Source organism: Streptomyces sp. NPDC006733 (assembly GCF_040636125.1).
Taxonomy (GTDB): Bacteria; Actinomycetota; Actinomycetes; order Streptomycetales; family Streptomycetaceae; genus Actinacidiphila.
The window spans coordinates 1-55885 of the sequence record NZ_JBEYJD010000033.1; the positions used below are offsets into that span (position 1 = coordinate 1).

A 55885-nucleotide genomic window follows, 5' to 3' on the forward strand; every position below is an offset into this window, starting at 1 on the left:
AACGCTCATGGAGGCCCCTCATGAGCACCCTGCGCGAGATCCTCGCCTCCGGAACCCGGTCCTTCTCCTTCGAGTTCTTCCCGCCCAAGACCGACGCGGGCGAACGCTCCCTGTGGGACACCATCCGGCGGGTCGAGGCCGTCGGGCCTACGTTCGTCTCGGTCACGTACGGCGCGGGCGGCTCGTCGCGCACCCGCACCATCGCGGTCACCCAGCGGATCGCCGCGCAGACGAGTCTGCGGCCGGTGGCCCACCTGACCGCGGTCGGGCACTCGATCGGTGAGCTGCGGCGCATCATCGGGCAGTACGCCGACGCCGGCGTCCGGGACGTCCTCGTCCTGCGCGGTGACCCGCCGGGGGACCCGCGCGGGGCCTGGGTGCCGCATCCGGACGGGTTGAACCACGCCCGGGAGCTGGTCGCGCTGGTCAAGGGGGCGGGGAACTTCAGCATCGGGGTGGCGGCCTTCCCCGAGCGGCACCCGCGCTCACCCGACTGGGAGACCGACGTCCGGCACTTCGTCGCCAAGTGCCGGGCCGGGGCCGACTACGCCATCACCCAGATGTTCTTCCGGGCCGAGGACTACTTCAGGCTCCGGGACCGGGTGGCGGCCGCCGGGTGCGACATCCCGATCATCCCGGAGATCATGCCCGCCACCGACGTCCGGCAGATCCGGCGCTTCGCCGAACTGAGCAACGCGACCTTCCCCGCCGACCTGGCCGCGCAGTTGGCGGCGGTCGAGCACGACCCGGACGTCGCCCACCGCATCGGGGTGGACCACGCGACGCGCCTGGCGCAGAGCCTGCTCGACGCCGGCGCGCCGGGACTCCACTACATCACTCTGAATCGGTCCACGGCCGCCTTGGAGATCCACCGGAACATTAGGAGCGCAGATGCCGTCCCTCACCGCCGCTGACTTCAAGGTCGCGGACCTCTCCCTCGCCGCGTACGGCCGAAAGGAGATCACGCTCGCCGAGCACGAGATGCCCGGCCTGATGTCGATCCGCGCCGAGTACGCCGAGGCGCAGCCGCTGGCCGGCGCGCGGATCACCGGCTCGCTGCACATGACGATCCAGACCGCCGTGCTCATCGAGACCCTGGTCGCGCTGGGCGCGGACGTCCGCTGGGCGTCGTGCAACATCTTCTCCACGCAGGACCACGCCGCCGCCGCCATCGCGGTCGGACCCGACGGCACCCCCGAGGACCCGCAGGGCACCCCCGTCTTCGCCTGGAAGGGCGAGACGCTGGCCGAGTACTGGTGGTGCACGGAGCAGGCGCTGACCTGGCCGAACACGCCCACCGGCGGCCCGAACATGATTCTGGACGACGGCGGTGACGCCACGCTGCTCGTGCACAAGGGTGTCGAGTTCGAGAAGGCCGGCGCGGTCCCGGAGACGGCCGCCGGGGACAGCGAGGAGTACGGGTACATCCTGCAGCTCCTCCGGCGCACCCTCGGGGAGAACCCGCGGAAGTGGACTCAGGTCGCCTCGGAGATCCGCGGCGTCACGGAGGAGACCACGACCGGTGTGCACCGGCTCTACGAGATGCACCAGGCCGGGGCGCTGCTCTTCCCGGCCATCAACGTCAACGACGCGGTCACCAAGTCGAAGTTCGACAACAAGTACGGCTGCCGCCACTCCCTGATCGACGGCATCAACCGCGCCACGGACGTGCTGATCGGCGGCAAGGTCGCCGTCGTGCTCGGCTACGGCGATGTCGGCAAGGGGTGTGCGGAGTCGCTGCGCGGGCAGGGCGCCCGGGTGATCGTCACCGAGATCGACCCGATCTGCGCGCTGCAGGCGGCGATGGACGGGTACCAGGTCACGACCCTGGAGGAGGTCGTCGCCGAGGGCGACATCTTCATCACGACCACCGGGAACAAGGACATCATCCTGTCCCAGGACATGGCGAGGATGAAGCACCAGGCGATCGTCGGCAACATCGGCCACTTCGACAACGAGATCGACATCGCCGGCCTGGCGAACATCCCCGGCATCGTCAAGGACGAGGTCAAGCCGCAGGTCCACACCTGGACGTTCCCCGACGGCAAGGTCCTCATCATGCTCTCCGAGGGCCGTCTGCTGAACCTGGGCAACGCCACCGGTCACCCCTCGTTCGTGATGTCCAACTCCTTCGCGGACCAGACGCTGGCCCAGATCGAGCTGTTCACCAAGCCGAGCGAGTACCCCACCGGCGTCTACGTCCTTCCGAAGCACCTGGACGAGAAGGTCGCGCGCCTGCACCTCGACGCCCTCGGCGTCAAGCTCACCACGCTCCGCCCGGAGCAGGCCGCCTACATCGGCGTCCCCGTCGAGGGCCCGTACAAGGCGGACCACTATCGCTACTGATCCATCGGCACAGTCCGGCGAACCGACAAGGAAACCATGAGCATCTTCGAGCTGGAACGACAGATCACCGGTGCTCCACCGGTCACCATGCCGCCCTCGTCACCGAACCCGGACCCGGCCCCCGTCGTCCGCCCCGCCGTGCCCGCGGACATGCTCGGCAGGATCGCCGAACTGGAGAGCCGCAAGGCGCAGGCCGAGGCGGGACCGAGTGAGCAGGCCACCCGCAACCAGCACGACCGCGGGAAGCTCACCGCCCGCGAGCGGTTGGAACTACTCTTCGACGAGGGCACGTTCAACGAGGTCGAGCCCTTCCGCAGGCACCGGGCGACCGGCTTCGGCCTGGAGGCGCGCCGGCCCTACACCGACGGTGTGGTGACGGGCTGGGGCAAGGTGCACGGCCGCACCGTCTTCGCCTACGCGCACGACTTCCGGATCTTCGGCGGTGCGCTCGGCGAGGCCCACGCCGAGAAGATCCACAAGCTGATGGACCTCGCCGAGTCGTCGGGCGCCCCGCTGGTCAGCCTCAACGACGGCGCGGGCGCCCGGATCCAGGAGGGCGTCACCGCGCTGGCCGGCTATGGCGGGATCTTCTCCCGCAACACCCGTGCCTCCGGGGTGATCCCGCAGATCAGCGTGATGCTGGGGCCGTGCGCCGGCGGCGCGGCGTACTCCCCGGCACTCACCGACTTCGTGTTCATGGTGCGCGGGACCTCGCAGATGTTCATCACCGGCCCGGACGTGGTGCACGCGGTCACCGGGGAGCACGTGACCCAGGAGGTGCTCGGCGGGGCCGACACCCACGCCTCGACCTCGGGCGTCGCGGCGTTCGCCTACGACAACGAGGACGAGTGCCTGGAGGAGGTCAGGTTCCTGCTCTCGCTGCTGCCTGCCAACAACCGCGAGCTGCCGCCGGTCTGGCCCTGCGACGACCCGGTGGACCGGCCCAACGACGCGCTGGTGGACCTCGTTCCGGCGGATCCGACCCAGGCGTACGACATGCGGGCCGTCATCGAGGAGATCGTCGACGAGGGCGACCTGTTCGAGGTGCACGAGCGCTGGGCGACCAACGTGGTGTGCGCGCTGGCCCGGATCGGCGGCAACGTCGTCGGGATCGTCGCCAACCAGCCGGCCTCGATGGCCGGGGTGCTCGACATCCACGCCTCGGAGAAGGCGGCCAGGTTCGTGCAGACCTGCGACGCGTTCAACATCCCGCTCGTCACCCTGGTCGACGTGCCGGGCTTCCTGCCGGGCAAGGACCAGGAGCACGGCGGCATCATCCGGCACGGTGCGAAGCTGCTGTACGCGTACTGCAACGCCACCGTGCCGCGCATCCAGCTGATCGTGCGCAAGGCGTACGGCGGCGCGTACATCGTCATGGACTCGCGGTCCATCGGCGCCGACCTCTCCTACGCCTGGCCGGTCAACGAGATCGCGGTGATGGGGGCGGAGGGCGCCGCGAACGTGGTGTTCCGCCGGCAGATCGCGGCGTCGCCGGACCCCGAGGCCACCCGGCGCGAAATGGTCGAGGAGTACCGTGAGGAACTGATGCACCCCTACTACGCGGCGGAGCGCGGACTGGTCGACGACATCATCGACCCGCGCTGGACCCGCCGCACCCTGGCCCGCTCGCTGGAGATGCTGCGCTCCAAGCAGCAGGTCCTGCCGGCCCGCAAGCACGGGAACCCGCCGGTATGAGCGCGGGGTGGGCGGTCGAGCGCGGCGATGTCGGCCAGGAGGAACTGGCGGCCCTGGCCGTGGTCCTGGCGAGCCTGTCGACCCGGGCCCGGGTGCCCGAGCCGACGGCCGGTCCCTTCCGCGCCGAGTGGCGGCAGGGGTACGGATACCAGTGCGCGGGCTCGTGGCGCGCGCCATCGGGAGGGTGGCAAGGATGACGACGGTGCCGTGGGACACGGCCTTCGACGAGGTGCTCAGGACGAGCCTGCCCCTGCTGAAGAGCGGGGAGGAGCTGCTGCCCGGCACGCCGCTGAGCGAGTACGGCCTCGACTCGATGGGGATGATGCAGCTCATCGCCCGGTTGGAGGCCTCGCACGGGGTGAGCTTTCCGCCCGGCACGATGCCCTCCGGCGCGTTCGCCAACCCCGGGGTGCTCTGGGGGATGGTGCAGGCCGCGCAGCAGGCGGGGGAGTGGCAGGGCGACGGCGCCGTCCGCCGCAGGCCCGTCCGCGGCCGCCGGCGCAGCGGCCTGGCCGGCTGGTCCGAGCACGGCTCCCAGGAGACGGCGGTCGGCGCGTCCTGGCAGCTCTGAGACCTGGACGACCCGCCCGCGAAGCGCGCCCCGCCGGTGACACGGACCCGGCGGGGCGTACGCGTGCCGGCCCCGGCCGCGCTCACGCGTCGAGTTCGGCGCGCACCCCTTCCAAAACCGCGTGCAGGGCGCGGGCGTTGACCTCGGGGGCGATCATCGGCACCGGGCGGCCGTCGAGCAGCGCGTCGCTGTCGGCGACCATCGAGGCGGTGTCGCCGCAGCCCTCCTCGATCCAGCGCTCCATCCGCCGGCGCACGGCGACCCGCAGCCCGTCGCCGACGCCGCTCCAGTCGAACATCGGCAGCTCCGCGGTGAGCACCGGCATGCGCAGCGCCCGCGGGACGTACAGTCCGGCCGCCTCGCTGCCGTGGACGTCGATGTCGGACGCCTTGAAGTAGGCGTAGGTGCGCGGGCCGAGGTGGTGCGTCCACTCCACCTCGTCCAGCGGGACGTCGGGGAACGCGGTGGGCGGGGCGGCGGCGAGCAGCCGCTCGGCCTCGGGCCACCGGCGGTTGCCGTACAGGTAGGGGATCCGGGAGAAGGCGTCGTTGTGGACGAGGATCAGTGCCGCGGGGTCGGCCAGCTGCACCAGCCGGCGGAAGTCCGCGGCATGGCACTGGGTGAGCGTGGTGGGGTCGGCGCTGTGCGCGAACTCGGTCTGCTCGTCGAGCGGCTGCAGGTAGCCCGTGCGCAGGAACTCGCGGACGTCGCAGGGCAGCGGGAAGTGCCGGTCGGTGGGCGGCGGGTCCACCGGCCAGATCACCGCGACCCGCCCGCAGCCGTCGGCGAGCTTCTCCAGCGGCCGGTGCAGGGCGTAGCCCAGCGGTTCGTTGGCGTGCGGCATCAGCGCCAGGGCGATCGCGGGGTCGCCGGAGCCGAACCACTCGACGGTCATCGCCGGGTGGCTCGGCCAGGCGTACGCGGCGTCGTCCAGCGGCAGCCGGTAGCGGGGCCGGGGGATCCATTCCATGGGGGCGCTCACCAGATGCTGTAGCCGCCGTCCACGACGAGCACGTGGCCGGTGACGTGGTCGGACATGGCGGAGGCGAGGAAGAGCAGCGGCCCGTTGAGCGCGTCGACGGGGCCGACCCTGCCGTCCGGCATGAAGCGCTCCTGGAAGCGCCGGCCGGCCGCGGAGGCGAAGTAGGCGGCGTTCTTGGGGCCTTCGAGGTAGCCGGGGGCGAGGACGTTGATCTGCACCCCGGCGGCCGCGTACTCGAGCGCCGCGCTGCGGGTGAAGCCGATCAGGGCGGCCTTGGCGGCCGCGTAGGCCGGGACGGTGGGGACCGGGTGCAGGGCCAGCACCGACGAGACGTTGATGATCTTCCCGCGGCCGCGGGCGGCCATCCGGGGTGCGAAGCGGCGGCACAGCCCCGCGGCGGTCTTGAGGTTGATGTCGAGCATCCGGTCGATCAGCGCCTCGTCGGTGTCGGCGAGCGGCCGGGCGTCGCCCGCGCCGACGTTGTTGACCAGCACGTCGGCGGCGCAGCAGTCGGCGACCGCGTCCTGGACGTCCGGGTCGCACAGGTCGCCGCACAGGTGGTCGGCGAGGATGCCCTCCTTGCGCATCTCGCGCAGCGGTCCGTCGTTGCGGTCGACGCCGACGACCGCGGCGCCCGCGGCGGTGAAGGCGGCGGCCGCCTCGCGGCCCACCGCCCCGGCGGCGCCGGTGAGCACCACCCGGCGGCCGTCCAGCGACCACGGGCCGGGGCCGGTCATACGGCGCCCTCCTTCTCCCCGGCCGGTGCGGCGGCCCGCCACCGCCGGGCGGCCCCGGACCGGATCAGCAGCGCCGCCCCGGCGCAGGCGAAGAGCAGCGCGCAGACCAGCGCCAGCCCGTCCGGGCCGAGCCGGGCGACCAGGATGCCGAGGAACGGCGCCAGTACGGCGAAGCCCAGGCTCGACGCGGTGGTGACCACGCTCATCGCGGTGGCGTCGCCGCGGTCCGCGAGGTCCCGCAGCACCAGGGCCCGGTAGGAGGGCAGCAGCCGCCCCTGGGCGCACTGCACGAGCAGGATCGCGGCCAGGACCAGGGCGACGGACGACGAGGCGAGGGCGGCGGACGCGGCGACGGCGGCGAGCACCACCGTGCCGGTGCCGAGGCCGCCGGGCGCCAGGTGCAGCAGCAGCGCGGCCCCCAGCGCCACGGCGGCGGCGACCAGGCCGACCAGCCGTTCGTCGATGCCGGCCCCCACCACGTACACGGGCATCAGGTAGAGCAGGATCGAGAAGGCCGTTCCCGTCAGCACCATCGCCGTCAGGTCCCAGCGCAGCCCGGCCGCCTCCCGCACGGCGCGCACGACCCCGGCCAACTGGGCGGCCGGTCGCGGGCGGTCGCCGTCCGGGGCCGCGCCGCGCACGTCGGGGACGGTCAGCACCAGGCCGACCGTCAGGCACAGCACGACGCCGCTCGCCACGAAGGTGGCCCGCAGGGAGATCAGCGAGAACGCGCTGGCGGCGGCGAAGACCACCGCGTTCCAGCCCAGCGCCCCGGCCTGGAACAGCCGCTCCCCGGCCTCGAACTCCGCGTCGCGTCCGCCGCGGCGCAGCAGGGCGCCGGCCAGCCCCGCGTCGCTGCCCTGGGTGAGCGCGGTGGCCGCCGCGAACAGCGGCTGTACCAGCCAGAAGACCAGCGCGTGCGGCCACCATCCCAGCAGCAGCGCGGCGGCGCCCTCCAGGCCCGCCCCGATGGCCAGCGCCTGGCGGGGGCCGATCCGGTCGGCGAGCAGTCCCGCGGGCAGGTCCACCAGCACGATCAGCAGCGCGAAGACCGCCTCGATGACGAGCAGGGTGCCCAGCGACACCCCGACCTCGCGGGCGTACAGCACGATGTAGGGGAGGAAGAAGTAGCTGCGCAGCAGCAGCCGCGCGCCCAGCAGGCGCCCGTACGCGGCGGGCCAGGGGCGGTTCACCGGCGCGCTCCGGACGGGCTCAGCGCCTCCCAGCTGCCGGGCTCCTTCTCCTCGAGCCAGATCAGCTCCCGGTAGACGCCCTTGTAGTACGAGCAGTGCTCGGACTCCCGGTCGAGCCGTTTGAAGTGCGTGTAGCTCTTGTGGACGCAGCCGCCGTGGCACAGCTGCTTCCAGGTGCACTTCGCGCACTCGTCGATCTCCTCGACGTGCCGGTCGCGCAGCTGCGCCACCACGGGGCTGGTGTCGAGGACGTCGCGGATGGTCTGCGTGCGCAGGTTGCCGATGACGAACTCCGGCTTGCCGACCATCTCCTCGCACGGGTACAGGTCGCCGTTGGTGTCGACGGTGATCATGTTGACGCCGGCGCCGCACGGGTTGCGCATGCACATGTACTCGCGCTTGAAGGAGCGCAGTGAACCCAGCTCGCCCGCGGTGAGGTTGGCCAGCGGGACGGTGGGCGCGCCGGACCGTCCGAGGCGGGCCACGTGCCGGACGACGCCGAGGTACGCGGCCAGGTACCGGTCGCCGGTGAGCCACTGCTCCAGCCCGGCCTTCCCGGTGGTGAACACCGGCAGGAAGCGGACGCTCGCGACGTCCAGCGCGGCCATCGAGTCGTACATCTCGACGATGCGGTCCGCGGTGCCCGCGTGCACGACGCAGACCGCGTGCACCGCGACCCCCAGCTCCTGCAGCCGGCGGATGCCGCGCACGACGCCCCGGTGGGAGCCCTTGCCCGCGTGGTCCACCCGGAACTCGTCGTGGGTGCCGGGGGTGCCGTCCAGCGAGACGCGGACCGAGAAGTCGTTGTCGGCGAGGAACCGGCAGACCTTGGGGGACAGGTGGTAGGCGTTGGTCTGGATGGAGAAGCGGACCTTCTTGCCCGCCGCCGCGTACACCCGCCGGGCGTGGGCGGTGACCTCGCGGATGGCCGGCATGGCCATGGTGGGCTCGCCGCCGTGGAACTCGAAACTGGTGAACCGTGTGGGCATGTCGACCAGTTCGTCGACGGCCTTGCACATCACCTCGGCGGAGAGCTGCTCGCGGGGGATGCCCTCCTCGATGGTGTAGCAGTAGGTGCACGCCAGGTTGCACCAGTTGTGCACGTGGAAGATGCCCAGGACCGGATAGCTGTTGTGGGCGGCCTTGGGCGAGATCAGTTCCAGCCCGGGGGCGGGGCGGGCGGCGGAGGTGCCGCGCACCCGCCGGTCCACCTCCAGCAGGCCCCGGTCGAACAGCTCGCGGACGGTGTCCTGGGAGACGCGGGCGATCGGGTCGCCCAGTGCGTGCAGGTCGCCGAGGGAGGCGGGGCCGTGCGCGTCGAGGTGCGCGAGCAGGGCCAGCGTGCCGGCGTCCTCGGTGACCGTCCAGCCGCCGGTGCCGGGCGCGACCACCAGGGTCCTGCCCGTGGCGGCGCCGTCGCCGGCTTCGAACTCCAGGCGGTCACCGGCCCCGATCCGGGTGTCCGGCGCCAGGTCGATCGGCATGTGGCGGCCTTCCCTTCGCTGCCGTCCCGCTCGTGTCGTGTCCGCGTGGTGCGGCGCCGCGGGGTTCCGGCGATCCGCCGGAGGACCTGCGGCGCGGGCGTGCCCGCTCATGGCGGACGGGCACGCCCCCGTCGTGCCGATCGCTCAGGTGGCCACCCAGGAGGGCTCCACCGACTCCTCGCTCTGCTCCGACTCCTCCAGCTCTTCCGGGCTGCTGGAGGGGGACGACATCTTCTTCTCCGACATGAGATTCACCTCCTCCTCGCACCGTGGGACGGGCAGGTGCGGGGAAGGTGCCCAAGGGTGCTCGAACCCAGGTCGGGGAGTGCTGGACGCGCAGGTCGCTCACGGCAGCGGCTGGGGCGGCGGGGGGCCGGTGTAGTGGCCGCTGGGACGCAGCCGCAACGGGCGCTCCTGGTACTCCTCCAGCGCGTGGGCGATCCAGCCGGCGGTGCGGGCGACCGCGAAGACCGTCTCGCCGGCCTCGGCGGGCATCCCGGCGGAGACCGACAGCACGGCGAGCGCGAGGTCGACGTTGGCGTGCAGCGGCGTGTACCGGGCGGTCGTCTCCACCACCTCGCGGGCCGCGGCGAGGGCGGGGGCCGCCCGGGGCAGCTCGTCGAGGAGTCCGAACAGCATCCGGGCGCGGGGGTCCTCGCCCGGGTACAGCCGGTGGCCGAGGCCCGGGATCCGCCGTCCGTCGCGCAGGTGGTCGGCGACGACCGCCGCCGCGCTGCCGCGCTCCAGCACCTCCGTCAGCAACCGGTGCGCCAGGCCGCTGGCCGCGCCGTGCAGCGGCCCGTCGACCGCGCCGAGGCCGGCGGAGACCACGGCGTACGGATGGGCGCGCGCGGAGGCCGCGACCCGGACGGCCAGGGTGGAGGCGGCCAGGTCGTGGTCGATGAGCAGGGTGAGCGCGGTGTCCAGGGCGCGGACCGAGGCCCCGTCCGCGGGGTGCCGGGTGAGCCGGGGCCAGAGCCGCGCGGCGAGCGCGGCCCGCGGCTCCTCCGGCGCGTCGGGCTCCTGCGGGGGCAGGGCGCCGACCAGCGTGGCGATCAGGGCGGGGGCGGCGGCGAGCACCGTGGGCGCCGACAGGTCGAACCGCAGCGGGTCGGTGACGGCCGCGGCGATCACCGCCGCCCTGAGCCGGTCCACCAGCCCGCTGTGGGCGGGCAGCGCCTCGACGGCCCGGCGGGCGGCGGCGAGGCTCTCGCGCGGCGCGGTGAACCGGTTGCCCGGCGTGAGCTCGCCGGTCCACAGCCAGGCGGCGGCCTCCTCGTAGCCGTACCGGGCGGCGAGGGCGCAGGCGTCGACGCCCCGGTAGTAGTAGTGGTCGGCCCCGATGAGGGTGATGCCGGTCCTGGCGGTCGGCATTCCGTCCCAGGGCCCGTCGGCACCGGGCGGGCCGGCGGACCGGTCGGGCGCCGTACCGTCGCCGGCCGCCCGGCCGCGGCCGGAGCGGCGGGCCAGTGCGTCCACCTCGTCGGGATCGAAGGTGCTGCCGCGTCCGCCGGGCGCCCGCCGGCTGGTGAGCAGCCCGCGGCTGACGTACGCGTAGACCGTCTCGGACTTCACCCCGAGCCGGTCGGCGGTCTCCCGGGTGCTGAGGCGCTTCGCGCTGCCGCTGGTTCCGCCCGCCACGTCGTCCGTCATGGGCCCCACCGTATCCATATTGATTCAATCAATGTTGACAAGCATTGAATCAATCATCGACAGTCGAATCAACATCCAGGGAGGAACCGCATGCCCACCACCGAGCGCAACGCCCCGATCGACGTACCCCGCGGACTGGCGGGAGTGGTCGTCGCCGACACCGCCCTCGGCGACGTCCGCGGGCGCGAGGGCTTCTACCACTACCGCCAGTACTCGGCCGTGGAGCTGGCCGGCAGCCGCACCTTCGAGGACGTCTGGCACCTGATGTTCCACGGCACGCTGCCCGACGCGGCGGAGCGCGCCGCCTTCACCGCGCGGACCGCGGCGCTGCGCGCGCTGCCCGACGAGGTGCGTGACGCGCTGCCCGCCATCGCCCGCTCCTGCGCGCTCGCCGGCCCCCTCGCCGGGCTGCGCACCGCCCTGTCGCTGGCCGGCGCGTCGGCCGGCTTCCGGCCGCTGTACGACATCGACGCCGACCGCCGCCGCGCGGACGCGCTGGCGGCGAGCGCCGTCGTGCCGACGCTGCTGACCGCGCTGCACCGGCTGGGCCAGGGGCTGGCCCCCGTCGAGCCGCGCGCGGACCTGCCGTACGCGGCCAACTACCTGTACATGCTGACCGGCCGGGAGCCGGAGCCCGCCCGCGCCCGCGCGATCGAGCGGTATCTGATCTCCACCATCGACCACGGGTTCAACGCGTCCACCTTCACCGCCCGGGTCATCACCTCTACCGGCGCCGACCTGGCCGCCTGCCTCGTCGGTGCGATCGGCGCGCTCTCCGGGCCGCTGCACGGCGGCGCGCCCAGCCGCGCGCTGGACACCCTGGACGCCATCGGCACCCCCGAGCGCATCGACCCGTGGATCCGCGAACGGGTCCTGGCGGGCGACCGGATCATGGGCTTCGGGCACCCGGTCTACCGCACGGAGGACCCGCGCTCGCGGATGCTCAAGGAGATCGCCCGGGACTTCGGCGGGCCGCTGGTGGACTTCGCCGTCCAGGTCGAGGAGCGCGTCGAGGCGATCCTCGCCGAGCTGAAGCCGGGGCGGGAGCTGCACACCAACGTCGAGTTCTACGCCGGGGTGGTCATGGAGCTGTGCGGGCTGCCGCGCGAGATGTTCACCCCGACGTTCGCCTCGGCGCGGGTCGTCGGCTGGTGCGCCAACGTCCTGGAGCAGGCCGAGGACAGCAAGATCATCCGTCCGGCGGCCCGCTACGTCGGGCCCCCGCCGCCGCAGCCGGTCCCGGTGGTCTGACCGGGCGGCCCCGCGCGCAACGCAGATCACATACCGACTGGTCGGTCACCTATTCCCCCGGCGCCCCGCACGCTCTACGGTGAAAGCTGCGGGGCGACGGGCCGACCGGTCCGGGTCGGCCCGGGCACGACCCGGCACGACGAGGAACAGCGGAAGGAGTCGCGTTGCGCGCGATCCAGATCACGGAGTTCGGCGGACCCGAGGTACTGCGGCAGGTGGACCTGCCCGACCCCGAGGCGCAGCCGGGGGAGGTGCTCGTGCGCGTGTCGTCCGCGGGCGTCAACTTCGCCGACACCCACACCGTCGAGGACAGCTACCTCTCGCGCTCCACGCTGCCGCTGGTGCCCGGTGCCGAGGTCGTCGGCCGCACGGCGGACGGCCGCCGCGTCGTCGCCCTCGCCGACAACGGCGGCTACGCGGAGGTCGCGGCCGTCCGCGAGTTCCTCACGCACGACGTGCCCGAGGGCGTCAGCGACGGCCAGGCCCTCGCCCTCATCGTCCAGGGCCTGACGGCCTGGCACCTGCTGCGCACCTCCGCGCGGATCGCCGCGGGCGAGAGCGTCGTGGTGCACGCGGCCGCGGGCGGCACCGGATCGCTGGCCGTGCAGCTCGCCAAGTCCTTCGGCGCGGGCCGGGTCATCGCCACCGCCTCCACCAAGGACAAGCGGGACCTCGCGCTGGAACTGGGCGCCGACGTCGCGGTCGACGCCGGCGCCGAGGGGATGAAGGACCGGCTCGTCGAGGCCAACGGCGGCAAGAAGGTCGACATCGTGCTGGAGATGACCGGCGGCCCGGTCTTCGACGCCTCGCTCGCCGCCCTCGCACCCTTCGGCCGGCTGGTGACGTACGGCATGGCCTCCCGCGTCCCGCCGACCCCGGTGCAGGCGGCCCAGCTGATGGGCCGCTCCCGCGCGGTCGTCGGCTTCTGGCTGATGCACTGCCTCGGCCGTCCGGGCATGTACCGCGAGCCGATGGCGGAGCTGCTGGCGATGACGGCCGACGGCCGTCTCAAGCCGCAGGTCGGCGGCGTGTACCCGCTCGCCGAGGCCGCCCGCGCCCACGAGGACATCCGCGCCCGCCGCACGCACGGCAAGCTGGTCCTGGACATGACGCGCTGATTCGCCTGCGGCGGGCAGGAGTTCGTTCGATCTAGGCTGGACGCGATCCCCGAGCGAGCCGGAGGCAGTGGCGTGACGGCGTACGACGAGAACGACGTGCAGATCAGCCCGACGAAGTGGGTGGCCAAGCAGGCGCGGACCTACGAGGAGTCGGGCGGGACCAAGGGCCTGACGATGCAGGGCTCGCCCTGCCTGCTCCTGGACTACCTGGGGCGGCGCAGCGGCGCCTGGCACCGGACGGTGCTGATCTACGGGCGCGACGGCGACGACTACCTGGTCGTCGCCTCGAAGGGCGGCGACGACAACCACCCGCTGTGGTACCTGAGCCTGCGGGACCACCCCGAGGTCCACGTCCGCGTGGGCCCCGAGCGGTTCACCGCCACCGCCGAGACCCTCTCACCCGACGAGAAGGCCCGCGTCTGGCCGCACCTGGTCGACGTCTACGCCCCGTACGCGGACTACCAGGCGAAGACCGAGCGGGACATTCCCGTGGTGCGGCTGCGCCGCGCCTGACGCGCCGCTGATGTGCCGTCAGCCGGGGAAGGCGTAGACGGTGGTGGCCTGGGCCACCACCTCCCCGCCGTCCCCGGCGGTCATCGTGATGTCGACGAAGGCCAGCCTGCGGCCGAGTTTCGTCACCCGGGCGGTGATCAGGACGTCCGCGTCCTGCACCGCCCGCTGGAACGTCGTCGACTGCTGCACCGTCGTCATCGGGCCGTAGCCGCCGCGCGCGGCCGACACCGCGATCGCGGTCGCCGTGTCGGCGGCGGCCATCAGCGCCTGCCCCGACATCGCCCCGCCCTCGCGGGCCAGCCGGCCCGACCACGGCAGCCGCAGCACCGCGTGGCGCTCGCCGGTCTCCGCCACCGCCAGTTCCAGGTCCCGCACCCAGGGCGCGAAGTTGTCGGCCAGGATCTTCTCCGCGTCCGCGGTGGTCAGCGTCATCACGCCATTGTGGCGTCGCTCCGGCGTCCGCCACCAGGGCACGGCGTACGGTCGGGTCGCATGAGCCTTCGGAGCCCCGACGCGGTCTTCCTCCCGCGGACGTACGCCGCGGGCGTCCCGTACGAGCTGTTCCGCGAGCTGCGGGCCACCCGCCCGGTGTGCTGGATCCAGGAGCCGGCCGTGGGTCCGTGGCCCGCTGGGCCCGGCTACTGGGCGGTCTTCCGGCACGCGGACGTCTCCCACGTGCTGCGCACGCCCGAGGTGTTCTCCTCCCACCTCGGCGCCACCCAGATCCGCGACCCGGACACCGGGGAGGACCTGGAGTTCGTGCGGGCGATGATGCTGAACCAGGACCCGCCGGACCACTCCCGGCTGCGCCGCATCGTGGCCGCGGCGTTCACGCCGCGCGCGGTGCGTGAGCTGGAGGGCGTCATCGAGGAACGCGCCCGGACGCTGGTGGCGGCGGTCGCGCCGGACGGTGCCGCGGACCTCGTGGAGCTCGCCGCCGACCTGCCGGTGCTGACCCTCGCCCATCTGCTGGGCGTGCCGGAGCAGGACCGGCGGCTGCTGTTCGACTGGTCGAGCCGGGTGATCGGCTACCAGGACGCCGAGTACGCGCGCTCGCACACTGCGGACGACTCCGGGCTCAGCGCCATCGGCCGTGCCGCGCTCGCGCACCGGCCGCCCGCCGCGGCGGTCCGCCCCGACGGGCGCCCGCTGAACCCGCGCTCCCGCGCGGCGCTGGCCGACATGTTCGCCTACGCGCACGCGCTCGCCGAGCGGCCCGTGCCCGGCAGCGTGATGGCGCGGATGCGGGCGGGCGGCCTCGGCCGCGCCGAGTTCGAGAACATGTTCTTCCTCTTCGCCGTGGCGGGGAACGAGACGCTGCGCAACGGGATCCCCGGCGGCCTGCACACCCTGCTGAGCCACCCGGACCAGCACCGGCTGCTGCTCCAGCGGCCGGAGTTGACGGATCGGGCCGTCGAGGAGATGCTCCGCCACTGGCCGCCGGTGATGGACTTCCGGCGCACCGCCACCCGCGACACCGAGCTGGCCGGGGTCAGGATCCGCGCGGGGCAGAAGGTCGTGGTCTACCACGCCTCGGCCAACCGGGACCCGGCGGTCTTCCCCGACCCGGACCGCTTCGACATCACCCGCGACCCGGGCGACCACCTCAGCTTCGGCTCCGGACCGCACTTCTGCCTGGGCTCGCACCTCGCCCGCACGCAGATGCGCGCGATGGTGCGGCAGGTGCTGACCCGGCTGCCGGGGCTGGAGCCGGACGGCGAGCCGGTGCGGCTGGTGTCCAACTTCCAGAACGGCCTCAAGCACCTGCCGGTCCGCTGGCGGTAGCCGCCCGGGTCAGGAGCAGGTGCGTACCGCGTGCCAGCCGACGAAGGTGTGCCGCAGGACGATGTCGAACCGGCAGGCCGCGGTGCCGTCGCCGTTCAGCTGCACCGTCGTGTCATGGGTGTTGGCGTACCAGTCGCCCGTGACGTCGAAGATGCCCCGGTAGCCGAACTCCGCGTGGGCGGTGACGCTCGCCGCGGCCTCGGTCGTGCCCACCGTCCTGACGGACCAGCCGGCGTCCCAGGGCTCGCGGTTGTTGTGGGTGCTCACCCCGGTCACGGCATGGGCGACCCGGCCGTCGACGGTGTCCCAGGTGGTCGTCGTGTAGAGGGCCGTCATCAGGATGTTGCAGCAGTCGTACATCTCCGACGAGCTGCGCACCTGGTGCGCGGCGGTGCCGGTCGCGGCGGTGCGGGCCGCGGAGCCGGCCGGGGCGGGGAGCAGGCGCACGGCGCCCAGGTGCGGGACGCAGTCGGCCCCGACGCTGACGTCCTGCCGCGCGGTCGTCCCGGCGGGCGGTACCGGCAGCGAACCGGAGAGCCGGACATCGGTGCAGGCGGTGTCCGGGCGGCCGGATCCGGCCGCCGCGGCCGGGCCGGAGGGCGACGCGGTGGCCGTGCCGGCCGCCACGGTCAGCATGGTCATCGCGGCCGCCGCCGCGAGCAGGATCCTGGTGCGCATGGTGGCTTCTCCTCCGTCGGGTCGGGGGGAAACCTAACAGGGCGGCCACCCGCGGAAGTTGATCTACGGGCCTTTGGCGGAAAACCGACGGGAGCGCGAGCGCGCGGCCCGGGGGCTACGCGCCCGGTCGCGGCTCCCGCTCGTCGATGACGCGCTTGAGCTTGCCGACCGAGCGCTCCAGGGTCTCCGGGTCGACGACGGCCACCTCCACCGTCACCCCCACCCCGTCCTTGACGCCCTGTGCGATGGCCGCCGCCGCGGCGGTCCGCTGGTCGGCGCTCGCGCCGGGCCGGGCCTCGGCGCGGACGGTGAGCCGGTCGAGCCGGCCCTCGCGGGTGAGCCGCAGCTGGAAGTGCGGGGCCACGCCCGGGGTGCGCAGCACGATCTCCTCGATGGCGGTGGGGAAGAGGTTCACGCCGCGCAGGATGATCATGTCGTCGCAGCGGCCGGTGACCTTCTCCATCCGGCGGAAGGGCCGCCGGGCCGTGCCGGGCAGCAGGCGGGTCAGATCGCGGGTGCGGTAGCGGATGACCGGCATCGCCTCCTTGGTGAGGGAGGTGAAGACCAGCTCGCCGCTCTCGCCCGGCGCCATCACCCGGTCGGTCAGCGGGTCGACGACCTCGGGGAAGAAGTGGTCCTCCCAGATGTGCAGCCCGTCCTTGGTCTCGACGCACTCCTGCGCCACGCCGGGGCCGATGACCTCGCTCAGCCCGTAGATGTCGACGGCGTCGATGCCCATCCGGTCCTCGATCTCCCGGCGCATCTCCTCCGTCCACGGCTCGGCCCCGAAGATGCCGGTGCGCAGGGACGTCGAGCGCGGGTCGATGCCCTGGCGCTCGAACTCGTCCAGCAGCGTGAGCAGGTACGAGGGGGTGACCATGATGATGTCCGGCCGGAAGTCCTGGATGATCCGCACCTGGCGCGCGGTCATGCCGCCGGAGGCCGGGATGACGGTGCAGCCCAGCCGCTCGGCGCCGTAGTGGGCGCCGAGGCCGCCGGTGAACAGGCCGTACCCGTACGCGATGTGGATCTTCTGTCCCGGCCGGCCGCCGGCGGCGCGGATGGACCGGGCGACCATGTCCGCCCACATGTCCAGATCGGCCCGCGTGTAGCCCACGACGGTCGGTGCGCCGGTGGTGCCGCTGGACGCGTGGATGCGGCGGATGTCCTGCTCCGGCACGGCGAACATGCCGAACGGGTAGTTGTCGCGCAGGTCGGCCTTGGTGGTGAAGGGGAACCGGGCGAGGTCGGCGAGCGTGCGGCAGTCCTCGGGCGCCACCCCGGCCGCGTCGAACGAGGTCCGGTAGAACGCGACGTTGTCGTACGCGTGCCGCAGCGTGGCCCGCAGGCGGCGCAACTGCAGGTCGCGCAGCTCCGCGCCGCTCAGCTGCTCCCCGGCGTCGAGGAGGGTGCCGTCCGCTCCCGACCGATCGTTCGGTTCTGTCGTCACGGGCTCAAGTAACCAGGATCCGCTCCACGGGTCAAGAGACGCGCGAAGATCCGCGGCGACCCGACCCCCCCGGGTCCCGCGCACCGAGCGGGAGTGCTTGACCCGGGCACCCGTGCCGTCCGAAGGTGGCCCGGGCAGGTCCACCAGCGGGGAGGCGTCATGGTCGCGGTGCACGGCAGTACGGTCGACGGGGTGCTGCGGCGCAGCGCCCGGCGGGTGCCGGACCGGGTGGCGGTGCGGTTCGCGGACCGGACGTGGACCTACCGGGAGCTCGACGAGGCGGTGACCGCGGCGGCGGCCGTCCTCCTGGAGCGCGGCCTGCGCCCCGGCGAGCGCGTCGCGGCGTACGGGCACAACTCCGACGCCTACCTGATCGGCTTCCTGGGCTGCGCGCGCGCCGGGCTGGTGCACGTGCCCGTCAACCACCACCTGGCGGGCGAGGACCTCGCCTACCAGCTCCGGCAGTCCGGCAGCGCGCTGGTGCTCGGCGACCCGGCGCTGCGCGACCGGCTGCCCGGCGGCGTCCCCGTCCTGCCGCTCCGGGACGACCCGGGGTCGCTGCTCGCCCTGCTGCCGGCCGCCGGGCCGGCGACCGGTGCGCCGGAGGTCGGGGCCGAGGACCTCGCGCAGCTGCTCTACACCTCCGGGACCACGGCCCTGCCCAAGGGCGCGATGATGACGCACCGCGCGCTCGTCCACGAGTACGTCAGCGCCGTCACCGCGCTCGGCCTGGCGGAGGGCGACCGGCCGGTGCACTCGCTGCCGCTCTACCACTCCGCGCAGATGCACGTCTTCCTGCTGCCGTACCTGATGGTCGGCGCGGAGAACACGATCATCGCGGGGCCCGACCCGCAGACGGTCTTCGACCTCGTCGAGGAGGGCCGCGCGGACAGCCTGTTCGCGCCGCCCACCGTCTGGATCGCGCTGGCCAACCATCCGCAGTTCGCCGACCGCGACCTGAGCGGGCTGCGCAAGGCCTTCTACGGCGCCTCGATCATGCCCGTCCCGATCCTCCAACGGCTGCGCGCCCGGCTGCCGCACCTCGCCTTCTACAACTGCTTCGGGCAGAGCGAGATCGGCCCGCTCGCCACCGTGCTCGGCCCGGACGAGCACGAGGGCCGGATGGACTCCTGCGGCCGTCCGGTGCTGTTCGTCGAGGCGCGGGTGGTCGACGAGGCGGGCAAGGACGTACCGGACGGCACCGCGGGCGAGGTCGTGTACCGCTCGCCGCAGCTGTGCGAGGGGTACTGGGACAAGCCCCAGGAGACGGCGGAGGCGTTCCGCGACGGCTGGTTCCACTCCGGCGACCTCGCCGTGCGAGACGCCGAGGGCTACCTCACCGTCGTCGACCGGGTGAAGGACGTCATCAACTCCGGTGGCGTGCTGGTCGCGTCCCGGCAGGTCGAGGACGTGCTCTACGGGCATCCGGCCGTCGCCGAGGTCGCCGTCGTGGGACTGCCCGACGACCGCTGGATCGAGGCGGTCACCGCGGTGGTCGTGGCGCGCGGCGAGGTGACCGAGGGCGAGCTGCTGGAGTACGCCCGCGGCGAGCTCGTCCATTTCAAGGCGCCCAAGCGGGTGCTGCTCGTCGACGAACTGCCGCGCAACGCGAGCGGCAAGATCCTCAAGCGCGAGCTGCGCGACCGCTTCACGCCGGGTCCCGGCACGCCCTGACGCGGGGCGCCCGGCCGGGCAAGGGCCCCGATTTCCCCCCGGAGTTGGCGGTCACTAAGCTCCCCGGATGATCACCAAAAGACGGCTGGCGGCCGGCCTGTGCGGCCTTGCCGCGACACTCGCCGCCGGACTGTTCCCGGCGTCCGCCGCCGCGGACGAGCCCACAGCGCAGGAACCCCCCAAAATCGACCTGGTCCTGGACGTCAGCGGGTCGATGAGCGCGCGGGACGTGGACGGCAAGTCGCGGATGTCCGCGGCGCAACAGGCGTTCAACGACGTGCTGGACGCGGTGCCGGACGATGTCCGGCTCGGCATAAGGACGTTGGGGGCCACCTACCCCGGCAAGGACATGAAGATCGGCTGCCAGGACAGCAAGCAGCTGTACCCGGTGGGCCCGGTCAACAGGACCGAGGCGAAGGCGGCCGTCGCGACGCTGCGCCCCACCGGCTGGACGCCGATCGGGCTGGCGCTGCGCGGTGCCGCGCAGGACCTGGCGGGCGGTGACGCGACCCGCAGGATCGTGCTCATCACCGACGGCGAGGACTCCTGCGGCCAGCCCGACCCCTGCGACGTCGCCCGTGAACTCGCCGCGCAGGGCACCCACCTGGTGGTGGACACCCTCGGCCTGGTGGCGAACGACAAGATCCGCAAGCAGCTGAGCTGCATCGCGGAGGCGACCGGCGGCACGTACACCTCCGTGCAGCACACCGACCAGCTCTCCTCGCGCATCAAGCAGCTGGTACGCCGCTCCGCGCAGACCCCGCCGGTCGTCCCCAAGGCGGTCCAGGGCTCGGCGCAGTGCGGGAACGCGACGGGCATCACGCCCGGCGTCTGGACCGACCGCGAGGAGTTCGGGCAGCACCGCTACTACAAGGTCGCGGTCAGCGACGGCCAGGAGCTGCGCGCCACGGTCAGCGTCGGCGCCGACCGGGCGGTCAACACCGACTACGGCGTCCTGCTGCGCGCGGTCAGCGGCGAGGGCCAGGAGCTGGTGCGGGGCTCGGACGCCGGCAGCGGCCGGACCGACGTCATGTCCTCGGGGCTGCGCTTCGTCTACCCCGAGAAGGACGACGACTCGGGCGACGCCGCTGCGCACACCGTGTGCCTGGAGGTCAGCAACTCCTTCTCGGCGCCGGACGCCGTCAAGCGCACCCCGGGCCTGCCCGTCGAGCTCACGCTCGACCTGGTCGACGCCCCCGACGAGGCCGGTGACGTCGCCGCGTTCGGTCTGGGCCGCGGCTGGGTGCTGCTCGGCGTCCTGGCCGTCACGGGTCTGCTCGCCGGACTGATCTGGGGCTGGCTGGCCCGCTGGCGCGTCGCCGTATGGAGGAGCAACTGATGCGTACGACACGTCTGATCACCGCCGCGCTGCTCACCGGGGCGGCCCTGCTCGGGCCCGCCGCGACCGCGCTGGCCGACACCCCGGGCGCCACACCCAGTACGGGCGGTAGCACGGACAGCAGCGCGAGCCCCGGCGCCGAGGAGGAGGCCGCGCCCACCGAGGCCGGCACCGCCTTCCGCACCGCCACCGCGATCCGGCAGAGCCAGGCCGCCACGGCCGCCGCCTCCACCGGCGACTACCTGTACTGGATGTTCCCGGCCGCCGCCGGGCAGGTCCCGACCGCCAAGGCCACGGTGACGCTGCCGGAGCAGGCCTCCCGGCACGGCGCGCAGACCTGGCAGCTCGACGTCTACGACGGGCTGCGCCGCCGCCAGCCGTGCGTCTCGGGCGACCGGACGGTGCGCAGCCCCGACGCGGGTCCGTCGGTCACGCTCACCTGCACCCTGCGCACGGTGCGGCCGATGGCCGACACCCGGTCCAACGACCCGCTGCCCGGCGCGTACTACGTCCGGCTGACCGTCGTCGATCTGCCGGCGGAGGACCTCGGCCAGCCGTTCAAGGCGGAGATCCTGGCGACGACGAAGGACGCCGGGGGAGCGCACTCGGAGGGCGGCGAGCTGGCCGTCCCGCTGACCCCGGCGGGGCAGCCGGACGCCCTCGCCGCCCCGGAGGGCGGCTGGACGTCCGGCTGGTGGACCGACCGCTGGCTGTGGACCGCGGGCGGAGGGGTGCTCGGCGCGCTCGCCGCGATCGGCGGCTACACCCTCACCCGGGGGCCGCGCCGGTCCGCGTCCGGCCGGGTACCGGCCCAGGGGCCGCACAGCGGCTCCCGGGACGCGGAGGCGTACTCCAGGCGCTGAGCGGCGCCGTCTGAGGGGCTGTCAGGAGGCGGCCAGGGTGAGTCGGGCGACACGGCCCTTCTCACCCGCCGCCCAGCAGCTCAGGTCGGGTGCGCAGTCGACCGTGTCGAAGGACCCGGAGTCGAACTGCCGCCAGCCGCGGCCGGAGTCGAGCGTCAGGTCGCTGCCGGTCGGTCCGACCGCGATCGCGGCGAAGCCCAGGTGCGGGAGCCAGGCGACACCCGACCGGTACGCGCGCGGCGGCGCCGTGGACGCCGTCCAGGTGGCGCCGCCGTCCCGGCTGACCGCTGCCGCCCGGGGCGAGGCCTGGTCGGCGCGGTAGTCGCCGCCGACGGCCAGGCCGTGCCGGGCGTCGCGGAAGGCGAGGGCGAAGACGCCCTTGGCGGAGTCGCCGGCCGGGATCACGGTCGGCGCCGCCGTCCACGTCAGGCCCCGGTCGCCGGAGTGCAGCACGCGGGAGTCCGCGCCGCCGCCGGTGGCCAGCCACACGTCACGGCCGCCGGACGTGACCAGGCACTGGCCGCTCGCCGCGAAGGAGGCCTCGCCGGCCTGCGCGGCGGGCATGCCGGCGGAGGGCAGCACGTGCCAGCTGCGGCCGCCGTCACCTGTCGACAGGATCCGGTACCTGCCGTCCACCGGGTCGCTGACGGCCAGTCCGTTCCGCGCGTCGAAGAAGGCCAGGCAGTCGTAGAACGCCTTCGGGTCGGGGTTGCGGAAGGTCTCGGTCCAGCTGGCGCCCCCGTCCTCGGTCCGGTAGACGCGGGAGGCGTCGCCCTCGCCGATCGCCAGGGCGACCGCGTGCCGCGCGTCGAAGGCCTCGATGTCGCGGAACTCCAACTCCGCCGCGCCCGGCGGCGAGACGTCCTTCCAGCCGGCGCCGCCGTCGGTGGTCCGCAGGATGGTGCCGGCGGATCCCGCCACCCACGCCGTCCTGCTGTTCACCGCCGACAGGCCGCGGAAGCGGGAGGTCTTCCCGGTCGCCCCGAGCTCCCAGCCGAGCCGGGGGCCGGCCGCCTTCGCCCCGTCCACCGCGCCCGCTCCGTCCGCCCGCGGGCCCGCCTGCGCGGGCAGCGCGGCCACCGCGACCAGCGCCGCCCCGCACAGCCCGATCGTCACCGTACGTCTCACTATCCCCATGGCACTCATGCCGCGGAACGTAGCCGACCCCCTCGGCGCCGTCCAGACGGCACCGCGCGGGGGTCGGTGGTGTGCACCCGCGGGCCGGGCGGCGGGTACGCCCCTCAGGGGGCGCCCCGGTCAGGCGGCCGGGACCTTGTCGAGGAACCCCAGGACGCTGCGCAGCCGGCCCTCCTCGGTCAGCACCGCGACGTCGAACCCGATCACCAGCGACTCGCCGCCGGCCGGGCCCAGCTCCCAGGCGAAGCGGGCGATGTTGTGGTGGGCGTCCACCGGCCCGCCCAGGGTGAAGACGAGCCCGGGGAACTGCGCCTGCACGGCGCCGATGGTCGCGTCGATCGCGTCGCGTCCCTCGGCGACCACCAGCGGGTCGGTGTAGGCGGCGTCGTCGGCCCACAGCTCGTCGATCGCCGCGCGCCGGGCGGCCGGGTCGGTCTCGTTCCACGTGGCGAGGTAGCGCTCGATGACGTACTGGGTGTCGCTCATGTCGGTGTCTCCCTGCGGTCGGTGCGTCTCTGCGGTGCTGGGTGCGCCGCTGTGTTCCTGCAGGTCAAGACGGTACGCAGCGTGGACGTACCCGGAATCCGTCATCGTTAGGTACTTCGCGCGCGGCGTTCGGGGCACGCGCGGCGGCCCCGATAGCGCCCCGATCGCACCGGGCGTAGCGTGGTCAGCGGACCAGGGAGGTTCCCGGAGTCCTGAGGGCGGTGGCACGTCGGCCACGTGCGTGCCGCCCGCGCACACCGCTCGGCCGCGTGACACGCCCGCGGCAAGTGGCCGCTCCGCCTGCGGTCCTGCTCACGTGGCCTTCGAGCAAGGGAATCGACCATGACCGATTCAGGCTTTCCCCCGATCTCCGACTACGCGTTCCTCAGCGACTGCCACTCGACAGCCCTGGTGAGCCGCGACGCGTCCGTGGAATGGGCGTGCTTCCACCGCTTCGACGGACGCTCGGTGTTCGCCAGGATCCTGGACCGCGACCGCGGCGGCCACTTCCGCATCGCCCCGGTGGGGGAGTACACCGTCACCCGGCGCTACCTGCCCGACACCAACGTCCTGGAGACGGCCTTCGCGACCGCCACCGGGATTGTCACGGTCACCGACTGCCTTCCGGTCCGCGCCGATCCCGACCGCCCGGGGCGCGTCGCCCGCCGCCCGCCGGACGGGCTGCTGCTGCGGACCGTGCACGGTGTCTCCGGCACCGTGGAACTGGCCCTGGAGTTCGTCCCCCGCTTCGAGTACGGGCTCACCACCCCCTTCATCGAGCTCTCGGAGGAGGATCTGGCCGTGGTCACGGGAGGCCCCGACTCGCTGCTCCTGCAGAGCGAACTGGGGCCGCTGACGGCCGACGAGAGCGGCGTGTGCACGTCCCGCGCGAGCGTGGTCCAGGGGCAGGTGGCCTATGTTGCCCTCAGCTACGCGCCGGCCGGAACGCTGACCGTCGGCAGGATCCCGCGCACGGAGCTGCGCGACCACCTGCGGGAGACCGTGGCCTTCTGGACCGACTGGGCCGCCCGCTGCACCTACCGGGGCCCGCACCGCGACGCGGTGGTCCGCAGCGCCCTGGTGCTCAAGGGGCTCATCTACGACGAGACCGGAGCCGTCGCCGCGGCGCCGACCACCTCACTGCCCGAGGAGATCGGCGGCGAGCGCAACTTCGACTACCGCTACACCTGGCTGCGCGACTCGTCCGCGATGCTGGCCGCGCTGGGCGCCATCGGGTACCTGGACGAGGCCCGGCGCTTCGCGGAGTGGCTGCTGCGCACCACCGCCGGCCGGGCCGAGGACCTGCAGATCATGTACGGCATCGGCGGGGAACGGCTGCTGCACGAGGTCGACATCGACCACCTGGGGGGATACCGGGGGTCGCGCCCGGTCCGGTTGGGCAACGGCGCCTGGAACCAGTTCCAGCTCGACACCTACGGCGAACTGCTGGCGGCGTCCTTCCTCATCCTGAAGCTGCGCGGCGCCGACACGCTGACCCCGCGCGCCGCCCGCTTCCTGTGCGACGTGGTGGAGCTGAACATCGAGCGGTGGCGGGAGGCCGACGAGGGGATCTGGGAGATCCGCGGCGGACGGCGGCACTTCGTCTTCTCCAAGCTGATGGCCTGGCTCGCGGTCGACTGCGGTCTGCGCATCCTGGACCTGAACCCCGCTCTGACCGAGGACCCGCGGACACGCGAGCGCTGGCAGGACGCGCGCCAGGAGATGCGCACGGCCCTGGAGACCCGCGGGGTGGACCCGAAGACCGGGGCCTTCCTGCAGGCGTTCGACCACGACGAGCTGGACGCCTCCGCCCTGCAGGTGGGACTGCGGGGCTTCCTGCCGCCCGACGACCCGCGGATCCTGGCCACGATCGACCGGATCGAAGCCGAACTGACCCGCCACGGCCACGTCTACCGCTACCTCGGCGCCGACGGCCTGGAAGGGGAGGAGGGCACCTTCGTCTTCTGCACGCTGTGGATGGCCTCCGCCCTCGCCCGCGCCGGCCGCACCGACGCGGCCGAGACGTACCTGACCCGCGTCCTGGACCGCGCCAACGACCTCGGCCTGCTGGCCGAGGAGATCGAACCCGGCACCGGGGAGCAACTCGGCAACTTCCCCCAGGGGTTCAGCCACCTCGGCATCATCGGGGCCGCGCTGAACCTGGCCGCCGCGCAGCCCGGTGCCGCCGGCCCCTGGATCGACCGGTGGAAGGACCTGCAGAGCCACTGAGGCGCGGTGACACCACCGCGCGGCGGGACCCGTCCCGCGCGACGCAGCACACGAGGAGGCGGCATGAGTGACGAGTTCAACGAAATGGGCCCCATCGACTACCTGGTGATCGAGTTCCCCGGCAACCGGATGACCGGCGAGGGACTGCCGCTGCTGCTGGACCTGGTGGACCGCGGCATCATCCGGATCCTGGACCTGACCTTCGTCAGGAAGGAACCGGACGGTTCGGTGGCCGGCATCCAGATCGGCGACCTGGACGGGGACGGCGTCGCCGAGCTGACCGTCTTCCAGGGGGCTTCCTCGGGGCTGGTGCAGCAGGACGACCTCCGCGAGGTCGGCGCCGCCCTGGAGCCCGGGTCCTCCGCCGGGATCCTGGTGTACGAGAACCTCTGGGCGGCACCCCTCGCGACCGCGCTGCGCCGCGGCGGCGCCCAGCTGGCGGCCGGCGGCCGCATCCCCGTCCAGGCCCTTCTCGCCGCCCTGGACGCCACCGAAGCGGCTGCCTGATCCCGCCGGGACCGGGCAGCGGGAGCGAAACCACCTGACGGAAGGAGAAGGCCATGGGTCTGCTGAGAGGAGTCGCCCGCACCGCCGTGGTCGCGGGCACGGCGACCGCGGTCTCGAACCGGGTCTCACGACGACAGGCCGGGCGGTGGGCCCAGCAGGGCCGGCCGCAGGTCCACGACGAGCCGGTGGACGCGGCGCCTGCCGCAGCTCCCGCGGCGGCCCCGAGCGGGGGCATGGACGCAACGATCGCCCAGCTCAGGGAACTCGGCGAACTCAGGTCCCAGGGGGTGCTCACCGACGCCGAGTTCGAGACGCAGAAGGCCCGGATCCTCAACACCTGACTCCCGGATCGGGCCCGCGCGGGGCTGTCCGCCGGCCTCGGGAAGGACTTCGTGGTGACCGCAGCAGCGACCCCCTCCATGACCTCGGCGGTGCGGCGGCGGGTGCTCGCCCCGCTCGCGCTGGCGCAGTTCATCTGCAGCTTCGCCGGTTCGAACATGAACGTGATGATCAACGACATCAGTCGCGACCTGGACACCAGCGTGCAGGGCGTCCAGGTGGCCATCACGGTGTTCCTGCTGGTCATGGCCGCGCTGATGATTCCCGGTGGCAGGGCGACCGACCGCTTCGGCCGCAAGCGCTGCTTCCTGGCGGGCCTGGCGGTGTACGGGGTGGGCGCGCTGCTGAGCGCGGCGGCGCCGGGGCTCGGCGTGCTGATCCTGGGGAACTCGATCCTGGAGGGCATCGGTACGGCCCTGCTGATCCCGCCGGTCTACATCCTCACCACGCTGCTGTTCCACGACCTCACCGCCCGCGCCCGCGCGTTCGGCGTGATCATGGCAGCGGGCGGGGTGGGCGCCGCGGCCGGGCCGCTGATCGGCGGGCTGATCACCTCCGGGATCGGCTGGCGGGCGGCGTTCGTGTTCCAGGCCCTGGTGATCGCGGTGATCCTCCTGCTGAGCCGCTCCGTCCCCGATCCCCTTCCCCCGGACCCCGCACGCTCCTTCGACGTGCGCGGCGCCGTGCTGTCCGCGGTCGGCCTGGTCCTGGTCGTCCTGGGCATCCTCGCCGCCGACGACAACCTGTGGCTGACGGCCGCGTCGATGGCGGCCGGCGCCCTCGTGCTGGCGTGGTTCCTGCACTGGGTGCGCGGCGAGGAGCGCGCCGGCCGCGAGCCCCTGCTGTCCGTCGGGCTGTTCCGCAACCGGGCCTCCAACCTCGGGCTGATCACCCAGAACCTGCAGTGGCTGCTGCTGATGGGCACCTCGTTCACGGTGGCCACCTACCTGCAGGTCGTCCGCGGCTACGACGCCGTCCAGACCGGGGTGATCTTCACCGCCGCGACGCTCGGCGTGCTGTCCTCGTCCCTGGCGGCCGAACGGCTGGCGAAGCGCCGGCCGCAGCGGACGCTGGTCATGGCGGGGTTCGGGGCGTGCGTCGTCGGCGTCGGCGTTCTCCTCGCCCTGGTCAGGGGTTCGCCGACGCCCTGGGCCTTCGCCCCGGGGCTGCTGCTGATCGGGCTGGGCCTGGGGGTGATGCTGACGCCCTCCGTCAACGTGGTGCAGTCGGCCTTCCCCGAGGAGCGCCAGGGCGAGATCTCGGGGCTGTCGCGCAGCGTGTCGAATCTCGGCTCGTCCTTCGGGACCGCGATCGCCGGCACCATCGTCGTGTCCGGCCTCAGCGCCCACGCGTACGCGACGGCGATGGCTGTCCTCGCGGCGGTCGGGCTCCTCGGCCTGGCGACCGCCGCCCTGCTGCCGCGCGGCAGAACACCGACCTGACCAGCGTTTTCGCCCCAGGAAGCGGAATCGTCACTGTCGTGGAACGCTGGAAGTGGAGCTGCCGCAAGGCCTGCTCGCCGGGCCGGCAGGCTCCCCCGACCATGGGAGGCCATCATGGCTGACAATCTCAACCCGCCGAGGACCGCGACCGCCCGGAGCGGCGGCACGTCCTTCGCCGAGCAGTCCGGCTGGACCGTCTTCGCGGCGATCATGATGATCTTCGGCGGAGTCATGGCGATCCTCCAGGGGATCTCCGCCATCGCCGAGGACGACCTGTTCGTCACCACCAACAACTACGTGTTCGAGTTCGACCTGACCAGTTGGGGGTGGATCCACCTCGTCCTCGGCATCGTCGTGCTCCTCGCCGGCCTCGCCCTGTTCACCGGAGCGCTGTGGGCCCGCGCCGTGGGCGTCGTCCTCGCCGGGCTCAGCCTGATCGCCAACTTCATGTGGGTGCCCTACAACCCGTTCTGGGCGCTCGTCCTGATCGCCCTCGACATCTTCGTCATCTACGCCCTGTGCAACCCCGCACGGCGCGCGGCATCGGTCGGCTCCTGACCGACGGGAGCGGGCGGACGCGCGCGTCCGGCCGGGTGGGCGGAGACAGCCATGGTGCTCGACCTCATCCTCCTCGGAACGGCCATCACCGCGGGGCCCCTGCACAACACCGCCTTCATCCTGCTGCTCTCGGGACCCGGAGGGGTGCGCAAAGGGATCGTGTTCATCCTGGCCTGGCTGGCGTGCCTGGTGCTCGTCATCGCCGCCGTGACCCTGATGACCGGCGGCGAGCCCCTCGTGCACCGCAGCGTGCCCTCCACCGCCGCCCTGGCCCTGAAGCTGCTGCTGGGCTCCGGGATGCTGTACTACGGCGTCCGCAAGCGGCGCCGCGGGAAGCGGCCGCGCCGAACCCCCAAGCTGTTCGCGCGACTCGACGACGCCTCCCTGTGGATCGCGGCCGGGCTGGGAGTCCTGCTGCAGCCGTGGGGCCTGGTCGCCGCCGGCGGGGCGACCGTGGCGCAGGCGAACCTGTCGTCGGCCGCGACCTGGCTGGCGCTCTTCGGCTACGTGCTGCTGGCCACGTCCAGCCTGCTCGTCATGGAGCTGTACGCCACCTTCCGGCCGGCCGCCGCCGCGACCGGACTCGGCAGGCTGCGCGCGTGGATCGAGGGGCACCAGGACCAGGCGATCGTGAGCCTGCTGCTCGTCGTCGGGGTGTGGCTCGTCGGGGAGAGCCTCTACGGACTCGTCGGCTGAGCCGCGCCGGCCGGGGGCCGCGCCGCGGTCAGGTCGTGGCCCCGGGGTCGGCCCCGGGGTGGCTCCAGGCGTCGAGGAGGTGGCCGGAGAGCAGGTGGATGATGCGGGCGTCGGTGTCGGCCTCCCGGCGGTAGCGGTGGCAGCCGCGGAGGGCGGTGCCGAGACGGCGGAGCAGTACCCGCCGCTCGCGCTCGTGCCGTGCCGCGGCGGTGAGGGCGCTGTCGGCGGCCATGACCAGGGCGACGTTCGCCTCGGCCAGGTGCCGCTTGGCGGCCGCCAGCTCGGCGAGCGCCTGCTCGACGCGGGCGTCCCGGCGGCGGGTGGTGGTGAGGGTGAGCACGCGATCCTCCTGGGACCGGTCGGGGGTGCAGTCATGAGCCGTCGCCCTCCGCGGTCGGGGCGGCGGGCGGCGGGGGATGGTCGGGGCAGCGCCAGCCGGGGGCGAGACGGGTCCAACCGCGCTCGCGGGCGAGCCGCTCCCACTCGCCGCGGTGGCAGCGGGCGCAGCCGATCCACGCCGTGTTGAGCACGTACCAGCGGTGCCCGCGGTCCTCGTGCCGCACGAGGAATCCGGCGTCGGCGAGCTGCGCCAGGTCCTTGCGCCACTGGTGCGGCGGGCGCGTGATGCCGAGCTTGCGGTAGGCCCGCCCCGCGCGACGCGTCGTCCACTGCACGGAGGCCGGGCGCGCGGTGATCTCCTCGCGGAGCCGCGACAGCGGGTCCGCGACCGGGGCGACGGGGTGGCAGAGGGTGCAGCGCGGGCAGCCGGCGCACTCCAGCCGCTGGTCGCGCGGGCAGCGGCACAACTCGGTGGCCAGGACCGTGCGGTAGCGCTCGCACTCCGCGAGCAGCAGCTCCCGCTCGGCGTCCAGCGCCTCGGCCTGCCGGAGCAGGTCGCTCTCGGCCGCCGTCACCGGCTGCCACGGCGAGCCGTCCGGGGATGTCGGGCGGACGAACCGGGTCGCGCGGACCGCGTCCAGGAAGGCCGAGGTCAGCGGGTACCTCACGAGGCACCCCCCGGGCGGTCGCCGCAGCCCGCACACGGCGGTGTCGTGGCGGTCACCGGGCGCCGCCGTCCGACGGGGGTGTCCGGGTGCGTGCCGCTATCCACTGCGCCGCGGCGGTGAGGGACGGCAGGTCGGTCTCGACCGTCGTCCAGCGCAGCCGGTCGCTCCCGTAGGGGCCGCACGGGCTGGGGCCCACCACGGCGTCGAAGCGGCTGCCCCCGCGCGGGCCCTGGCGGCGGCCGATCCAGCCGATCACGTCCTCCTCGCGGAGCCGCTCGACGCGGGTGCGGCTCACGAGGAACTCGTAGGGGCCGGGGTCCAGGCTGTGCAGGAGGGGCGAGCTGGGCCAGAGGTACAACCCGGCCTCCTGGCGGGGCCGCTGCCCGGTCGCGAGCTCCTGCGCGCTCGACCGCGTCAGCTGCTCGGCCTCGGCGGCGAGCAGCCGCGCGGTCCCGCAGGACGGGCACACGATGCGGACCGTGGTCTCGGAGTACCGGTCGCCGTGCTCGCACTCCTCGGCCGGGCACCGGTGCTCGGGCCCGCCGTGGCGGGGCCGGTACAGGTTGAACTCGGTGCGCGTGTCGACCGCCCAGGACGGCCGGCCGCAGCCGTCCGCGTGCTCCAGCTCGGTCCATCCCAGGTAGGCGTCCTGAGCGCTGGTCATCGGGCGCCACCGCCGTCCGGCGTCATCGGGCACCTTCCAGGGCGGGCAGGACGGCGCGGGCGCGGCGGGGGTCGAAGGCCTCGCCCCCGTGGCGCTCCTGGCGGCCGACGGCGTCGGCGTAGTACGCGACGGCCTCGTCGCGGGTGAGCCCCTGGGCCTCGGCGATCTCGTCCCAGGTGGCCTCGCCCTCCAGAGCGTCCCGCACGGCCTTCCAGCGGCCGTCCAGCAGCCGGCGGCCGAGCTCGACGTTGGCCGCCAGCGCCTGCAGCGGGGTGATGTGCGGCACGGCCAGCTCCAGGGCCGCCCGGTCCGCCCGCTCGTGGTCGCCCGCCGCGAGGGCGAGCGCGTGCACGGTCTCGAGCCGCGCCAGCCGCGGGCCCTGGTTCCACAGGGCGAGCAGCTGCTCCAGCGACATGGGCTCAGGCATCCGCGCTCACCGTCTCCGCGCCGTCGGCCGGGGTGGCGGGGGCGGTGGTGGCGGCGAGCCCCTCGGCCAGCGAGGTGACGGTGACCGCACCGGCCGGGGGAGCGGCCGCCTCGGCGGCGGGTGCAACCGGCAGGTAGGGCACGGCCGGCCGCAGCGGGCCGGTCTGGTGGACCACGTTCGCCAGCGAGCACGGGACGCTCTGCCCGGCCGCGACGAGGAGCGGCATCTCGTCGGGCCCGCGCTGCCCCAGGTACTTCCAGCGGTCGCCGTTGCGGTCGGCCATCGGGCGGCCGAGGTCGTGGACCCGTCCGTACAGCCAGTACGGGTCGATCGCGGCGGCGGCGAGGGCGTCGAGCAGCGCGGGCACCCCGTGGGCGACCAGCCGCACTTCGACGTCCCGCAGCCGGCCGTACGTGATCTGCGCGCCGTCCAGGGAGCGCCCGGCGTCGTGCCGGGCGACGCCGGTCTCGGCCGTCCAGTGGTCCCACCCCTCCAGGGAGGTGACCCGGACGGCGACGACGGCGCGGTCGTAGTCGGTGGCGATCTCGACGACGTCGGGGTGCGAGGCGTAGCGCGCCAGGAGCCACCCCGTCAGGCGCATCGCCCGGTCGCACCGCTCGTCCCACTCCGTGGCGGTGAGTTCCAGCGCGGAGACCTCCGCCCGGACCCTTGCTCTGGCCTCGGCCCCGACCGGGGTCTGCCCGTGCGGGCCGGTGCCGTGCCGCGCCGGCGGCGGGGGTCCGGCGCGGAGCGCCCGGGCGGGGCCGAGGGCCGGGCCGTCGGCGGCCGCGATCAGCCCGGCCGCGTCCAGGGCGGTGGCGATCTGCGCCGCCACGTCACCGGTCGTGAACCGTGCGAGCCCGTCGTCGATGGCGCGCGCGGCACGGGAGAGGTTCGGGTTCGTCATGCCGCCACCGCCAGCTCGGCGGGCACGCAGAACAGCAGGCGCCGCATCGCGCGGTGCTGCATGCTCTTGACGGCGCTGGCCGACCGGTCCATGGCCACGCTGGTCTCGGCGACGGTCAGCCCGTGCAGGAACCGCAGGGTCACCACCCGCCGCTGGTCGGCGTTGAGCCGCACCAGGGCGACGCGGACCGCGTGCCCCGACAGGGAGTCCAGCACGGTGTCCTCGGTGCTGGGCACGGACCGGTCCTCGACGGGGTCGGCGGTGCTGACCTCGCGGCGGAAGCGGCCGGACTTGTAGTGGTCGGCGACGAGGTTGCGGGCGATGGTGACGAGCCAGGCGCGGAAGTCGCGGCCCTGCCAGGTGAAGGTGTCGATCCGGCGCAGCGCGCGGAGGAAGGTCTCGCTGGTGAGGTCCTCGGCGAGGCGGAGGTCCCCGCCGACGCGGCCGAGGACGAAGTGGAAGACGAAGGGCCGGCACTCGTCGTACAGGGCGCCGAACGCTTCGCGGTCGCCGGCCCTGGCGAGGGTGATGAGTACGGGCTCGTCGTCCGGTCCGGGGCCGGCGGTCCCGGGGCTGGCCTGATGCACGGCCGCCGCCTTTCTCTCGGGGGTGGTTCGGTCGAAGTGGTGGTCGGGGCACGCCGGTCCGCGGCGGTTCACGGGGAGCCCGCCTCGGCGTCCAGGTGACCGGCCGCCGGTCCGGCCACGGTGGACGTCGTCCGGCCGTCGGGGACCCACAGGACGAGCAGATCGACCCCGCAGCGGGCCGCGACCCGCTCGGCGATCCGGGCGCTGGTCGTGCGCTGCTTGCCGCTGAGGAGTTCGCCGATGCGGCTGGAGTGGACGCCCGCGGCCTTGGCGAGGGCACGGATGTTGACCTCGCTCCCGTCTCCGGTGCGTTCCATGAGCATGCGCAGCCGGGTCGGCTGGAAGAGCCGGTAGCGCGTTCCGGTCATCTCGCGTACGGGACCGGGGGGGTTGGTAGACACGCCATCCTCCTGGGACATTTCATCCCCGTGTGGGGATGCGCAGAGCATTGCAGCACCGCGATGGTTTGTCTATCGCTCTGGGAAATCGCCCCCGTCATACTCCAACTCGCCCTGGTGCAAGCCGTCTTGCCGGAGAGTTGCGCGTTCCGGGGCGAAGGGTGCCCGTCCCGGGCAGATCGGCGATCTCCAACCTGCACCGATCCACGGGGCATGCGGGGCCGCGCGGAGAAGGCATGATGGCCCTCATGGCGACTGAGACACGGGACGATCTGTCCCGTCTGGTGAAAGAGCGACGGGCTGAGCTGGGCCTCAGCCTCGCTCGCGTTGTCGGGGCGTGCGGCGACCCCGAATTGAACGTCAGTTGGCTCTCACGCCTGGAACACGGCCAGGTTCGCGAGATCCCCGGCCGGGAACGGCTGGCCGCGCTCGCCCGGGGCCTGCAGTTGCCCTTCCGGCTCGTCGCGACGGCATGTGCCGCCCAGTTCCTCGGCCTCGTCACGGTCGACAGCGAGGACGGCGCCGCGCAGGCGATCGTGGACCGGCTGCCCGAGTTCACCGAGGCGGAGCTGATCCAGGTGCGGGCTATTGTCGATGCCTTCGCCCGTAGCCGGCCCGGTGCGACCCCGGACTCGGGCGGCTGACCGGAGCCCCTGGGGCAGCACCACCCCCGCAGGCAGCCGCCGCCAGGAGCGGCTGACGGTACGTCCGCCCCGGCCCCGCGTGCGAACTTGTGAGCGAATAGTCGACGGGGGCAGACCTGGCTTGGGGGTTTTATGTCTACAAGACCATGCATCATGGCTGTACGGATGGTTGAGGGTGATACGGGGGGCTGCCGCCGCTTCGCCGCGGAGCGCACACCCGAGGAATTCCTGATCGTGGTCGCGCCCGGCGAACTGCGCGCCGGTGCGATCCGGAGCCTGGCCGACGTCGTGCAACTCGGCATGGACGTGCGGGCCGCGGACGACCGTGCCGCGACGGCGTTACCCGCCGTCACCGTCGACATCGTCGACGGCCTCCCCGGAGGCCGGCCCTTTCTGTGGCTCGACCGCCCCGACGCCGCACGGCTGCTCGTAGCGCGCGGCGAGATGTCGGAGACCGGCGCACGGCAGCTCGCCGACATCCTGTCGCAGGGCGCGGCCGGGGGGAGCGGGCCGACCCCGCCGCCCGGCGGCGTGATCGGCCCGCGTCGTCCGGCGCCGCCTTCCGGCCCGCCCAAACCTCCCCGATAGCCGCCCGATCCCCGCTCCCAAGGCGTGGTCACCGTCCCGTGACCGCACTCCCCGAGCCCCGTCCGGGGCCCGCGCCGGGGAGGGCGGGCACCCGCTCACCGGCCCGCATGCGGCGTCGGACTACAGGGAGGCAACAGGCATGGTCTTGAAGCGGACCTACGCCTACCGGTTGGCTGTGGACGATCACTGTTCGTAACCCGCCCGTGCGTGGAGGCAGCCCGCGGATGAGCCCACCTCCGCCCCCCTTCGGCTTCTCCCGGTCCAAGGACGACTTCGGCTTCGACCCGGCCCTCGACGACGTCGAGCTGGTCGCGGCTCGCAACGCCCTGGGACAGGGCCACTGGTCCGAAGTGCGCAAGCTGCTCGCCGAGACCGGCGACCAGTGGGACCGCCGCGGCCATCGGCTGGTCGTGCTCGCCGAGGGCCCGGCCACCGCCGCCTGGACACGCGAGTGGCAGCTCGCGGAACCCGACAGCGGGGACGCGGCGATGCTGCTCGCGTGCTCCATGGTCTTCCGCGCCGCGGCCGGCAAGGGCAGCCCCGACGCCGCCCGCGACGCCTGCCTCGCGGTGGCCCGGCTGGCCCCCGCGGACCCCTCGCCGTGGCTGGCGCTGCTGATCCTGGCCCGCCGCACCGGCACCGACGAGGACCAGGTGCGCGCCTTCGACCAGGTGCGCGGCCGGCACCGCGGCCACCACCACGCGCACCACCTGATGACGGCCTGCCTGGCGGAGCGTCAGAAGACGGACCGCAACGACCCGTTCCACGAGGTGTACGAGTTCGCCGAGTGGGCCGCGGGGGAGGCGCCGGAGGGTTCCCCGCTCGCCGGCCTGCCGCTGCTCGCCCACATCGAGCGGTACCGGGTGCTCGCGGGGACCGGCGCCGAGCCGAAGGACCCGGCCGGCCTGCCGCACTGGACCAGCGGGCGCGGCCGGCAGAGCCTGCGCACCGCGTTCGACTGGTGGCTGGAGTGGCACGGCGGCGACCACCCCCGGCTGGAGCTGGACCTCAACCTGCTCGCCTTCGCCATGGTGCACAGCGGCCGTCCGGTGGAGGCCGCCGCGCTGTTCAACCGGATCGGCCCCAACGCGACCCGGCGCCCCTGGTCGTACTTCGGCCGCGACCCGAAGAAGGCATTCCGGGCCGCGCGCGACTCCGCGCTCGGTTTCGGTTCTCCGTAGGACCCGACGCTCACCTCACCGGAAGGACACCGCAGCCATGCTGACGGGCAGTAAGACCGAGATCAGCACCTTCAAGGGCCAGGAAAGGGCGCTGCGCGCCGACCGGATCGGTACGACCGGGCTCCTGCTGTCGGTGCTGGCGGCCAGCGCGCCGCTCATGGTCGTCGCGGGCGTCATGCCCACGACGTACGGTGCGACCGGCATCGTCGGGCAGCCGCTGCTGTTCGTGATGCTCGGTGTGGTGATGGCCCTGTTCAGCTTCGGTTACGCGGAGATGAGCCGGCACGTGCACAACGCCGGCGCCTTCTACGCCTACATCGCCCGCGGCCTCGGTGCCACGGCCGGCGTCGGCGCGTCGTTCGTCGCCCTCGTCTCGTACAGCCTCATGCAGGTCGGCATCTACGGCATCTTCGGCTTCGAGGTCGTCGGCCAGCTCGACCAGCACCTCGACATATCCGTCGACTGGTGGATACCGGCGCTGCTCGCGGTGCTGCTCACCGGTGCGCTGGGCGCGCTGAAGATCGACCTGAACGCCAAGGTGCTCGGCGTGCTGCTGGTCATCGAGTGCGCCCTGGTCATCGTGTGCGACATCGCGTTCGCCGTCGACCCGGACAAGAGACAGGGCCTGTCCCTGGACGGCTTCGACCCGAGCACGGTGACGGGCGCGGGCCTGGGCATCGCGCTCTGCTTCGCCGTCGTCGGCTTCGTCGGGTTCGAGCAGGCCCCCGTGTACGCGGAGGAGACCAGCCGTCCGGGCCGTGCCGTGGCGCGCGCGATGTTCCTCGCCGTCGCCTTCGCGAGTGTCTTCTTCGCCCTCACCTCGTGGCTGATCGGTGTGGCCGCCGGACCCTCGCAGATCGTGGGGGCCGCCCAGGAGCAGAGCGCGGGACTGCTGTTCGGCCTCACCGAGTCCCGGCTCGGCGGCACCTTCACGGACCTGCTGCACGTGTTCTTCCTGACCGGCATCTTCGCCTCGATGCTCAGCTTCCACAACGTCGTCGCCCGCTACGCCTTCGCGATGGGCCGTGAGGGGCTGCTGCCCTCCGCGGTGGGCCGCACGTCCAAGTCGAGCGGCGCCCCCGCGATCGGCTCGATGCTGCAGACCGTGATCTCCCTCGTCGTGGTCGTCGTCTTCGCGGTCACCGACGACAAGCCGGCCGGCGACCCGACGGTGCCGGTGCTGCGGCTGTTCACCTGGGGCGGCAACGTCGGCGCGGTCGGCGTCATCCTCCTCATGGCGGTCGCCTCGGCCTCCGTCATCGCCTTCTTCGTCCGCCGCGGGGCCGGCCGCGCGCAGCTCTGGCGGCTGGTGAGCGCCGGTGTCGCCGGGGCGGCGCTGCTCTTCGTGCTCGTCTACGCGGTCAAGGACTTCGACGTGCTGATCGGCCCCGACCAGGACGCGGCGCTGGCGTGGATCCTGCCGGGCATCGTCGGGCTCTCCGCCGTCGTCGGCCTGGTGCTGGGCCTGGTGCTGAAGGCCCGGAAGCCCGAGGTGCACGCCCGCGTGGGCCTGGGCAACGAGGCGTTCCAGCTGGAGAAGGCCGCGGTCTCCGAGACCTCCGTCTGACCGCAGGGCACCGGCCCGCCCCGCCGTTTCGGCGTGGCGGGCCGCTGTCGTTTCCGGGCCCGGTCCCTCCGGCTCTTGCCAGGACTGGAACACGTTCCTAACATCATTGATGTGACATCACTACTGTCAAAGTGATCGGGGAGCGGATGGACGCGCAGGCAGGTCCGGGCCCACTGGCCGGCGTCAGGGTCGTGGAGCTGGCCGGCATCGGCCCCGGGCCGTTCGCCGCCATGGTGTTGGCCGATCTGGGGGCCGATGTCGTCCGGGTCGACCGGCCCGGCGGCGCCGGGCTGGGCATCGACCCGTCGTTCGACATCACCAACCGCAACAAGCGCTCGGTGCTGCTGGACCTGAAGGCCCCGCAGGGCCCCGCCGCGCTCCTGGACCTGGTCGAGCGCGCCGACATCCTGATCGAGGGGTACCGGCCCGGCGTCGCGGAACGGCTGGGCGTCGGCCCCGGGCAGGCGCTGGCCCGCAACCCCCGGCTGGTGTACGGGCGGATGACGGGCTGGGGCCAGGAGGGCCCGCTCGCCCAGACCGCGGGCCACGACATCGGCTACATCGCGATCACCGGCGCGCTCGGCATGATCGGCCCGGCCGACGGCCCGCCGGTGATCCCCGCCAACCTCGTCGGCGACTACGCGGGCGGCTCGCTCTACCTCGTGATCGGCGTCCTCGCGGCCCTGCAGCACGCCCGCACCACGGGCACCGGGCAGGTCGTCGACGCCGCGATCGTGGACGGCACCGCGCATCTGACCTCGATGATCCACGGCATGGTCGCGGCCGGCGGCTGGCAGGACCGGCGCGGGGCCAACCTGCTCGACGGCGGCTGCCCGTTCTACGGCGTCTACGAGACCGCGGACGGCGGCCACATGGCGGTCGGCGCCCTGGAACAGCGCTTCTACATCGAGTTCAGCGCCCTGCTGGAGCTCGGCGAGGACGCCTCGCTGCGCGCCGACCTCGCCCGCTGGGACGAGCTGCGGGCCGCCGTCGCCGCCCGCTTCAAGACCCGCACCCGCGACGAGTGGACGGCGGTCTTCGAGCACTCCGACGCCTGCGTGGCGCCGGTCCTGTCGCTGCGCGAGGCCCCCGCCCACCCGCACCTCGCCGCCCGCGGGACGTTCACCGAGATCGGCGGCCAGGTCCAGCCCGCCCCCGCGCCCCGCTTCTCCGCCACCCCCGGCGCCGTACGCCTGCCGCCCGCCCTGCCGGGCGCGCACACCGCGGAGGTCGCCCGGGACTGGCGGACCCCCGCGCTCGCCCCGACGCCCGCCGCGCCCGAAAGCCTCCGAGGAGACCCATCCGTATGAAGCGTGAGATCTTCACCGCCGACCACGACGCCTTCCGTGCCACCGTGCGGACGTTCCTGGCCAAGGAGGTGCTGCCGCACCACGAGCGCTGGGAGAAGGCCGGAATCGTCGACCGCGGGGCGTGGCTCGCCGCGGGCCGCCAGGGGCTGCTCGGCGTCGCGGTGCCGGAGGAGTTCGGCGGCGGGGGCGAGCCGGACTTCCGCTACGGGGTCGTGCTGGGCGAGGAGTTCACCCGGGCGGGCGTCTCGGGGCTGGCCGTCGGCCTGCACAATGACATCATCGGCCCGTACCTCACCTCGCTGGCCACCGACGAGCAGAAGCGCCGGTGGCTGCCCGGCTTCTGCTCCGGCGAGATCATCACCGCCATCGCCATGACCGAACCGGGCGCCGGCTCGGACCTGCAGGGCATCCGCACCACCGCCGCCGACCACGGCGACCACTGGATCCTGAACGGCTCCAAGACCTTCATCTCCAACGGCATCCTCGCCGACCTCGTCGTCGTGGTGGCCCGCACCGGGCACGAGCCGGGCCAGGAGGGTGCCAAGGGGCTGAGCCTGCTGGTCGTCGAGCGCGGCATGCCGGGCTTCGAGCGCGGCCGCAACCTCGACAAGATCGGCCAGCACGCCCAGGACACCGCGGAGCTGTCGTTCAGCGACGTGCGGGTGCCCAAGGAGAACCTGCTGGGCGGGGAGAACCAGGCGTTCCTGCACCTGATGACCAATCTGGCGCAGGAGCGGCTGGCCATCGCCGTCTCCGGGATCGCCGCCGCCGAGTCGGTGCTGGAGCTGACCACCGAGTACGTCAAGCAGCGCGAGGCGTTCGGCCGCCCGCTTTCCAAGCTCCAGCACGTCCGCTTCGAGATCGCGGAGATGGCCACCGAGTGCGCCGTCACCCGCTCCTTCATCGACCGCTGCATCACCGAGCACGGTGCCGGCGGCCTCGACCCGGTCCACGCCTCCATGGCCAAGTGGTGGGCGACCGAACTGCAGAAGCGCGTCGCGGACCGCTGCCTGCAACTGCACGGCGGATACGGCTACATGGCCGAGTACCGGGTCGCGAAGGCGTTCACCGACGGCCGCATCCAGACCATCTACGGCGGCACCACGGAGATCATGAAGGAGATCATCGGCCGTTCCCTGCTCGCCTGATCCCCCGACCGGTCCCCGGAACCCCCATCCCCGAAAGGCACCCGACGTGAGTCCCGAAGCGTATGTGTTCGACGCCATCCGCACCCCGCGCGGCCGCGGCAAGGCCAACGGCGCGCTGCACGGCACCAAGCCGATCGACCTGGTCGTCGGCCTCATCCACGAGATCCGCCGCCGGTTCCCGAACCTGGACCCGGCCGCCATCGACGACATCGTGCTGGGCGTCGTCGGCCCGATCGGCGACCAGGGCTCCGACATCGCCAAGATCGCGGCGATCGCCGCCGGGCTGCCCGACACCGTCGCGGGCCTGCAGGAGAACCGCTTCTGTGCCTCGGGCCTGGAGGCGGTCAACCTGGCGGCGGCCAAGGTGCGTTCCGGCTGGGAGGACCTGGTGCTGGCCGGCGGCGTGGAGTCCATGTCGCGCGTCCCGCTGGGCACCGACGGCGGCGCCTGGGCGATGGACCCGATGACCAACTTCGAGACCGGCTTCGTCCCGCAGGGCGTCGGCGCCGACCTCATCGCCACCATCGAGGGCTTCTCCCGCCACGACGTCGACTCCTTCGCGGCCCTGTCGCAGGAGCGGGCCGCCGAGGCGTGGAAGGACGGCCGCTTCGCCCGCTCCGTCGTCCCGGTCGTGGACCGCAACGGCCTGACGGTCCTGGACCACGACGAGTTCATCCGCCCCGGCACCACCGCCGAGACCCTCGCCGCGCTCAAGCCGTCCTTCGCGATGATCGGCGAGGCGGGCGGGTTCGACGCGGTGGCGCTGCAGAAGTACCACTGGGTCGAGAAGATCGACCACGTGCACCACGCGGGCAACTCCTCGGGCATCGTCGACGGCGCGGCGCTCGTCGCGATCGGCAACCGGGAGACCGGCGAGCGCTACGGGCTGACCCCGCGCGCCCGTATCGTCTCGGCCGCCGTCTCCGGCGCCGACCCGACGATCATGCTGACCGGTCCCGCGCCGGCCGCCCGCAAGGCGCTGGCCAAGGCGGGCCTGACCATCGGCGACATCGACCTGGTGGAGATCAACGAGGCGTTCGCCGCCGTCGTGCTGCGCTTCGTGCGCGAGATGGGCCTGAGCCTGGACAAGGTGAACGTCAACGGCGGCGCCATCGCCATGGGCCACCCCCTCGGCGCGACCGGCGCGATGATCCTGGGCACCCTCATCGACGAACTGGAACGGCGTGATCTGCGCTACGGCCTGCTGACGCTGTGCGTGGGCGGCGGCATGGGCATCGCCACCGTCATCGAACGCGTCTGACACCCGTCCGACCCCCTTACGGAGACCTTGAGATGAGCGAGTCCACCACCATCCGCTGGGAGCAGGACGGGACCGACGGCATCGTCACCCTGATCCTCGACGACCCCAACCAGTCCGCCAACACCATGAACGCGGCCTTCGCCGACTCCCTGGACGCCGTCCTGGACCGGCTGGAGGCCGAGGCCGACAGCGTGCGGGGCGTCATCATCACCTCCGCGAAGAAGACCTTCTTCGCCGGCGGCGACCTGCGCGACCTGATCCGCGCCACCCCCGAGAACGCCGCCGACGTCTTCGCCGGCTCGATGCGCATCAAGGGCCGGCTGCGCCGCCTGGAGACCCTCGGCAAGCCCGTCGTCGCCGCGATCAACGGCGCCGCGCTGGGCGGCGGCTACGAGATCGCGCTCGCCTGCCACCACCGGATCGCCCTGGACGCCCCCGGCTCCAAGATCGGCCTGCCCGAGGTCACCCTCGGGCTGCTGCCCGGCGGGGGCGGCGTGGTGCGCACGGTCCGGCTGCTCGGCATCGCGGACGCGCTGCTCAAGGTGCTGCTGCAGGGCCGGCAGTACGCCCCGCGGCAGGCGCTGGAGGCGGGCCTGATCCACGAGGTCGCCACCGACCGTGACGCGATGCTGGCGGGCGCCCGCGCGTTCATCGACGCCAACCCGCAGGTCCAGCAGCCCTGGGACGTCAAGGGGTACAAGATTCCCGGCGGCACCCCCAAGAGCCCGGCGTTCGCCGCGAACCTGCCGGCCTTCCCGTCCAACCTGCGCAAGCAGCTGGCCGGCGCCCCCTACCCGGCGCCGCGCAACATCCTGGCCGCCGCCGTCGAGGGCTCCCAGGTCGACATCGACACCGCACTGGCGATCGAAGGCCGGTACTTCACCGAGCTGGCCTGCGGCCCCATCTCGAAGAACATGATCCAGGCGTTCTTCTTCGACCTGCAGGCCGTCAACTCCGGCGCCAACCGCCCGCAGGGCATCGACCCGCGCCCGGTCACCAAGGTCGCCGTCCTGGGAGCCGGGATGATGGGCGCCGGGATCGCCTACTCCTGCGCCCGCGCCGGCATCGAGGTGGTGCTCAAGGACGTGTCCGCCGAGGCCGCCGAGCGCGGCAAGGCGTACTCGGCCGCCCTGCTGGACAAGGCCCTCGCCCGCGGCCGCACCACCGAGGCCAAGCGCGACGAGCTGCTGGCCCGCATCACCGCGACCGGCGACCCGCAGGACCTCGCGGGCTGCGACGCCGTCATCGAGGCGGTCTTCGAGGACCCGTCTCTCAAGCACAAGGTCTTCCAGGAGATCGAGGACATCATCGCCCCCGACGCCCTGCTGTGCTCCAACACCTCGACGCTGCCGATCTCGCTGCTCGCCGAAGGCGTCAAGCGCCAGCAGGACTTCATCGGCCTGCACTTCTTCTCGCCGGTCGACAAGATGCCGCTGGTGGAGATTATCAAGGGCGGGCGCACCAGCCAGGAGGCGCTGGCCCGCGCCTTCGACCTGGTGCGGCAGATCCGCAAGACCCCGATCGTCGTCAACGACTCCCGCGGCTTCTTCACCTCGCGCGTCATCGGCCACTTCATCAACGAGGGCGTCGCGATGATCGGCGAGGGGCTCGACCCGTCCTCCGTCGAGCAGGCCGCCGCCCAGGCCGGCTACCCCGCCAAGGTGCTCTCGCTGCTGGACGAGCTGACCCTCACGCTGCCGCGCAAGATCCGCGCGGAGTCGCAGCGCGCCATCGAGGCCGAGGGCGGCACCTGGCAGACCCACCCGGCCGAGGTCGTCCTGGACCGGCTGATCGACGAGTTCGGCCGCACCGGCCGCAGCGGCGGCGGCGGCTTCTACGACTACGAGGACGGCAAGCGGACCCGGCTGTGGCCCGGACTGCGCGAGCACTTCGCCCGGCCCGACGCGCGGATCCCGTTCCGGGACATGCAGGAGCGGATGCTGTTCGCCGAGGCGCTGGACACCGTCCGGCTGATCGAGGAGGGCGTGCTGACCTCCGTCGCGGACGCCAACATCGGCTCCATCATGGGCATCGGCTTCCCGGCCTGGACCGGCGGCGTCCTGCAGTACATCAACGGCTACGAGGGCGGCCTGCCCGGCTTCGTGGCCCGCGCCGGCGAGCTGACAGCCGCGTACGGCGAGCGCTTCACGCCGCCCGCGCTGCTGGTGGCGAAGGCCGAGCGGGGCGAGACCTTCACGGACGCCTGAGCGGCGCGCACGGGCCCCGGCCTCAGTCCTTCGCGGACGAGGCCGAGGCCCGCAGCTCCTCCGCCAGCGACCGCTGGAAGGCCGTCACCAGCGCCTGGACCAGGACCGGCTGGATGTACTCGGTGAGCGAGCGCATCCGGGCGGTCTCCTCCGGGCCCGGGTCCGCGTCCAGGTACGGCTGCCAGACCTGCTCGCGGAAGAGCTTCTGCAACTCGTGCGCGACGGCCCGGGTGTGCTTGAGCACGATCTCGCGGGTGGCCAGCACCGTCTCCAGCGGGATCGGCACGTCCAGCAGCCGCACCCCCAGGTGCAGCATCGCCGGGTTGACCAGGAAGACCTCCGGGCGGTCGGTGCGGTCCAGCACGCCCATCGCCGACAGCCGGTCCACGTCGTGGTCGGTCAGCGCCCGGCCGGCCCGGCGCTCCAGCTGCGCGCGCAGCGTCTCCTCGGCGGAGTCCGGCACCCAGGCGGCGACCAGCGCCCGGTGCATCGCCAGGTCCTCCGCCGTGATGTCCGGCGGAAGTTGCAGCAGGTAGCGCTCGATCGCCGCCAGCGTCAACCCCTGGTGCTGCAGTTCCTCGATCAGCGACAGCCGCGCCAGGTGCTCGGGCCCGTAGAGCCCGACCCGCCGCGGACCCAGCACGGGCGGCGGCAGCAAGCCCTTGCTGCTGTAGAAACGAAGGGTACGGACGGTCACCCCGGCCCGCGCCGCCAGTTCGTCGACGGTGAGGTCGTCCGGCTGGATCAGGGACTGCGTCATGCGCTGCGCCTCGCTTCCGTCGGTACCCCGATGCCGCCCCTGGTCGATTCGGCGGATCGTGCACAACAGTATTGCTGTCTCAGCGATGGTGTGAAAGCTTGCGGTGCCCGCACTCCGCCAGGTTCCAGGAGACCGGCCGCCGGGCCGGGCCAGGAGGTCGTCATGCCCACGATCCTGCGACTCCCCGCCGAACCGTCCGAGATCACCCTCCCCGCGCTGCTGCTGCGCAACGCCGAGGACCACGGGGACCTCCCCGCGCTGTCCTGGCGCACCGCCGACGGCACCGGCTGGACCACCCTCACGTGGTCCGAGGTGCGCCGCAAGGTGGCCGTCCTGGCCTCCGGCTACGCCGCGATCGGCGTGGAGCGCGGCGAGCACGTCCTGCTGATGATGGCCAACCGCGCCGAGCACTGGCTCTCCGACCTCGCCCTGGTGCACCTGGGCGCGGTGCCGGTCTCCGTCTACGGCACCGCCGCCCCCGAGCAGATCGGCCACATCGCCCGCCACAGCAGGGCCCGGCTGGCGGTCGTGGAGTCGGCGCGCGAGGCCGCCCGCTGGGAGCCGCTCCTCGACGAGCCGCACACCCGGCTGCGGCGACTGGTCGTGGTGGAGCCGGGGCAGGCGGGCCCGCACCTCGCCTACTCCTCCATCGCCGCGCAGGGCGTCCGGCTCTACGACGCCGACGCCTTCGACAAAGGCTGGCGCGCGGTGGACGCGGCCGACCCGCTCACCGTCGTCTACACCTCGGGCACCACCGGCGACCCCAAGGGCGTCGTGATCTCGCACCGCAACGTGCTGCTCAACGGCATCGCGCTGGACCGTGTCGCGGACTTCCCCGGCCACGCCGCGCACATCTGCTACCTGCCGTTCGCCCACATCGCCGAGCGCATGCTCGGCATCTACCTGCCGGTCTTCCGGGCCGCGCACGTGCACCTGTGCGCCGACCCGCAGGCCGTCGCCGCGACCGCGCGGGAGCTGCACCCGGTGCAGTTCTTCGGGGTGCCGCGGGTCTGGGAGAAGCTCACCTCCGCGGTACGGGCCGCCCTCGACCGGCTGCCCGCCGAGCAGCGCGCCGCCGTCGAGGCTGCCGCGGAGACCGCGCGCGCCGTCGTGCGGTGCCGCGAGAGCGGCCAGGAGCCCGCACCGGAGCTGGCGGCGGCCTTCGCCGAGGCCAAGGCGCGGGTGCTCGACCCGGTGCTGGCCCTGGCCGGCTTCGAGCGGCTGGTCTGGACGGGCAGCGCCGCCGCCCCGATGCCCGTCGACATCCTCAGGTTCTGGGCCGGCTTCGGCCTGGTCATCGTCGACGCGTGGGGGCTGACCGAGACGACCGGCGTCGTCACCACCAACAGCCCCGACGCCTTCCGCTTCGGCTCCGTCGGGCGCCCGCTGGACGGCGTGGAGATCCGCACCGGGCAGGACGGCGAGATCCTGGTGCGCGGGCCGATCGTGTGCTCCGGTTACCTGCGGCCGGACGGCACGGTGGCGCCCGCCACCGACGCCGACGGCTGGTTCGCCACCGGTGACGTCGGCCGGATCGACGCCGACGGCTACCTGTGGATCACCGATCGCAAGAAGGAGATCATCGTGCTCTCCTCGGGCAAGAACGTCGCCCCCGCCGCGGTCGAGAACGCCCTCAAGGAGCACCCGCTGATCGGCCAGGCCCTGGTGCACGGCGACGGCCGCCCCTACCTCGTCGCCCTGCTCGTCCCCGACCCCGAGCCGGCCGCCGCCCTCGCCGACCGGGACGGCCCCGAGGCGCTGCGTGCCGGGATCGCCGCCGCGGTCGCCGCCGCCAACGCGCGGCTGAGCCGGCCCGAGCAGATCAAGCGCTACCACGTCCTGGCCGACGAGTGGGGACCCGGCACCGGGGAGCTCACCCCGTCGCTCAAGCTGAAGCGCCGGGTGATCCGCAGTACGTACGCTGAGGAGATCGATTCCCTGTACGAGGAGTAGGCCCGTGCCCCACCGGCTGCTGCGCACGGCCCTCTGCGGGCTGCTCCTCGTGACCGGGTGCGCGGCGGGCGGCCCCTCCGGGTCCCCGTCGCCGCCGGCCGCGGACAGTACCTCCGGCGTCGGCGATCCGCTGTTCCCGCTGGCGGGCAACGGCGGGTACGACGTCACGCACTACGGGCTCGACCTGGCCTACGACCCCGCGACCGGGCTGCTGCGCGGCACCGCGCGGATCACCGCCCGCGCCGCGCGCGCCCTGCCGGCCTTCGACCTCGACCTGTCGGGCCTGACGGTCGGCGGGGTCACCGTCGACGGCGCCGCGGCCGACAGCTCCCGCGCCGGCACCGAACTGACCGTCCGGCCCGCCGCCGCCGTCGCGGCGGGCGCGCGGTTCGTCACCGTGGTGGAGTACTCCGGGGTCCCGGGCGTGATCAAGGACGCCGACGGCTCGCACGAGGGGTGGATCCGCACGGACGACGGGGCTGTCGCCCTGGGCGAGCCGCTCGGTTCGATGACCTGGTTCCCCGGCAACAACCACCCCTCCGACAAGGCCGCCTACGACATCGCGGTGACCGTGCCCGAAGGCCTGACCGCGGTGTCCAACGGGGAGCCGGCCGGCACCGCCACCGCCGGCGGCCGGTCCACCTTCCGCTGGCACAGCGCCGAGCCGATGGCGAGCTACCTGGCGACCGTCGCCATCGGCGAGTTCCGGGTGACCCGTGCGACCACCGCCTCGGGCCTGCCGGTGTACGTCGCCGTCGATCCCCGCGAGGCGGCCGACACCGGCGTGCTGCGCGAGATCCCGCGGATCCTGGAGTGGGAGAGCGGGCTTTTCGGCCCCTACCCCTTCTCCTCCGCCGGCGCCATCGTGGACCGCGTCGACGACGACGCCGTCGACTACGCGCTGGAGACCCAGACCAAGCCGGTGTTCCCCGCCGACGCCAGGGGCACCACGCTGGACGGACCGACCCTGGTGCACGAGATGGCGCACCAGTGGTTCGGCAACTCCGTCACACCCCGCACCTGGCAGGACATGTGGCTCAACGAGGGCTTCGCCACCTACGCCGAGTGGCTGTGGGACGAGCAGCACGGCGGGGACAGCGCCCAGCGGCACTTCGACGCCGCCTACCAGGACGACGCCCAGTGGGCGTTCCCGCCGGCCGACCCCGGCCGGCCGGAGCACCTGTCCGACGAGCCGGTCTACGGGCGCGGCGCGATGGTCCTGCACAAGGTGCGGCAGGCGGTGGGGGACCTGCGGTTCTTCGCCCTGCTGCGCGGCTGGGCCGTCGAACACCGGGGCGGCAACGTCGACTCCGCCCGGTTCACGGCCTGGTGCGAGCAGCGGACGGGCGTGGACCTCAAGGACCTGTTCGCCCGCTGGCTGTACGGCGACGGCCGCCCGCCCGCCTAGACGGTCGGAGCCGGGTCGCGCAGCGGGGCGCCGACCTCGTGCATGTGGCTCAGCGCCTGCGCGTACGAGTCGAGCAGCCCGGTCTCGGTGTAGCGCACGCCCAGCGCGGCGCAGTGGGCGCGCACCAGCGGCTGGGTCAGGCGCAGGTGCGGACGGGGCATGTTCGGGAACAGGTGGTGCTCGATCTGGTAGTTCAGCCCGCCGAGGAACCAGTCGGTGACCAGGCCGCCGCGCACGTTGCGCGAGGTGAGGACCTGGCGGCGCAGGTGGCCCCAGCGCGATCCCGGCTCCGGCATCTCCATGCCCTTGTGGTTCGGGGCGAAGGCGGAGCCCAGGTGCAGGCCGAACAGCGCGTGGTGCAGCAGGGCGAACGCGACGGCCTGACCGACCGGCATCGCGATCAGCAACAGGGAGACGTAGCCGACGAGATGGGCGGCCAGCAGCGCGCCCTCGACCCGGCGCTCGTCCGCGGGGCGGTTCTTGAGGCTCTGGAAGCTCGACACCTTCAGGGCGATGCCCTCCAGCAGCAGCATCGGGAAGAACAGCCGCGCCTGGTGCCGGGTGAGGAAGCGGGCGAAGCCCTGCCGCTCGACGGCCTGCGCGCGCGTCCAGACCAGGGCGCCCACCTCGACGTCCGGGTCCTTCTCGATGTGGTTGGGGTTGGCGTGGTGGCGGTTGTGCTTGTCGTTCCACCAGCCGTAGCTCATCCCGAGCAGCAGGTTGGCGTGCACCAGGCCGATCAGCCGGTTGCGGTCCCGGCTGCGGGCGATCTGCTGGTGCCCGGCGTCATGGCCGAAGAACGCCGTGCGGGCGCCGAAGACCGCGGCCGGCAGGGCGAGCAGCAGCACCAGCCAGGAACCGCCGAGCAGCAGCACCCCGCTCCATATCGCGCCCAGCGCGGCCAGATTCAGGGCGATCGCGGCGGCGTAGTACCCGGGGCGGCGCTTGAAGAGCCCGTGCTCCTTGACGTCCCGCAGCAGTGGGGCGAAATCGCTGCCCGCCGGACAGGCGGCCTCGGAGGCGTCCGTGTCGGGGGCTGGGAGAGTGCTGACGGGGGGCATGGGTGCTCCTCGGTACTGGCGTGCGGAATCCGTGGTTCGAACCTACGGATCAGCGGCCCGGAGCAGCCATGGCGGCATCACCCCAACCGCTGGGGTGCCAAGCCCCCGGATATTCGGGGGCTAACCCCCGCACGGTCCTGCAAGTATGGGCCAGTGAACGTAAAATCAGACCACACAGCTCAGTGGGAGACCGTCACCCTGGCACCGGACCATCCGGAGGCCTACGCGCTGCTGCGGCGGTACTACACAGAGCTGGTCGTCCGGTACTACGGCCGGCCGACCACCGAGGCCGAGGTGGACGAGGTCCTGCTGGAGGAGCCCAGCGGCGACCTGGTCGCCCCCACCGGCCACTTCCTGGTCGCCCGCCGCGACGGCGCCCCGGTGGGGTGCCTGGGCCTGCGGGTGCTGGACCGGGACACCGCGGAGCTGACGCGGATGTTCGTGCGCGCCGACGCCCGGGGCCAGGGCGTCGCGGGCCGGCTGATAGCCGCGGGGGAACGCGCCGCCCGCGACGTCCTCGGCGCGTCCGCGCTGCGGCTCGACACGCGCAAGGACCTGGTGGAGGCCCGCGCGCTGTACGCCAAGCACGGATACCGCGAGATCCCCGCGTACAACGACAGCCAGTACGCCGACCACTGGTTCGAGAAGAAGCTGGTCTGAGCGATGCCGCACCCCTCCCGGAGCTTCGCCGGCGTCGAGGTCGTGCCGCTGTGCGACGCGGTCGGCCCGATGGGCCCGGCCCTGGCCCGCCCGCTGGGCGAGCTGTTCGGCGGCCCGGACCACCCGGTGTGGTCCCGGCCCGGCGCCCCGGACCCGGCGGGGGTGTGGCAGCTGCACTTCCACTGCTACCTGCTGCTCGGCCCCGGCGGCCGTACCGTCCTGGTCGACACCGGCCTCGGCGGCACCGACTCCCCGGCGGCGGCCTGGGCCCCGGTGCCGGGGCGGCTGATGGAGGAGCTGGCGGCGGTCGGCGCCGCGCCCGAGGACGTGGACACCGTCGTCCTGACGCACCTGCACAGCGACCACGTCAGCGGCAGCCTCGCCCCGGACGGCGCCACCCCCGCGTTCCCGGCCGCCCGCTACGTCGTCCAGCGCGCCGAGCTGCGGCAGCTGGACGCCGGGGCGGCCCGGGGCCCCGCCCCGGTGCTGAGCCGCGTCGTGGCGCCGCTGCGCGCGGCGGGACGGCTGGACGTCCTCGACGGGGCCCGCCTCCTGGCGCCCGGCATCCGGGCGGTCCCCGCCCCCGGCCACACGCCGGGCCACCAGTGCGTGACCGTCGGCGACGGGGCCCTGGTGCTCTCCGGCGACGTGCTGCACCACCCCGTCCAGCTCACCGACCCGACCGCCGCGTACCGGTACGACGACGACCCGGCGGCGGCGACGGCGACGCGCTCCCGGCTGCTGGACGAACTGCGCTCCGTGCACGGCACCTTGGCCACCGCGCACTTCCCCGAGCCGTTCACCACCCTGCGGCCGCACGCGGAGGACCCGGCCGCGCGGGCATAATGCCTGACAGAAGTCCAGCGGAGAGAGCAGGTTCAGCATCGTGACGATGTCTGTTGCAGGGTCGGTCGGTCCGTCGGTCGAGCGCAGGATCGCCGAGGAACTCGGCGTACGGCAGGCGCAGGTGCAGGCCGCCGTCGACCTGCTGGACGGCGGCGCCACGGTGCCGTTCATCGCCCGCTACCGCAAGGAAGCCACCGGCACGCTCGACGACGCGCAGCTGCGCACCCTGGAGGAGCGGCTGCGCTACCTGCGGGAGCTGGACGAGCGGCGGGCCGCGATCCTGGAGGCCGTCGAGGCGCAGGGCAAGCTCGACGACGCGCTGAAGGCGCAGATCCTGGCCGCCGACTCCAAGGCGCGGCTGGAGGACATCTACCTGCCCTTCAAGTCCAAGCGGCGCACCAAGGCCCAGATCGCCCGCGAGGCGGGCCTGGAGCCGCTGGCGGACGCGCTGCTGGCCGACCCGGGCCTGGACCCGCAGACGACGGCCGCCGGCTACGCCGACAGCGGCAAGGGCGTCGAGGACGCGGCCGCCGCGCTGGAGGGCGCCCGCGCCATCCTCACCGAGCGGTTCTCCGAGGACGCCGACCTCGTCGGCGAACTGCGCACCCGGATGTGGTCCAAGGGCCGGCTGGTGGCCAAGGTCCGCGAGGGACGCGAGGAGGCGGGGGCCAAGTTCTCCGACTACTTCGACTTCACCGAGCCCTTCGCCAAGCTCCCCTCGCACCGGGTGCTGGCCATGCTGCGCGGTGAGAAGGAGGACGTCCTCGACCTCACCCTGGAGCCCGAGGAGCCCACCGAGGGCCCCAGCAGCTACGAGCGCGCCATCGCCCACCGCTTCGGCGTGGCCGACCGGGGGCGGCCCGGCGACCGCTGGATGGCCGACACCGTGCGCTGGGCCTGGCGCACCCGCTTCCTGGTCCGGCTCGGCATCGACCTGCGCGGGCAGCTGCGCCAGGGCGCCGAGGACGAGGCCGTGCGGGTCTTCGCCTCCAACCTGCGCGACCTGCTGCTGGCCGCACCCGCCGGCACCCGGGCCACGATGGGCCTCGACCCGGGCTTCCGTACCGGTGTGAAGGTCGCCGTCGTCGACGCCACCGGCAAGGTCACCGCCTTCGAGACGATCTACCCGCACGTGCCGCGCAACAAGTGGGACGAGTCGATCGCCACCCTCGCCAAGCTCGCCCGCGAGCATTCCGTGGACCTGATCTCGATCGGCAACGGCACGGCGTCGCGCGAGACCGACAAGCTCGCCGCCGACCTGATCCGGCTGCACCCGGACCTGAAGCTGACCAAGGCCGTGGTCTCCGAGGCCGGCGCGTCGGTCTACTCCGCCTCCGCCTACGCCTCGGCGGAACTGCCGGAGCTGGACGTCTCCATCCGCGGCGCCGTCTCCATCGCCCGGCGGCTGCAGGACCCGCTCGCCGAGCTCGTCAAGATCGACCCCAAGTCCATCGGTGTCGGCCAGTACCAGCACGACCTGTCGGAGCTGAAGCTGTCGCGTTCGCTGGACGCGGTGGTCGAGGACTGCGTCAACGGTGTCGGCGTCGACGTCAACACCGCCTCCGCACCGCTGCTGCGCCGGGTCTCGGGCATCACCGAGGGGCTGGCGGGCAACATCGTCGCCCACCGCGACGCCAACGGGCCCTTCCGCACCCGCAAGGCGCTCAAGGACGTCGCCCGGCTCGGCCCGAAGGCGTACGAGCAGTGCGCGGGCTTCCTGCGCATCCCCGGCGGCGACGACCCGCTGGACTCCTCCAGCGTGCACCCCGAGGCGTACCCGGTGGTGCGCCGGATCAGCGCCACGGCCAAGACCGACATCCCGTCGCTGATCGGCAACGGCGCCGTGCTGCGGACGCTGAAGCCGCAGGACTTCGTCGACGACTCCTTCGGGCTGCCGACCGTCACGGACATCCTCGCCGAGCTGGAGAAGCCCGGCCGCGACCCGCGCCCCGCCTTCAAGACCGCCACCTTCAAGGACGGCGTCGAGGAGATGAAGGACCTGCGGCCCGGGATGCTGCTGGAGGGTGTGGTCACCAATGTCGCGGCCTTCGGCGCCTTCGTCGACGTCGGCGTCCACCAGGACGGCCTGGTGCACGTCTCCATGATGTCGCAGAAGTTCGTCTCGGACCCCCGCGAGGTCGTCAAGTCCGGCGACATCGTGCGGGTGAAGGTCCTCGAGGTCGACATCCCCCGCAAGCGCATCTCGCTGACGCTGCGCCTGGAGGACGAGGCCACCGCGCGCGGCCCGCGCGACGACCAGCGCCCGGCCGGCGGCGGCGACCGCCGCGGCGGCCCGCCCCGCCAGGCGCGCGGCGGCCAGGGCGGCGGCCAGGGCGGCGGCCGGGGCGGCCGCGACGACCGCCGCGGCTCCGCCGCTCCGGCCCCCGGCGGCGCCATGGCCGACGCCCTGCGCCGCGCGGGCCTGGACCAGGGCAAGCGGGGACGCTGATCCGCTCCGCTGCACGGCCGGCGCGCGGGCGCCGGCCGTAGAGTGGGTCCCCGCCGGTGCCGGGAAACCTGGGGGTATGCCGTGGGACGCTTCGACCACTTGCGCGAGATCCGCCGGCTCGATCCGGAGCGCGACTTCCTGCGCATCTACCGCATCACCGCGACCCTGGAGTTCCCCTGGGACTTCGCACGTGCTCTGGAGCTCGCCCTCTACCGCACGTACGCGGTCCCCAGTATCGGCCGACTGCTCGCACAGACCGCCGAACTGACGGAGCGTTCGCAGAAGCGCTACGACGACACCGCGCTGCTGCTGGACGCCGTCGTCGAGCACGGCTTCGCGAGCGAGGACGGGCGGACCGCGATCCGCCGCATCAACCAGATGCACGGGCGCTACGACATCAGCAACGACGACCTGCGATACGTGCTGTGCACCTTCGTCGTCATGCCCAAGCGCTGGCTCGACACGTACGGCTGGCGGCGGCTGTCGCCGCACGAACTGCGCGCCACCGCCGCGTACTACCGCACCCTCGGCGCGCACCTGGGCATCAAGGACCTGCCGCGGACCTTCGAGGAGTTCGCGTCGCTCCTCGACGCGTACGAGGCCGAGCACTTCGGCTGGGACCCGGGCGGCCGCGCGGTCGCCGACGCGACCTTGGACCTGATGGCGTCCTGGTACCCGGCCCCGTTCGCCCCGCCGGCCCGCGCCGCCGCCCGCGCACTGCTCGACGACCCGCTGCTGCGCGCCTTCCGCTACGCGCGGCCGTCACCGGCGACCAGGGCCGCGGTGCGTGGCGCGCTGCGGCTGCGGGGGAGGGCGGTGCGATTGCTGCCGCCGCGCCGCACGCCCCACTACGCCCGCCAGAACCCGGAGATCAAGGGGTACCGGGACGGCTACGACGTGGCGGAGCTGGGCACCTTCGGGCCGGGCGGCTGCCCGGTGCCGCACGGCCGCGCCGGGCGCACGGGCCCCGGCTGAACCGGAAGTTGTCTCGTATCCCCCTTCTGTCATGGCGGGTACAACCGCTACGGTCCGCCCGTGCTCATACATGCGCGGGGAACCCGCACCCAATGGATATCCGCCGTGGTGGCAGTACTCGCCGCCCTGGCCGCCGTACTCACCGCACCGACCGCCGCGCACGCGAACGGCCGGGATGCCGGGACGGTACGGCAAGGACTGAGCCAACCCGACTACTCCTACGCCGACGCCATCCGCGAATCGGTGTGGGTGGACACCGGACTGGACGGCGACGAGGACGGCAGGGCCGACCGCGTCGCCGTCGACATCGTCCGGCCCGGTGAACCCGCCAAGGCCGGCCGGAAGATCCCGGTGATCATGGATGCCAGCCCCTACTACTCCTGCTGCGGCCGCGGCAACGAAGGCCAGTTGAAGACGTACGACGCCAGCGGCCGCATCGTGCAGGCACCGCTGTTCTACGACAACTACTTCGTCCCGCGCGGCTACGCCGCCGTCCTGGTCGACCTGGCGGGCACCAACCGCTCCGACGGCTGCGTCGACGTCGGCGGCCGCTCCGACATCCAGTCGGCCAAGGCGGTCGTCGACTGGCTGAACGGCCGCGCCAAGGGGTACAGCACCCGGGCCGGGGGAGAGCCGGTCAAGGCGAGCTGGACCACCGGCGCCGTCGGGATGATCGGCAAGAGCTGGGACGGGACCATCGCCAACGGGGTCGCCGCCACCGGCGTGCGCGGTCTGAAGACCATCGTGCCGATCAGCGCGATCAGCTCCTGGTACGACTACTACTTCCACCAGGGCGCTCCGCTGCAGGACGGCCCCGAGTGGCTGTCGGACGCGGTCGAGAGCCCCGACGCCCAGGCGCACTGCGCCGCCCAGCAGCAGAAGATCATCGACGGTTCGCCGCGCACCGGTGACTGGACCCCGTTCTGGACCGAGCGCGACTACGTCAAGGACGCGGCGAACGTCCGGGCCAGCGTCTTCGCCGTCCACGGCATGCAGGACCTCAACGTCCGCACCAAGCACTTCGGGCAGTGGTGGGACGCCCTCGCCGCCAAGGGTGTCGAGCGCAAGGTCTGGCTGTCGCAGACCGGGCACGTCGACCCCTTCGACACCCGCCGCACCACCTGGGTGCCCACCTTGCAGCGCTGGTTCGACCACTACCTGCTGGGCGTCCGCAACGGCATCGAGCGCGAGCCGATGGCCGACATCGAACGCACGCCCGACCACTGGACCACCGACCGCGTCTGGCCGCCGGCCGCGACGGCCGGCACCCGGTTGAACCTGCGCGCCGGCACCGCCCCCGGCGTCGGCACCCTCGGGACGAAGCCCGCCACGCCCGGCAGCACCGCGTCGTTCACCGACGACCCGGCGCTGTGGGAGGAGGACTGGGCCGCGCAGCCCGACGCCGCGAACCCGGCGAGGACGTCCTTCACCACCGGGGTCCTCACCAAGGACCTGCGGCTGTCCGGCAACGGCACGGTCACCGTCACCGCGACCTCCTCGACCACCAGCGCGCACCTGTCGGCGGTGCTGGTCGACCTCGGTCCCGCGACCATCAGGAACTACCTGGGATCCGGTGAGGGCATCAAGACGCTCGCCACCCGTTCCTGCTTCGGGCAGAGCACGGCCGGGGACAGCGCCTGCTTCCTCGACACGGCGGCGGACACCACCACCGTGGACCACACCGTCTTCAGCCGTGCCTGGGCCGACCTCGGCCACTACGCGTCGCTGAGCCACGGCGTGCCGCTGGTCCCGGGCAAGCCGTACACGATCACCCTGAAGCTGGCCGCCACCGACCACGTGGTCCCGGCCGGCCACCGGCTCGCCGTCATCGTCGCGGGGACCGACGGCGGACTGATCCTGCCCGCCGACACCACCCCGAAGATCACCGTCGACCTGGCCCGCTCCGGGGTGGACCTGCCGCTCGTCGGCGGCTACCGCGCGCTGCGGACCTCCGCCGCCGCGGTGCCGCCGCAGGCCCGTGGCCTGCGGGTGCCGGCCGCCCCGCGCCCGTCCCTCGACGGGCTGCCCGCGGCGGCGCGGCTGCGCTGACCGCGCGCGGTCCCCGTTCCCGGCCGGCGGCGTTCCGGCCGGGACGGGGAATCGTGTCATGACGGGCACCGGGCTCCTCGTAGACTGCCCGGATGACTGCTGCTGCCCTCGACGAGACGTCCGAGACGAGCGACGCGCTGCGCGTCCTGCACCGTGTGTTCGGCTACGGGTCGTTCAGAGGCGCGCAGCAGGAGATCATCGATCATGTGGTGGGCGGCGGTGACGCGCTCGTCCTCATGCCGACCGGTGGCGGCAAGTCGCTCTGCTACCAGATCCCCGCGCTGGTGCGCGACGGTGTCGGCGTCGTCATCTCCCCGCTGATCGCCCTCATGCAGGACCAGGTCGACGCGCTCACCGCGCTCGGTGTGCGGGCGGGCTTCCTCAACTCCACCCAGGACATGGACGAGCGGCGGTCGGTCGAGGCGGCCTTCGTCGCCGGGGAGCTGGACCTGCTGTACCTGGCGCCCGAGCGGCTGCGCTCCGAGCAGACGCTGCGGCTGCTGGACCGCGGTACGGTCTCGCTGTTCGCGATCGACGAGGCGCACTGCGTCGCCCAGTGGGGCCACGACTTCCGGCCCGACTACCTGATGCTCTCCGCCCTGCACGAGCGCTGGCCGAAGGTGCCGCGCATCGCGCTGACGGCGACGGCCACCGAGGCCACCCACGGCGAGATCGCGTCCCGGCTGAACCTCCAGGACGCCCGGCACTTCGTGGCGAGCTTCGACCGCCCGAACATCCAGTACCGGATCGCCCCCAAGGACGACCCGAAGAAGCAGCTGCTGGAGCTGCTGCGCACCGAGCACCCCGGCGACGCCGGCGTCGTGTACTGCCTGTCGCGGGCCTCGGTGGAGAAGACCGCCGAGTTCCTGGTCGGCAAGGGCATCGACGCGGTGCCGTACCACGCGGGGCTCGACGCGCGGGTGCGGGCGGCGAACCAGTCGCGGTTCCTGCGCGAGGACGGGGTGGTCGTCGTCGCGACCATCGCGTTCGGTATGGGCATCGACAAGCCGGACGTGCGGTTCGTCGCCCACCTGGACCTGCCCAAGTCCGTCGAGGGCTACTACCAGGAGACCGGCCGTGCCGGGCGGGACGGGCTGCCGTC

At 73.3% G+C, this 55885-nt stretch carries 53 protein-coding genes (1 of these 53 cut by a window edge); 34 read left to right on the forward strand and 19 right to left on the reverse strand.

What is annotated here, in order from left to right:
• Nucleotides 1-20: 20 nt before the first annotated feature.
• The 5 genes from metF (at nucleotide 21) to ABZ721_RS26845 (ending at nucleotide 4612) form a co-directional block, all read left to right on the forward strand.
• Nucleotides 21-914, forward strand: a complete 894-nt coding sequence (metF, locus tag ABZ721_RS26825) for a methylenetetrahydrofolate reductase [NAD(P)H] (RefSeq protein ID WP_358791273.1) — start codon at nucleotides 21-23, stop codon at nucleotides 912-914.
• Complete coding sequence (gene ahcY, locus ABZ721_RS26830; RefSeq protein WP_358791274.1) at nucleotides 892-2346, forward strand: adenosylhomocysteinase; 1455 nt, start codon at nucleotides 892-894, stop codon at nucleotides 2344-2346. Before metF ends, ahcY begins: the two co-directional genes overlap by 23 nt.
• 150 nt (nucleotides 2347-2496) lie before the next feature.
• Complete coding sequence (locus ABZ721_RS26835) at nucleotides 2497-4041, forward strand: acyl-CoA carboxylase subunit beta (RefSeq protein ID WP_358791373.1); 1545 nt, start codon at nucleotides 2497-2499, stop codon at nucleotides 4039-4041.
• Nucleotides 4038-4238 (forward strand): acyl-CoA carboxylase epsilon subunit, encoded by a 201-nt coding sequence (locus tag ABZ721_RS26840; protein ID WP_358791275.1) that lies wholly within the window; start codon nucleotides 4038-4040, stop codon nucleotides 4236-4238. Before ABZ721_RS26835 ends, ABZ721_RS26840 begins: the two co-directional genes overlap by 4 nt.
• The gene (locus tag ABZ721_RS26845; protein ID WP_358791276.1) at nucleotides 4235-4612 is read left to right on the forward strand and encodes an acyl carrier protein; all 378 of its coding nucleotides are present in this window, start codon (nucleotides 4235-4237) and stop codon (nucleotides 4610-4612) included. The genes ABZ721_RS26840 and ABZ721_RS26845 overlap by 4 nt, the downstream gene beginning before the upstream one ends.
• A gap of 82 nt (nucleotides 4613-4694) precedes the next feature.
• On the opposite strand, the gene ABZ721_RS26850 is transcribed toward ABZ721_RS26845, so the two are convergent.
• The 5 genes from ABZ721_RS26850 to ABZ721_RS26870 all read right to left on the reverse strand — a co-directional run bounded on the left by ABZ721_RS26850 (nucleotide 4695) and on the right by ABZ721_RS26870 (nucleotide 10661).
• Complete coding sequence (locus ABZ721_RS26850) at nucleotides 4695-5582, reverse strand: hypothetical protein (RefSeq protein ID WP_358791277.1); 888 nt, start codon at nucleotides 5580-5582, stop codon at nucleotides 4695-4697.
• Between the two features lie 8 nt (nucleotides 5583-5590).
• Nucleotides 5591-6331, reverse strand: coding sequence for an SDR family oxidoreductase (locus ABZ721_RS26855; protein ID WP_358791278.1), 741 nt, complete (start codon nucleotides 6329-6331; stop codon nucleotides 5591-5593).
• Nucleotides 6328-7524: an MFS transporter gene (locus ABZ721_RS26860; RefSeq protein ID WP_358791279.1), complete on the reverse strand. Its 1197-nt coding sequence runs from the start codon at nucleotides 7522-7524 to the stop codon at nucleotides 6328-6330. The genes ABZ721_RS26855 and ABZ721_RS26860 overlap by 4 nt, the downstream gene beginning before the upstream one ends.
• A complete protein-coding gene (locus tag ABZ721_RS26865) occupies nucleotides 7521-9008 on the reverse strand; it encodes a radical SAM protein (RefSeq protein WP_358791280.1) in 1488 nt (495 codons plus the stop codon). The genes ABZ721_RS26860 and ABZ721_RS26865 overlap by 4 nt, the downstream gene beginning before the upstream one ends.
• Before the next feature lie 345 nt (nucleotides 9009-9353).
• Entirely contained in the window at nucleotides 9354-10661 is a 1308-nt protein-coding gene (locus tag ABZ721_RS26870) for a citrate/2-methylcitrate synthase (protein WP_358791281.1), read from the reverse strand.
• A gap of 90 nt (nucleotides 10662-10751) precedes the next feature.
• On the opposite strand from ABZ721_RS26870, the gene ABZ721_RS26875 reads away from it, so the two are divergent.
• From ABZ721_RS26875 to ABZ721_RS26885, 3 genes are all read left to right on the forward strand, one after another.
• The gene (locus ABZ721_RS26875) at nucleotides 10752-11912 is read left to right on the forward strand and encodes a citrate synthase/methylcitrate synthase (RefSeq protein WP_358791282.1); all 1161 of its coding nucleotides are present in this window, start codon (nucleotides 10752-10754) and stop codon (nucleotides 11910-11912) included.
• A 164-nt stretch (nucleotides 11913-12076) separates the two neighbouring features.
• Nucleotides 12077-13030, forward strand: coding sequence for an NADPH:quinone oxidoreductase family protein (locus tag ABZ721_RS26880; protein WP_358791283.1), 954 nt, complete (start codon nucleotides 12077-12079; stop codon nucleotides 13028-13030).
• A gap of 72 nt (nucleotides 13031-13102) precedes the next feature.
• Complete coding sequence (locus ABZ721_RS26885; protein WP_358791284.1) at nucleotides 13103-13543, forward strand: nitroreductase family deazaflavin-dependent oxidoreductase; 441 nt, start codon at nucleotides 13103-13105, stop codon at nucleotides 13541-13543.
• Nucleotides 13544-13561: 18 nt separating this feature from the next.
• Here the strand turns inward: ABZ721_RS26885 and ABZ721_RS26890 are convergent, their stop codons facing one another.
• A complete protein-coding gene (locus ABZ721_RS26890; protein WP_358791285.1) occupies nucleotides 13562-13975 on the reverse strand; it encodes a PaaI family thioesterase in 414 nt (137 codons plus the stop codon).
• Nucleotides 13976-14035: 60 nt separating this feature from the next.
• Here ABZ721_RS26890 and ABZ721_RS26895 point away from each other — a divergent pair, with 60 nt between their 5' ends.
• The gene (locus tag ABZ721_RS26895; protein WP_358791286.1) at nucleotides 14036-15328 is read left to right on the forward strand and encodes a cytochrome P450; all 1293 of its coding nucleotides are present in this window, start codon (nucleotides 14036-14038) and stop codon (nucleotides 15326-15328) included.
• Between the two features lie 9 nt (nucleotides 15329-15337).
• Here the strand turns inward: ABZ721_RS26895 and ABZ721_RS26900 are convergent, their stop codons facing one another.
• Complete coding sequence (locus ABZ721_RS26900; RefSeq protein WP_358791287.1) at nucleotides 15338-16006, reverse strand: hypothetical protein; 669 nt, start codon at nucleotides 16004-16006, stop codon at nucleotides 15338-15340.
• A gap of 115 nt (nucleotides 16007-16121) precedes the next feature.
• On the reverse strand, nucleotides 16122-17456 hold the full coding sequence (gene paaK, locus ABZ721_RS26905) for a phenylacetate--CoA ligase PaaK (RefSeq protein WP_358791288.1): 1335 nt from the start codon (nucleotides 17454-17456) through the stop codon (nucleotides 16122-16124).
• A 159-nt stretch (nucleotides 17457-17615) separates the two neighbouring features.
• On the opposite strand from paaK, the gene ABZ721_RS26910 reads away from it, so the two are divergent.
• The 3 genes from ABZ721_RS26910 to ABZ721_RS26920 all read left to right on the forward strand — a co-directional run bounded on the left by ABZ721_RS26910 (nucleotide 17616) and on the right by ABZ721_RS26920 (nucleotide 21332).
• The gene (locus ABZ721_RS26910) at nucleotides 17616-19130 is read left to right on the forward strand and encodes a fatty acyl-CoA synthetase (RefSeq protein WP_358791289.1); all 1515 of its coding nucleotides are present in this window, start codon (nucleotides 17616-17618) and stop codon (nucleotides 19128-19130) included.
• A 67-nt stretch (nucleotides 19131-19197) separates the two neighbouring features.
• Nucleotides 19198-20469: a VWA domain-containing protein gene (locus ABZ721_RS26915; protein WP_358791290.1), complete on the forward strand. Its 1272-nt coding sequence runs from the start codon at nucleotides 19198-19200 to the stop codon at nucleotides 20467-20469.
• On the forward strand, nucleotides 20469-21332 hold the full coding sequence (locus ABZ721_RS26920; protein ID WP_358791291.1) for a hypothetical protein: 864 nt from the start codon (nucleotides 20469-20471) through the stop codon (nucleotides 21330-21332). The genes ABZ721_RS26915 and ABZ721_RS26920 overlap by 1 nt, the downstream gene beginning before the upstream one ends.
• A 21-nt stretch (nucleotides 21333-21353) precedes the next feature.
• Here ABZ721_RS26920 and ABZ721_RS26925 read toward each other — a convergent pair whose 3' ends face one another.
• Both ABZ721_RS26925 and ABZ721_RS26930 read right to left on the reverse strand, forming a co-directional pair.
• Nucleotides 21354-22469 (reverse strand): oxidoreductase, encoded by a 1116-nt coding sequence (locus ABZ721_RS26925; RefSeq protein ID WP_358791374.1) that lies wholly within the window; start codon nucleotides 22467-22469, stop codon nucleotides 21354-21356.
• Nucleotides 22470-22589: 120 nt separating this feature from the next.
• Nucleotides 22590-22955 (reverse strand): nuclear transport factor 2 family protein, encoded by a 366-nt coding sequence (locus tag ABZ721_RS26930; protein ID WP_358791292.1) that lies wholly within the window; start codon nucleotides 22953-22955, stop codon nucleotides 22590-22592.
• Between the two features lie 342 nt (nucleotides 22956-23297).
• On the opposite strand from ABZ721_RS26930, the gene ABZ721_RS26935 reads away from it, so the two are divergent.
• The 6 genes from ABZ721_RS26935 (at nucleotide 23298) to ABZ721_RS26960 (ending at nucleotide 28726) form a co-directional block, all read left to right on the forward strand.
• A complete protein-coding gene (locus ABZ721_RS26935) occupies nucleotides 23298-25184 on the forward strand; it encodes a glycoside hydrolase family 15 protein (RefSeq protein WP_358791293.1) in 1887 nt (628 codons plus the stop codon).
• Between the two features lie 63 nt (nucleotides 25185-25247).
• Nucleotides 25248-25691 (forward strand): DUF6325 family protein, encoded by a 444-nt coding sequence (locus ABZ721_RS26940; RefSeq protein WP_358791294.1) that lies wholly within the window; start codon nucleotides 25248-25250, stop codon nucleotides 25689-25691.
• Nucleotides 25692-25744: 53 nt separating this feature from the next.
• Nucleotides 25745-26032 (forward strand): SHOCT domain-containing protein, encoded by a 288-nt coding sequence (locus ABZ721_RS26945; protein WP_358791295.1) that lies wholly within the window; start codon nucleotides 25745-25747, stop codon nucleotides 26030-26032.
• 78 nt (nucleotides 26033-26110) lie between these two features.
• Nucleotides 26111-27472, forward strand: a complete 1362-nt coding sequence (locus tag ABZ721_RS26950; protein WP_358791375.1) for an MFS transporter — start codon at nucleotides 26111-26113, stop codon at nucleotides 27470-27472.
• Between the two features lie 210 nt (nucleotides 27473-27682).
• The gene (locus ABZ721_RS26955) at nucleotides 27683-28030 is read left to right on the forward strand and encodes a hypothetical protein (protein ID WP_358791376.1); all 348 of its coding nucleotides are present in this window, start codon (nucleotides 27683-27685) and stop codon (nucleotides 28028-28030) included.
• Between the two features lie 51 nt (nucleotides 28031-28081).
• A complete protein-coding gene (locus ABZ721_RS26960) occupies nucleotides 28082-28726 on the forward strand; it encodes a GAP family protein (protein ID WP_358791296.1) in 645 nt (214 codons plus the stop codon).
• A 28-nt stretch (nucleotides 28727-28754) separates the two neighbouring features.
• Here ABZ721_RS26960 and ABZ721_RS26965 read toward each other — a convergent pair whose 3' ends face one another.
• From ABZ721_RS26965 to ABZ721_RS26995, 7 genes are all read right to left on the reverse strand, one after another.
• Entirely contained in the window at nucleotides 28755-29066 is a 312-nt protein-coding gene (locus ABZ721_RS26965; RefSeq protein ID WP_358791297.1) for a hypothetical protein, read from the reverse strand.
• A 31-nt stretch (nucleotides 29067-29097) separates the two neighbouring features.
• Complete coding sequence (locus ABZ721_RS26970; protein ID WP_358791298.1) at nucleotides 29098-29733, reverse strand: hypothetical protein; 636 nt, start codon at nucleotides 29731-29733, stop codon at nucleotides 29098-29100.
• Nucleotides 29734-29785: 52 nt separating this feature from the next.
• A complete protein-coding gene (locus tag ABZ721_RS26975) occupies nucleotides 29786-30397 on the reverse strand; it encodes a hypothetical protein (RefSeq protein WP_358791299.1) in 612 nt (203 codons plus the stop codon).
• A 22-nt stretch (nucleotides 30398-30419) separates the two neighbouring features.
• Nucleotides 30420-30824 carry a hypothetical protein gene (locus tag ABZ721_RS26980; RefSeq protein WP_358791300.1) on the reverse strand — a complete coding sequence of 135 codons (405 nt, stop codon included), beginning with the start codon at nucleotides 30822-30824 and terminating at the stop codon, nucleotides 30420-30422.
• A complete protein-coding gene (locus ABZ721_RS26985; RefSeq protein ID WP_358791301.1) occupies nucleotides 30817-31731 on the reverse strand; it encodes a BN159_2729 family protein in 915 nt (304 codons plus the stop codon). The genes ABZ721_RS26980 and ABZ721_RS26985 overlap by 8 nt, the downstream gene beginning before the upstream one ends.
• Nucleotides 31728-32318, reverse strand: a complete 591-nt coding sequence (locus ABZ721_RS26990) for a sigma-70 family RNA polymerase sigma factor (protein ID WP_358791302.1) — start codon at nucleotides 32316-32318, stop codon at nucleotides 31728-31730. The genes ABZ721_RS26985 and ABZ721_RS26990 overlap by 4 nt, the downstream gene beginning before the upstream one ends.
• Before the next feature lie 68 nt (nucleotides 32319-32386).
• Nucleotides 32387-32719 carry a helix-turn-helix transcriptional regulator gene (locus tag ABZ721_RS26995; protein ID WP_358791303.1) on the reverse strand — a complete coding sequence of 111 codons (333 nt, stop codon included), beginning with the start codon at nucleotides 32717-32719 and terminating at the stop codon, nucleotides 32387-32389.
• Between the two features lie 245 nt (nucleotides 32720-32964).
• Here ABZ721_RS26995 and ABZ721_RS27000 point away from each other — a divergent pair, with 245 nt between their 5' ends.
• The 8 genes from ABZ721_RS27000 to ABZ721_RS27035 all read left to right on the forward strand — a co-directional run bounded on the left by ABZ721_RS27000 (nucleotide 32965) and on the right by ABZ721_RS27035 (nucleotide 42622).
• Nucleotides 32965-33360, forward strand: coding sequence for a helix-turn-helix transcriptional regulator (locus ABZ721_RS27000; protein ID WP_358791304.1), 396 nt, complete (start codon nucleotides 32965-32967; stop codon nucleotides 33358-33360).
• 165 nt (nucleotides 33361-33525) lie between these two features.
• Nucleotides 33526-33948: a hypothetical protein gene (locus tag ABZ721_RS27005; protein WP_358791305.1), complete on the forward strand. Its 423-nt coding sequence runs from the start codon at nucleotides 33526-33528 to the stop codon at nucleotides 33946-33948.
• 224 nt (nucleotides 33949-34172) lie between these two features.
• Entirely contained in the window at nucleotides 34173-35129 is a 957-nt protein-coding gene (locus ABZ721_RS27010; protein WP_358791306.1) for a hypothetical protein, read from the forward strand.
• 37 nt (nucleotides 35130-35166) lie between these two features.
• Entirely contained in the window at nucleotides 35167-36696 is a 1530-nt protein-coding gene (locus tag ABZ721_RS27015; RefSeq protein WP_358791307.1) for an APC family permease, read from the forward strand.
• 146 nt (nucleotides 36697-36842) lie between these two features.
• The gene (locus ABZ721_RS27020; RefSeq protein ID WP_358791308.1) at nucleotides 36843-38006 is read left to right on the forward strand and encodes a CaiB/BaiF CoA-transferase family protein; all 1164 of its coding nucleotides are present in this window, start codon (nucleotides 36843-36845) and stop codon (nucleotides 38004-38006) included.
• Nucleotides 38003-39154 (forward strand): acyl-CoA dehydrogenase family protein, encoded by a 1152-nt coding sequence (locus ABZ721_RS27025; RefSeq protein WP_358791309.1) that lies wholly within the window; start codon nucleotides 38003-38005, stop codon nucleotides 39152-39154. Before ABZ721_RS27020 ends, ABZ721_RS27025 begins: the two co-directional genes overlap by 4 nt.
• A 46-nt stretch (nucleotides 39155-39200) precedes the next feature.
• Complete coding sequence (locus ABZ721_RS27030; protein ID WP_358791310.1) at nucleotides 39201-40415, forward strand: acetyl-CoA C-acetyltransferase; 1215 nt, start codon at nucleotides 39201-39203, stop codon at nucleotides 40413-40415.
• Nucleotides 40416-40447: 32 nt separating this feature from the next.
• Nucleotides 40448-42622: a 3-hydroxyacyl-CoA dehydrogenase NAD-binding domain-containing protein gene (locus ABZ721_RS27035; RefSeq protein WP_358791311.1), complete on the forward strand. Its 2175-nt coding sequence runs from the start codon at nucleotides 40448-40450 to the stop codon at nucleotides 42620-42622.
• A 22-nt stretch (nucleotides 42623-42644) separates the two neighbouring features.
• Here ABZ721_RS27035 and ABZ721_RS27040 read toward each other — a convergent pair whose 3' ends face one another.
• Nucleotides 42645-43382, reverse strand: coding sequence for a MerR family transcriptional regulator (locus ABZ721_RS27040; RefSeq protein WP_358791312.1), 738 nt, complete (start codon nucleotides 43380-43382; stop codon nucleotides 42645-42647).
• Between the two features lie 162 nt (nucleotides 43383-43544).
• Between ABZ721_RS27040 and ABZ721_RS27045 the strand changes: the two genes are divergently transcribed.
• Together ABZ721_RS27045 and ABZ721_RS27050 are read left to right on the forward strand one after the other, a co-directional pair.
• On the forward strand, nucleotides 43545-45335 hold the full coding sequence (locus ABZ721_RS27045) for an AMP-dependent synthetase/ligase (protein WP_358791313.1): 1791 nt from the start codon (nucleotides 43545-43547) through the stop codon (nucleotides 45333-45335).
• Nucleotides 45336-45339: 4 nt separating this feature from the next.
• Entirely contained in the window at nucleotides 45340-46743 is a 1404-nt protein-coding gene (locus tag ABZ721_RS27050) for a M1 family metallopeptidase (RefSeq protein ID WP_358791314.1), read from the forward strand.
• Here ABZ721_RS27050 and ABZ721_RS27055 read toward each other — a convergent pair.
• A complete protein-coding gene (locus ABZ721_RS27055) occupies nucleotides 46740-47804 on the reverse strand; it encodes an acyl-CoA desaturase (protein WP_358791315.1) in 1065 nt (354 codons plus the stop codon). The genes ABZ721_RS27050 and ABZ721_RS27055 overlap by 4 nt on opposite strands.
• A gap of 153 nt (nucleotides 47805-47957) precedes the next feature.
• On the opposite strand from ABZ721_RS27055, the gene ABZ721_RS27060 reads away from it, so the two are divergent.
• The 6 genes from ABZ721_RS27060 to recQ all read left to right on the forward strand — a co-directional run.
• Nucleotides 47958-48464: a GNAT family N-acetyltransferase gene (locus tag ABZ721_RS27060; protein WP_358791316.1), complete on the forward strand. Its 507-nt coding sequence runs from the start codon at nucleotides 47958-47960 to the stop codon at nucleotides 48462-48464.
• Nucleotides 48465-48467: 3 nt separating this feature from the next.
• A complete protein-coding gene (locus ABZ721_RS27065) occupies nucleotides 48468-49310 on the forward strand; it encodes an MBL fold metallo-hydrolase (RefSeq protein WP_358791317.1) in 843 nt (280 codons plus the stop codon).
• Nucleotides 49311-49356: 46 nt separating this feature from the next.
• Nucleotides 49357-51759, forward strand: a complete 2403-nt coding sequence (locus ABZ721_RS27070) for a Tex family protein (RefSeq protein WP_358791318.1) — start codon at nucleotides 49357-49359, stop codon at nucleotides 51757-51759.
• Nucleotides 51760-51840: 81 nt separating this feature from the next.
• Nucleotides 51841-52734: an oxygenase MpaB family protein gene (locus tag ABZ721_RS27075; protein ID WP_358791319.1), complete on the forward strand. Its 894-nt coding sequence runs from the start codon at nucleotides 51841-51843 to the stop codon at nucleotides 52732-52734.
• A 108-nt stretch (nucleotides 52735-52842) separates the two neighbouring features.
• Complete coding sequence (locus ABZ721_RS27080) at nucleotides 52843-54783, forward strand: Xaa-Pro dipeptidyl-peptidase (RefSeq protein WP_358791377.1); 1941 nt, start codon at nucleotides 52843-52845, stop codon at nucleotides 54781-54783.
• 92 nt (nucleotides 54784-54875) lie between these two features.
• Nucleotides 54876-55885 carry the 5' portion of a DNA helicase RecQ gene (recQ, locus tag ABZ721_RS27085; RefSeq protein WP_358791320.1) on the forward strand. 937 nt of this gene lie beyond the right edge of the window, so 1010 of the gene's 1947 nt are visible here — the first part of the coding sequence; its start codon is at nucleotides 54876-54878; its stop codon lies off the right edge, out of view.

Excerpts from the sequence above, each read along its gene's own strand:
- ABZ721_RS26855 (WP_358791278.1), bottom strand. The coding sequence starts at position 6,331 with ATGACCGGCCCCGGCCCGTGGTCGCTGGACGGCCGCCGGGTGGTGCTC.
- ABZ721_RS26895 (WP_358791286.1), top strand. The coding sequence starts at position 14,036 with ATGAGCCTTCGGAGCCCCGACGCGGTCTTCCTCCCGCGGACGTACGCC.
- ABZ721_RS26940 (WP_358791294.1), top strand. The coding sequence starts at position 25,248 with ATGAGTGACGAGTTCAACGAAATGGGCCCCATCGACTACCTGGTGATC.
- ABZ721_RS26935 (WP_358791293.1), top strand. The coding sequence starts at position 23,298 with ATGACCGATTCAGGCTTTCCCCCGATCTCCGACTACGCGTTCCTCAGC.
- ABZ721_RS26925 (WP_358791374.1), bottom strand. The coding sequence starts at position 22,469 with ATGGGGATAGTGAGACGTACGGTGACGATCGGGCTGTGCGGGGCGGCG.
- ABZ721_RS26945 (WP_358791295.1), top strand. The coding sequence starts at position 25,745 with ATGGGTCTGCTGAGAGGAGTCGCCCGCACCGCCGTGGTCGCGGGCACG.
- ABZ721_RS26870 (WP_358791281.1), bottom strand. The coding sequence starts at position 10,661 with ATGACGGACGACGTGGCGGGCGGAACCAGCGGCAGCGCGAAGCGCCTC.
- ABZ721_RS27040 (WP_358791312.1), bottom strand. The coding sequence starts at position 43,382 with ATGACGCAGTCCCTGATCCAGCCGGACGACCTCACCGTCGACGAACTG.
- ABZ721_RS26845 (WP_358791276.1), top strand. The coding sequence starts at position 4,235 with ATGACGACGGTGCCGTGGGACACGGCCTTCGACGAGGTGCTCAGGACG.
- ABZ721_RS26915 (WP_358791290.1), top strand. The coding sequence starts at position 19,198 with ATGATCACCAAAAGACGGCTGGCGGCCGGCCTGTGCGGCCTTGCCGCG.
- ABZ721_RS26920 (WP_358791291.1), top strand. The coding sequence starts at position 20,469 with ATGCGTACGACACGTCTGATCACCGCCGCGCTGCTCACCGGGGCGGCC.
- ABZ721_RS26840 (WP_358791275.1), top strand. The coding sequence starts at position 4,038 with ATGAGCGCGGGGTGGGCGGTCGAGCGCGGCGATGTCGGCCAGGAGGAA.
- ABZ721_RS26975 (WP_358791299.1), bottom strand. The coding sequence starts at position 30,397 with ATGACCAGCGCTCAGGACGCCTACCTGGGATGGACCGAGCTGGAGCAC.
- ABZ721_RS27020 (WP_358791308.1), top strand. The coding sequence starts at position 36,843 with ATGGACGCGCAGGCAGGTCCGGGCCCACTGGCCGGCGTCAGGGTCGTG.
- ABZ721_RS27045 (WP_358791313.1), top strand. The coding sequence starts at position 43,545 with ATGCCCACGATCCTGCGACTCCCCGCCGAACCGTCCGAGATCACCCTC.
- ABZ721_RS26865 (WP_358791280.1), bottom strand. The coding sequence starts at position 9,008 with ATGCCGATCGACCTGGCGCCGGACACCCGGATCGGGGCCGGTGACCGC.
- ABZ721_RS26835 (WP_358791373.1), top strand. The coding sequence starts at position 2,497 with ATGCTCGGCAGGATCGCCGAACTGGAGAGCCGCAAGGCGCAGGCCGAG.
- ABZ721_RS26985 (WP_358791301.1), bottom strand. The coding sequence starts at position 31,731 with ATGACGAACCCGAACCTCTCCCGTGCCGCGCGCGCCATCGACGACGGG.
- ABZ721_RS27005 (WP_358791305.1), top strand. The coding sequence starts at position 33,526 with ATGGTTGAGGGTGATACGGGGGGCTGCCGCCGCTTCGCCGCGGAGCGC.
- ABZ721_RS26955 (WP_358791376.1), top strand. The coding sequence starts at position 27,683 with ATGATGATCTTCGGCGGAGTCATGGCGATCCTCCAGGGGATCTCCGCC.
- ABZ721_RS26960 (WP_358791296.1), top strand. The coding sequence starts at position 28,082 with ATGGTGCTCGACCTCATCCTCCTCGGAACGGCCATCACCGCGGGGCCC.
- metF (WP_358791273.1), top strand. The coding sequence starts at position 21 with ATGAGCACCCTGCGCGAGATCCTCGCCTCCGGAACCCGGTCCTTCTCC.
- ahcY (WP_358791274.1), top strand. The coding sequence starts at position 892 with ATGCCGTCCCTCACCGCCGCTGACTTCAAGGTCGCGGACCTCTCCCTC.
- ABZ721_RS26890 (WP_358791285.1), bottom strand. The coding sequence starts at position 13,975 with ATGACGCTGACCACCGCGGACGCGGAGAAGATCCTGGCCGACAACTTC.
- ABZ721_RS27000 (WP_358791304.1), top strand. The coding sequence starts at position 32,965 with ATGGCGACTGAGACACGGGACGATCTGTCCCGTCTGGTGAAAGAGCGA.
- ABZ721_RS27055 (WP_358791315.1), bottom strand. The coding sequence starts at position 47,804 with ATGCCCCCCGTCAGCACTCTCCCAGCCCCCGACACGGACGCCTCCGAG.
- ABZ721_RS27015 (WP_358791307.1), top strand. The coding sequence starts at position 35,167 with ATGCTGACGGGCAGTAAGACCGAGATCAGCACCTTCAAGGGCCAGGAA.
- ABZ721_RS26850 (WP_358791277.1), bottom strand. The coding sequence starts at position 5,582 with ATGGAATGGATCCCCCGGCCCCGCTACCGGCTGCCGCTGGACGACGCC.
- ABZ721_RS27070 (WP_358791318.1), top strand. The coding sequence starts at position 49,357 with ATGTCTGTTGCAGGGTCGGTCGGTCCGTCGGTCGAGCGCAGGATCGCC.
- ABZ721_RS26950 (WP_358791375.1), top strand. The coding sequence starts at position 26,111 with ATGACCTCGGCGGTGCGGCGGCGGGTGCTCGCCCCGCTCGCGCTGGCG.
- ABZ721_RS26875 (WP_358791282.1), top strand. The coding sequence starts at position 10,752 with ATGCCCACCACCGAGCGCAACGCCCCGATCGACGTACCCCGCGGACTG.
- ABZ721_RS26910 (WP_358791289.1), top strand. The coding sequence starts at position 17,616 with ATGGTCGCGGTGCACGGCAGTACGGTCGACGGGGTGCTGCGGCGCAGC.
- ABZ721_RS27065 (WP_358791317.1), top strand. The coding sequence starts at position 48,468 with ATGCCGCACCCCTCCCGGAGCTTCGCCGGCGTCGAGGTCGTGCCGCTG.
- ABZ721_RS27035 (WP_358791311.1), top strand. The coding sequence starts at position 40,448 with ATGAGCGAGTCCACCACCATCCGCTGGGAGCAGGACGGGACCGACGGC.
- ABZ721_RS27025 (WP_358791309.1), top strand. The coding sequence starts at position 38,003 with ATGAAGCGTGAGATCTTCACCGCCGACCACGACGCCTTCCGTGCCACC.
- ABZ721_RS26930 (WP_358791292.1), bottom strand. The coding sequence starts at position 22,955 with ATGAGCGACACCCAGTACGTCATCGAGCGCTACCTCGCCACGTGGAAC.
- ABZ721_RS26900 (WP_358791287.1), bottom strand. The coding sequence starts at position 16,006 with ATGCGCACCAGGATCCTGCTCGCGGCGGCGGCCGCGATGACCATGCTG.
- ABZ721_RS26980 (WP_358791300.1), bottom strand. The coding sequence starts at position 30,824 with ATGCCTGAGCCCATGTCGCTGGAGCAGCTGCTCGCCCTGTGGAACCAG.
- ABZ721_RS27010 (WP_358791306.1), top strand. The coding sequence starts at position 34,173 with ATGAGCCCACCTCCGCCCCCCTTCGGCTTCTCCCGGTCCAAGGACGAC.